The following is a 45,921-nucleotide window of genomic DNA, read 5'->3' as shown; positions in this document are numbered from 1 at the left end:
CGGACCGCCCGCGGAAAGCGAGTAACCTGCAGCGGAAATCAACAACCCTTTTATAAGTAATATCCAAAAACAAAAAACGAGGGGCTATCCTCAAAAGTCATTTTTCAATGACTTTTCGGACAACCCCCTTTTATTCGCTATATTTGAACAATTGGCCCACCTCATGGCCATTAAACTTAGAAGAAATATAGTTTTTCGTTTATAAACCTAAACCTTAACTACCTGGACGGGGATCAGATCCCCGCCTAATTGTAGTCCAGAAGGTATTTCCTTTATTATAGCCAAGCAGCACCTACGATGATTAGAAGAATAAATAGTACGACAATCAGCGCAAAACCACCGCCGTAGCCATATCCTCCGCCGTAGCCGTAACCGCCGCCATAACCACAACCGTATCCGAATGACATTCTACATCCCTCCTAACGTACTTTTTCAATTAATCTAAGGATATCTCCTTAGTTAAAAACACTGTTTATTTAGTGTTTGTTAATACTATATGAAAGCTCATTCTTTTTGTTTGGGATAGATACCTAGATATTAGGTAAACATTTTATTTGCCTATATGTTAGTTATCGAGTACAAATTCTTCAGATGGAATACGGATTAAATCTCTGCTTAATCTACCATTTTTTCTAATATATTGTTTAACTAAATAATATCCTACACAATACCCAATCATATTTGGATAATTGCTTTTTCCATATAAAAGTTGAATAGCCTTCCTAGAGGTCTTTGGCAAATCCTTATTTGGAAGTATTACTTTGTACCATAGATCCTCTAATTCTGAATCAGAGTAATAGGAAGTCCATGGGGCTAACGGCTCTCTACCAAATCTTTCATAAACTGCATTTTCTGCTAATCCTTCTAGAATAATAACATCTAATAACGAATAGTCTTCATCATTTTTTTGATCGTGTAATAGTCTACATGCATGATGATATTCATGGGTGAATAGGGCTTTTACTTCTTCTTTTGTCGTTTTAGTAGATATAAATAAAAATAGTTTATCTTGAAATGCGAGGCCGGTTCTTCCATTATAATGTTCCCTAATTTTACGATTGTAAGAATTAGAAGGGAAAATAAATATTGGCAAGTTTGGGCCTTCCCATTCCTGTTTTAGATATCGTTCCTCCTGTTTCACTATTCCCCAGATCTTATTATGTTGAAGCTTCTTTAATAAATCTTCCGATTCTGGCTCTGGCTTTTGATACATTCCATTCTGTATTAGGAGGTTAGCGATAACTTTAGGATATAAATGGTCAAAGTAAGGAGAAAGCTTCTTGAATATCAGTTCTGGTGTGTTATATGACTTCTCTAGCCATTTATCTGTTCGTATTACGGACAAATTCTTCATCACTCCTCTTGTACAATCAAAAGGACTCGACTATATCTATGTGCCGAATCCAAGTAATGATTATGAATCTTCAATTTCGATAAACCTATGATCCGTTTTTGGTTTGGGAATGGTTATGTTCAACCTATCCTTATTAAAGGAAGCCTTGATGTCCTTTTTCGGTATGTCAAATGGTAATGATATAACGCGTTCTTTCTTAGAATAACGTTGTTGGGTTTCCCTGTACTGTTTTTTCGTATCTTTTTGATCCATCATATGATAATCCTGTACAGCTATTCGAATTCGGTTACCTGCCACTTCGATCTGTATTTGGTCTTTATTGTAGCCTTTAAGATCCGCTTCAATGGTGAAGTGGGTATTATGTTCCTTTACATCTAACCAGAATGGATTAAAGTGAAAGTGTTCATTCATTTGTTTAAAGGAATGATTAAAGAAGGAATCTAGGTTTCTCATAAAATCGTGTAATGGGGTCATATCAATATCGAAGTGGCTTGGTAATTTCCTTTTCGATGCCATAGACATCCCCCCATACTTTTAAAATTTTCTACTATCAGATTATGCAATTTTAAATAAAGGTAGTGGGCTATTATAGGAAATACTGTTTCTATTTGCATTCACTCCTCTGTAAAAGAAATAATCTGCTCATAAAGTTGTTGTGGTTTTTCTTCGGTAATTAAATGCCCTGCCTTTTCATAAACGATCAACTTAGCGTTCGGTAGATCTTGGGTGAGTTTTTTACCTATCGTTAGTGGTACGACCCTATCTTCTTTTCCCCAGAGAAGTAGTGTAGGAGTCTGTATTTTTTTTAACTGTTCCGTACATAAATCTCCCTCGCGATGACGTAATAATCTAATTAATGATTTAGGGAAATTCTTATCTTGAAGCGGTCTACCATATTCCTCTATTTGGTCAGCCGTAATTAAGGAATGATTATAGAAGACATTCTTTAAATTTCGTACTACACTTTGTGAATTAATCTTTCGCCTTGCGATAACATGAGAGAAAGGGAGATAGGAGCTATAGATTAGGTAACTTTTCGCTCGAGGCAAGTACCCAGAGCTCCCTATTAAAATAAGCTTCTTCACGCGACTGGGATCCATTTTTGCAGTGTATAACGCAATTTGTCCACCCATTGAATGACCAGCAATATGTGCTTCCTTAATCTGAAAATAATCTAAACATTGAAGCACAAGACTGGCATAGTTTTTAAATGAATATGTAAACGTAGTAGATTTTTCACTTTTACCAAATCCGGGTAAATCTAATGTAATTACCGAGTAATTTTGTGCGAGTAGTGGTTTTAAACGATTAAATGTATAAGACGAAGCCACAAACCCATGAATGAGTACGATAGTTGGTTTATTGTGAATAACAGATTCACAATAAATGGTCGTGTCTAGAAGTTTGATAAAATCCTTTTTATATTCCATTTGTAATTAACTTCACCACCATCTTGAGTCTACTTTTAGTATGGGCAATTTGGTGAAAAACTTTTATGCATGTTTTATTATTTTTTAGTCATATAGACCTGCAACTTAGAATCTAAATTTCCTTCTGTTTCCCAACTTTTTTAGTAAGGAGTACTCATAATGAAACTTATATTCTCGAAGTATACTTTATCGTACATTTGAGAGGAGGAGTTTCATGAGAAAATCTTGGTTAGGTAGTATTGTTATTGCGGTGCTTGTTTTACTATTTCCTATGGTGGGAAGTGCAGCAGCGGATGATGGGAATTTAGAGAAGGTTACGAATAGCACTCAAGTTTCCTCTAGTGGGGAGTATGTGAAAGATGAGGTAATTGTAAAGTTTAAAGAGCATGTTACGGAAAATCAGAAAATCAGTGTGCTAGAAACGGTGAATGCTAAAGTGAAAGCAGATGTGAATGCAGTAAAATCGCCTTTCTCCGTACTGGAGGTAGAGAGTGTAGAGGCTGTTGTAAAGGCTTTAAGTGATCATCCAGATGTTGAGTATGCAGAGCCGAACTACATTCTATCAGCGACCTGGACACCAGATGATCCGTATTTTAGCCCTATTTACCAGTATGGCTTATTTAACACCAATGCGCATTTAGCATGGGATGTTGCTCGGGGAAGTTCCAATCAAGAGATAGCTGTACTAGATACGGGTGTAGATTATAATCATCCTGATTTAGCTGGGAAAGTTATTCGAGGGTATGATTTTGTGCAAAATGATTGGAACCCGAGTGATCAAAATGGTCATGGCACTCATGTAGCTGGTATTGCTGCAGCGGGGACGAACAATGGGATAGGAATAGCAGGTATGGCACCTAATACAAAAATATTAGCTGTTCGTGTACTGGATGCTAGAGGAAATGGAACGTTAGCTAATATTGCTGATGGTATTATTTATGCAACAGATGCTGGGGCAGAGGTGATTAACCTTTCTCTTGGATGTGACTGTCATACTCAAACCTTACAAAATGCCGTGAATTATGCCTGGAATAACGGTGCTGTTCTGGTCGCTGCTGCTGGAAATGATGGTGTTAGCACGACATTTGAACCAGCTTCCTACTCTAATGTAATAGCTGTTGGTGCAGTTGATTCTAGAAATGTTAAGGCAAACTTTTCAAACTGGGGAACCTGGGTAGATGTAATGGCTCCGGGTGTTGATATTGCCTCTACTTATCCAGGTAATCGCTATGTCTATATGTCAGGTACTTCCATGGCAGCGCCACATGTTGCTGGTCAAGCAGCATTACTTACTGGTCAAGGAAGAAATAACACGCAAGTCCGAGCTGCTATTCAGAATACAGCCGTTTATATGAATGGTGTTGGAAGAGATGTACGTTATGGACTAATTGATGTGAATGCTTCCGTTCGTTATTAATTGAATTAAGTTTTAAAGGTGAAAAATAGAATGTAGAGGAAGTCCACGTTTCTTCCTCTACTTTTTATTTATCCTTTTTCTGAATGGTTCTACGATCTATATAAATTGTAGGAGAACGATATTCCTTTGATGCTCGTAAATCACTTCCGCAAGCTTTTACAAAGGATATGGCAAGTAAAAGCATAATAAACATGACGGGAAAACCCGCTACAATACTAGCGGTCTGTAGTGCTTCTAAATCGCCGATGAACATGAGTACAAGAGGAAGGATTAATAATGTAAAAGCCCAAAATAAACGATTCCATCGCAATGCTTCCCCGCCGGGTACATGCTTTTGTACTACTGCAGCTAATATATAGGAAGCAGAGTCGAAGGTAGTGGATAGAAAGATAATCGCTAATATGGTAAACATTAGTACAATGAATCCCGAAATAGGTAATTGATTTAAAATAGCAATAATTGTTGCTGGTGCCCCAAACGTATTCATATGACCGATAACATCAAAAGAACCAGATAATTGTAAGTATAATCCGAAGTTCCCTAGGATTCCAAAGAACATAATACAGCCCAGTGTTCCATAAATTAGCGTTCCTAATATCATCTCTTTAATCGTTCTCCCATAAGAAATTCTTGCTACAAATAATCCTACAAATGGAGCGTAAACAACCCACCATGCCCAGTAAAATACAGTCCATGTCTCGGGAAACCTTGTCTCAGGATATGCTTCAAATGCTGCTAACGGTTCTAACCAAGTTGCCATATGAAAGAAATTGTCTATAAGAACACCTAAGCTGGTAAAGGTGGATTCACTTATAAATACGGTAGGACCAAAAACGAAGATAAACACTAGAATGAAAATGGCAAGCCATAGATTAATATCACTTAATATTTTTATTCCTTTATTTAATCCAGAGTAGGCACTTATTGCAAAAATTAATGTGCATAGGACCATGATACCCGCCTGTGAGAAGAGGGTAACCGGAATACCTGTAATATGGCTAACACCTTCTGCAATCATTGGTGCTCCTAGAGCGAGAGTTGTTCCTGCACCACCTAATAGTCCGAAGATGAAGAGAATATCAATTAGCACTCCTACTGGGCCATCTGCGAGCTTGCCGATAACAGGCTTTGTGGCCGAACTTATTTTTAGTACTGGATTTTTCCTCACATAATAGAAATAAGCAATTGGTAGGGCCGGGAGTGTATAGATTGCCCAAGCAATCGGACCCCAGTGGAAAATTCCATAGGTCGCGGCTAATTCTATCGCTTCCTTTGTCATTGGCTCTATACCAAAGGGCGGACCCTGATAATAATAAGCCCATTCAATCATTCCCCAGTATAAAATACTAGAGCCTATTCCAGCAGAAAAGAGCATTGCTGCCCATGAAAAAGATCCAAACTCTTTTTCTGTTCCTCGTTTTCCTAATTTTATTTTCCCATACTTACTGAAGGCAATATATAACATAAAGATTAAAGCGAATAGACCTAGGGCTAGAAAGAGGACACCAAATTTTCCAGTAATATAGTTATTGATGATATTAATGACATTTGCCCCGGCTTCTGGAAAGGTAATTAATGGTAGTGAAACACTTAGCAAAATAATTAGTGCTCCAATAAAAGTAGGCCAGTCAATAAGTTTTGTGTTCATATAGACATTCCTTCCTAATTGCTTTCTATTTCATTAATTTGTTCTAAATTCTAATTTTCATTATGGCTATAAAGATGGACAACCTGCCTGCCAATCTTTGGCTTTTCTTTTTGCACTCGTTCGTGTAAATTGAAGGTAATTTAGGACAAGGAGGAGAATACAAGTTGGTGAATAAAATTGGTATAGATGCTGGAGGGTCACTAGTCAAGCTTGCTTATTATGACCATGGAAAAATTCATACTAAAACCTTTTCTAGTCTGGATATAGATGCAGTGTTGGAGTGGTTGTCAATCTTGTCTCCTAATGCGAGTCTGTTTGTAACAGGTGGTAAAGCGAACTCCTTTACAAAATTGCCCTCTTTTGACTGCCAATTGGTTAATGAGTTTCAAGCAGTTACGAGAGGTGCTTCTTATCTGTTAAAAGAAAAGGCTATTAATCATGAGGAATACATTTTAGTTAACATTGGGACAGGAACCTCCATTTTTCATGTTACTCATAACTCATTTGAACGTGTTCTAGGTAGTGGTATCGGTGGTGGTACTTTGATGGGTTTAGGTTATCTAATTACCCGGAAAAATGATTTTCAAACCTTCACAACGATGGCTAGAAATGGTGATTCTCGAAAAAGTGATTTGCTAGTACGAGATATTTATGCCCCCGAAGAGCCTCCTATATATAGGGACTTAACGGCTGCCAATTTAGGGAAAGCACATTTAAATAAAGATGCTACAGAACATGATCATCTTGCGAGTGTAATACGAATGATAGGGGAGACCATTTTATTATTAGCAACTCAAGTTGCGACAGCAAAACAAATTAAACAAATTGTATTTGTAGGTGGTACAGTTACGAATAATCCTGCATTGAAGGAAGTTTTTGTGCAATTTCGTGACATGATGTCCTATGAGCCAGTTTTTCTAGATAAAGGTACTCATACTGGAGCAATTGGTGCATTGCTAGAAAACGAATAAAGCTAAAGATGGTTCACTTCGTAGATAGGGATGCATCTCGTCAGGCATAAGAAAAAAACTAACGCATTTGATTGGGAAAGAGCAAATGCGTTAGTTTTCCTGTTAAGCGTAATGGCCACCAATTTTTTTACTACGGTCTAATGTAACTCCAGCATCGGTAAAGCTACTAGCTCGGAGGATGGCAGTTGTACCATATTTTTCACGAATAGCATCCATGACATAGCCAATATCATTTTTTTTGGAGCGATTCTCAAATAAATCTAGTTGTGTTTCGGCTTTATCATATAAGTTATCTAACGTGACATAAACATGGCGAATTGTACTATGACCGTCATAAAATTCCTTGAAAAGCAGCATACAAATATGGTACATATCCATCGTGATATTAGTCGGAATGGGGATAGACTTAGAGCGTGAGAAACCACCGCCGGTTTCCTTGGAATAGGCTATTCCAAGATGAATAGTTTTACCGACTTTTCCAGCCGTTCTGGTTCTACGACAAACCTCTTCACAAAGATCTAAAATACAAACCGCAACTTCATCCTTCGTATAATCTCGTAAAAGAGCAATCCCGTGACCAAAGCCTTTTTGCTCGTGCTTAACAAAATCCCCAAATACTGGACTTAAATCAATCCCCCACGCATGCCAATAAAGCTGTTCTCCCATTACACCAAACCGCTTTTTAATACGATTCAAGTCAAATTTTGCAAGCTGTCCAAGGGTGACAATCCCCATACGATTGAGATTGCGCTTCATTCTACTCCCAATTCCCCATATTTTTTCCACAGGATGTGGCCAAAGCTTTTCCTCTACATCCTCATACCGGCATTCTACTATGCCAACTTTTTTAGCGTGTAAATCCATGACAACCTTTGCTAAAAATTTATTATCGCCAATTCCAATGGAACACGTAATGCCAAAACTATCGAGAATGTCTTGTTTAATTTGATTGGCAATCTCCCATGGATTCCCAAATAGCTTCTCTAATCCATCAAGTGTTACCCATACCTCATCGACAGAGTATTGATGGATGGCCTCCTTTGGAGCGTATTGGTTAATTAGCCTAGTGATTTCCACCGAAACTTGAAGATAATCAGCCATATGTGCTGGAACAATATGAATAGCAGGGTCATTCGGTAATTCAAAGAAACGACTCACATTGCTAATTCCGTATTTTGCTTTGAGAGCAGGTGAAGCGGCAAGTACAATACTTCCGGATCTATTTGGATCCCCAACAACAGCAAGCATTGTGGTCATTGGGTCAAGCTTTAATTTAACAGCTTCCACACTAGCATAGAATGATCGCATATCAATACATAGTACATTGTGACGTGGAAAAGTAGAATAATCTATTTGCATTACATTTCACCACCAATAGGAACGTTTGTTCTTATTATATGGTGCTGGAAATAGATTATCAATGGAAAAAAATTCATAATCCAAACATGGGGCTAGACAATTTCCTTATTTTCTTCTTAAGCATATAGTGTTATATGGGAATTGAGGAGGGGAGAGCTTGTATTATTGGTATCCAGTTTATTATTATCTACCACATTCTTATCTATTTAGGAATTATTATCGCCAGTTTCCTGAAGTGGACCCTGGTTTATTATATGATTCTGCAAATGAAACAAAAAAATTAATGAAAGAAGTAAGTATGGTTTTGGATCGCTTTGCATCATCAAAGGAGTTTGATGAGCAGGTTATGACTGCCGCGCAAGAATCCAATGTAGAGGAAGTTAGGCGGTTAATCCAAAGTATTGGAATAACAGCGGATGTAGATATTCAAGTGAATCCAGACGGTTTGCGATTAGATTTTGTATCCAGGGTTAATGATACAAAGTGCTGTAGATTAACCGTAGCATTGAGATGGAATGAATAAAATTAATAAATGAGGCCGGAGACAGATGCAGCCCATGCATATCCCTGCACAGGAAATATATTTGCTTTCAAAGCATACAAGTACGATGCAACCTCGCGCGACCTAGAAGGAAAATCGCGCGCAATAGAAAGAATTCGCGCGACCGTGGAAGAAAAATCGCGCGACAATAAGAAGAACTCGCGCGAGAGAAGGAATCTCGCGCGAAAAACAAGGATGCCCGCGCGAAATGGAGAAAAAGTCGCGCGAAAAAGAAGTGCCCGCGCGGCTGAAGCAAGTTTCGCGCGAGAAAGGTGAAACCTCACGCGACCTAGAAGGAAAATCGCGCGGCAATAAGAAGAACTCGCGCGACAGACATTTGTTTGAAACTTCCCCACAATGTCCTCTAAGCATCTGGACCGTCTAGAGGTTCTGTATATTTCCTAGCTAGTGATGATACGTTTAGGTCTGTGGTTAAACCTTTTGTTATGTCATTAGCCTCATCTATTAAAACCGAAGTTATTTTTCGTATTTGATTTCTCCACCAATAATCGTCATTTCAATTTCTGTTTTTAATAATTCATCAGGATTTTCCATTTCGAACGGATTATTAGAAAGAACAGTCATGTCCGCAAGTTTTCCTCTAGAAATAGTTCCTTTTAATATTTCCTCACTTGTTGCATAAGCTGTAAATTCGGTAAATAACCGAAAGCCATCAATCATAGATAGCTTTTCTTTAGGATTCCATCCATCATGCGTTTCACCTGGTAATTTTCGCGTAACGGCAGCGTGAATACCGAGTAATGGGTCAACTGGTTCAACTGGAGAGTCTGACCCACCAGCACAAATAACACCATAATCCATCAATGTCTTCCATGCATAGGATGTTTCGGAACGGCTCGTACCAAGTCTTTCTATAACCCAAGGAAAGTCACTAGCTACAAATCTAGGCTGAATATCAGCAATGCGGCTTGGATGTATTAAACGATTAATTAATTCTTGATTTAGTACTTGTACGTGAATAAGTCTGTCGCGATGACTAACGGTAGGAAATTGATCTAAGACATCTAGAACATTTACTAATGCTTGATCACCAATCGTATGTACGGCAATAGGCATCGATAATTCACGCGACCTCCTAACAATATCTGTTAGAGCTTCTTGGTCAAGCATTGCCTCTCCATAATGACCTGGAGCATCATGGTAGGGTTCAGATAGTAGTGCTGTTCTTCGTCCGAAGGCCCCATCAGCAAATATTTTAACTGCACCAATTTGCAGTGTTTCATTTCCATAACCAGTATACATACCAGAGGTCTTCAAATCATCAAGAAATTCATGATTAATTAAAAGGTTCGTCCGAAGTCCAAGCCCCTCTTGATTTAATAAGGTATCATAAATTGTATATGTTTGCTGTAAGCCACCGAGAAAGAGTGGGTCATTTGTATGAACACTAGTTAATCCTTTTTGAATAGCAAATTGAATAGCCTTCCTCATCGCCTGGATTAGTTCCGCGTATGATTTTTGCGGGATGTGCTGCTTAAATATTTCCGAAGCGGATTCAAGGATTAATCCAGTCGGTTTTCGAGAGGATTCGTCTAAGACAATACTACCACCTTCTGGTATAGACATATGAGGGTGATAGTTACTTAATTCAAAAGCTTTACTATTAGCGACAGCTGCATGTGTACAAATTCTAGTTAAAAAGAGTGGGTTATGGGGAGCAACATAATCCAGCTCTTCAAGGGTAGGAATGGATCCATCCATAAATAGATTTTCATCCCAACCACCACCAAGTAACCATTCATTAGGTCTTAACGTGTTAGCCTTCTCTTGAATTTTTTCCAACATTTCTGTTTTAGAGGTAATACCAGTAAGGTCTAAGTGCATAAATTGTTCAGCGATAAGTGACAAATGGAGATGACTATCCACTAACCCCGGTGTTACCGTCTTCCCAGCAAGGTCAATAACTTCACACGTATGATTGTTCCATTGAAGTAATATGTCTGCTTCAGATCCCATAGCAATAAATCTTCCGTTCTCTACAACTACGGCTTGTACAACAGGTTTAATTGGATCTAATGTATAAAAGTTCCCATTAATAAATATTTTTCTCATAATCGTCCCCCTAAAAATGACTGATAAGTATATAGAAAATGCCAAGTTTGAACAATATAAATATTAAGAACATCATACTAACTGCTATATCGGAAGTCAATTATGTTAAACCATTGAAATAGTGGCTATTTTTATGTAAATAGCCATATTTGAGAATTGTTGTAAATTGTCGAATCATAGCTTATTATAAAAAGTAGGGGATAGTATTTTATACATAACTAGTTAACGATTTTGAAAGAAGAGTTGTTTACTAATTGATCTATAAAATATGGGAGGAAAAGAAATGCTAAAGAAACTTCGACTGAGAAGAATAAGACACCGTGATATAAGAATTGGTTGGAAGTATGGCTTGACACTAGCTATTGTTATATTACTGTTTATCGGTTCTTCGGCTCTTGTTTCAAACTCTATTATTGGGATAGGAAAAAATATAGAAGAATTAGAAGCAAAAAGTGATTTAGCGATGAGCATTTCCGAAATGGGATCATTAACACGCAATATGAGCATTTATATCGTTTCTTATTATCAAGAACAAAATCCTGATTTGGTAGAATCGTTTAAAGAGAACCAAGTAATGTATAATCAATTTGCAAGCAAAGTTCGCGTTAATTTAAAGTCAAAAGAACAAGAAGAGATTTATCAAGAAGTCACTTCCATGAATCAAGAAATGTACCGTATGTTTACCAATTATATTGTTTCAGCAATTCAGAATGGAAATATGGATGTGGCAGAATCATTCCTTAGTCAGACAAATGAAATCAGAGATGAGACGGTCAGCTTATTAGATGAATTAGTCAGTATGTTAGATGCGGATCGACAACAAGCGATTAGTAGTGCAATGGAAAGCCAAAAGAAAACATTCGTAACCCAATTAATTATCTTAGCGGTGACGATTGTTATTGGAGTTCTGTTGATTGTATTCATTAGTCAAGCTATTTCCCGCAATCTCAAAAAAGTTGTTGAAGTGAGTAATCAAATAGCAGAAGGAGACTTAACCGTACCAGAAGTTGATTATGATGGTAGGGATGAAATAGGACAACTAGCATCTTCTATTGGGAGAATGAGCGCCTATTTAAAAGAAGTGATAAGACAAGTTTCCCTTGTTTCCAATTCGGTCACTACGCAAAGCAAGGAGCTGAAGCTGTCAGCGAGCGAAGTAAGAGCTGGATCAGAACAAGTAGCCACAACAATGCAAGAATTGGCTGCAGGTTCGGAAAAACAGGCAGATGGTGCAAGTAATTTAACCTATACGATGCAGCAATTCTCACGAAGAGTTCAAGAAGCTAACGAGAATGGAACTAAGATAGAGAATTCTTCTGAATTTGTGTTAGATTTAGCTAACCAAGGTAATGAGTTGATGCAGGCTTCAGGTGAGCAAATGAATCGTATCGACAATATCATGAAGGTAGCTGTTACAAAAGTACGTGGATTAGATGATAGTTCGAAGACGATTAGTCAGCTCGTTTCTGTCATCCGTGATATCGCCGATCAAACCAATCTACTAGCACTTAATGCAGCAATAGAAGCGGCGCGAGCAGGCGAGCATGGAAAAGGATTTGCAGTAGTAGCAGACGAAGTAAGAAGATTATCTGAACAAGTATCCACATCAGTAACGGATATTACTGACATTGTGAAAAAGGTTCAGTTGGAAACACGTTCCGTAACCGAGTCATTAGAGAGCGGATATGAAGAAGTACAACAAGGAACAAAACAAGTTATCTTTACAAAAGAAACCTTTGATGATATTAATCAGGCAATAGTAGAAATGGTAGAAAGCATTAAAGTTGTTAAACAAAACCTGAATGAAATATCTGATACAACACATGAAATGAATACTTCAATAGAAGAAATTGCAGCTATATCTGAGGAATCAGCCGCTGGTATTGAACAAACGTCTGCTTCTTCGCAACAAACGAGCAGTTCAATGGAAGAAATGGCAAAAAGCTCAGAGGATTTAGCTAAATTAGCGGAAGAACTAAACACACTTGTAGGACAATTTAAAGTTTAGACTAGAAAAAGGTGATCCATAACAAACGGGTCATCTTTTTCTCCATTGACAGGAAAAAAGCATTCATTTATAGTATTAGTAAGAAAAGCGGAAAGGGTGTTACTTGGGCAGATGTTAAATTAATCCTATTTTAAAAATCGTGAATTGGATAGTTGTACGTTTAAAAGATTGGGAAAAAGCCCACTTTTTAGCATGCAATTTATTCACGCATTGAATAGGATTAGCTCTGCTTTAGTAAACACGGATAACGGTAATAATCGTTTATTTAGCATGGTTTTTAGCCTGAAAAGCTTCCTATTCAATTGTGAATTGGGGGCTTTTTTTAGTTAAAAAAGAGGTGAAAACATGCTGTTATTAGAAGCTCAGGATATTATTTATGAAGTGAATGGGAAAGAATTTTTAAATGTTCAACATCTGCAAATACAACATGGTGACTGTATTGGTGTAGTCGGAAAGAATGGCAGTGGTAAAACATCCTTAGTCAATATTTTGACAGGTCGCGAGTTAGACTATCAGGGTACTATTCAATCGGAAGCAAGCTTGGAATTATTACCACAATTGAAGCATACCAATACAACGAAGAGTGGTGGAGAGATAACGCAGCAATATATTAATAAGGCAATCGCAAAGAAACCACAAATATTATTCGCAGATGAACCAACTACTAACTTAGATAAAGAGCATATTGAAAAATTAGAGCATCAATTGAAACGGTGGACAGGGGCAATTGTGATTGTTTCACACGATAGGGCTTTCTTAGATGCTCTTTGTACGACGATTTGGGAGGTTGAGCACTGTAAAGTTACGGTCTACCCCGGGAATTATACAGCCTATCGTGAGCAAAAAGAGCTAAAAATCCAACAACAACAAGAAGAGTATATACAATATATAACAAGGAAGAGACAACTGGAGTCTGCCTTAGAATTAAAAAAGAAAAAAGCAGCCCGTGCTACGAAAAATCCTAAAAAGAAAAACGATTCAGATGCAAATCAAATGGGAAGTAGTCCATATTATGCTAAAAAACAGAAGAAGCTAGAGAAAACTGCTAATGCCATTAAAACGCGAATAGAAAAGCTTGAAAAGGTAGAAAAAGTAAAAGAGGATCCGCCATTAAATATGGATATTATTCATGAGGAAATGCTTGGAAAGAAGGCCATTGTTCGTGTAGAGGAATTGGAAGGAAAGGTAGGAAATAGGTTACTATGGAGCCAAACATCCTTTCAACTTCATGCAGGTGATAAAGTAGCGGTTATAGGAAGTAATGGTGTTGGTAAAACAACATTCATCAAAAAATTACTATCCAAGGAAAATGGAATAGAAATATCTCCATCGGTAAGAGTGGGTTACTTTAGTCAAAACTTAGATATCCTAAATGTGGAAGAAACGATTTTAAAAAACATTACGACCACCTCATCACAGGATGAAACGCTCATTCGAACAGTTTTGGCGAGATTACATTTCTTTCGAGATGATGTTTATAAGCAAGTAAAAGTTTTAAGTGGAGGAGAGCGAGTAAAGGTTGCCTTTGCCAAAATTTTTCTAAGTGATATAAATACAATAGTTCTAGACGAACCAACTAATTTCTTAGATATTACAGCTGTAGAGGCATTGGAATCTTTATTAAGGGAATATAGAGGTACCATCATCTTTGTATCCCACGATAGGCGATTTATTGAAAAAGTTGCGGATAAAATTATAGCGATTGAAAATCAAGAAATGAAGTTATTCGAGGGGAATTACAATTCGTATATCAATTATCAACCGAAGACATTGGATGAAAAGGAACAAGATTTGATGATTATTGAAACGAAGCTAACAGATGTCTTAAGTAGGCTAAGTATTAATCCTGATCCAGAATTAGAAAGGGAATTTCAAGAGCTATTAAACGAAAAGAAAAGACTGAGCAAATAGAGAGGGAGTTGTAGGGAGTTTTCCTACAACTCTTTCTTTATGGTAAACTGAACCAAAAGAAGGACTTAAAAGGGGGAGGTAGACGTGAGGAGTAAGCCGATATATGTAGAGACAACTATCGAGGCGGGAATGGATAAGGTCTGGAAAGCGACACAGGATCCAGGATTACATCAGCAATGGGATTTACGGTTCTCTGAAATTACATATATGCCAAAAGAAGAAGGAAAACCACAGGAGTTCTTATACAAGACGAATATAGGCTTTGGAATTTCTGTGCAAGGCTGGGGAAAAAGTGTTGGAAGCTTTCATGCAGAGGATGGTTCTCGGACCTCTTCGCTTCATTTTGGCACCAATCAGAAAATATCGATAATAAAAGAGGGGAGAGGTTATTGGAAGTACATACCAAATCAGCAAAATCAATCTTTACAATTTTTAACGCAATATAACTATGAACCTAGTTTTGGAAAAGTTGGTAGGTTTATCGATCACTTTCTTTTTCGTCCTTTAATGGGCTGGGCGACAGCACTTAGTTTTGATGTGTTAAAACGATGGATGGAGAAAGAAGAGACTCCTGCTTCACAATTTATACGTTTCTTTAGTCATGTCATGCTATCTATCTTTTTTATGTTTATTTGGTTATACCATGGAATTGTCCCGAAGCTAGTTGCTATGCATCCAGAGGAAATGATGATGGTAACGAATACACTTCCTTTAACCATGAAGCAGGGGGAGTTAATCGTATTAACTGTAGGTGTTATAGAAGTTCTTATAGGCATCATATGGATTTTCTATCCTTATAAGAGAAGGTTATTCTACATTCAAGCTATTCTTTTTCCCGTATTGATGCTAGCTGCGATCGTTTCGAATGTGGAATATTTAGTTCAACCCTTTAACCCATTAACATTTAATCTAGCTTTATTTGTTTTATCCATTATTGGGATAGTAATTAGTAAGGATGTTCCAACTGCACGAAATTGTAAACGAAAACGTTAGGGGAAGTTAGGATGTCTATATATGAAAAAGTGCTAGAAGATCAATTTGAAAAATTACATCCCATGCTGCAATATCGTTATCTATCGATGGGGAAACGAGTTTTTCGGGGGGAAGGGATAATGAAAACGGTAAAAGGGGGTCCTAAATGGCTTTATCCACTTTTTCGATTCGGTGTAAGATGGAAGCTTCTTATCCCGGAATCAGGAGAAAATATACCGTTTTTAATAAAAAACTCGCCAAGGATAGGAACAAATGGAGAAGAACAAATTCATTGGGAAAGAATATTTCAATTTGAAAATCACTATCGGTACTTTAATGCCTTGATGAAATTAGACTCTAAACTACCTATTATTAATGACTATTTAGGAGAACCACCAAGGTTGTATTCGGACCTGATATTTCATGTCGAAGCTGATGGTGGATTATTAATTCAATCCAACAAACAACGGCTAATAATGGGGAAACTAGAAATTCAGTTGCCAAAAATGCTACAAGGGAAAGCTACTGTACGGGAAGGATATTGTGATGAAAAGGCATTGTATACAATTGATGTTAAAGTGAAAAATCCAATTATAGGACGAGTTTTCTCCTATGAGGGAGTGTTTAAGGAAGATGAGGATACGTGATCTGTTACTTATAAATATACTATTATTATTGATAATCCTGTTATCACAAAGTTCAGGCTGGTATTTAACTTTATTAACGGTAGCGCAACTAATTTTTGTACCGTCGATACTGTACTTGCTTCGCGAGGATTTTAATAAAGTGTTTGGTAGATTTCTACCATATTCAGTTCTTATGTCTTCTATTGCCGTCTTCTTATTATACTTTGTTCATAATCAAATCCTTATTTTTCTGCTTTCTACTATTTATCTATTATTTACTTGCTTACTTGCTATTGGCGGGATAATGCGCTTTGTAAGTAGAGGATTTATTTACTTTGAGGAATTTTTAATTGATATAGGGTTTATCTATTTAGCTATCGGTGGTGCTTGGTTTTTTGCGTATCAAGTAAAGCTGGATGTGGGATTTTCGCCAATGATTACTTGGTTAACGAGTATTCACTTTCATTATTCGGCATTTTTGTTCCCTGTTTTCCTGGGGTTACTTGGTAGAATGATTAATAGGAATAGGTTGTTTATTTTGGCCGGGATGATGATTATTATCTCTCCTTGGATAGTTGCATTTGGAATAACCTTTTCGGTTTTCATAGAAGTATTATCGGTTATTTTATACATTGTTGGCATCTATATTAGTATTTACTTTAGTATAAAAGCTCCCATTAGCAGCAATATCCAACGAGTATTGATTAATCTTTCCTTTGGATCATTGGGCATATCCATTTTGTTTTCATTTATCTATGCATTTGGGAATTTAACTGGTCTATATTCCCTTGGGATTGATCGTATGATAGAATCCCATGGGCTAATCAACGCGGTACTTTTTGCTTTTATTGGGTTAATCGGCTGGTCAATAGATATACCAAATTCAAGAGTAACGAAAACGTTATTCCCGGTAAGTCAAATTAAAGGAAAATGTATTATCGGTGAAAAAATCTTAGAAGATAAAAGAGGCGACTATGTTCATAACGGATTGGTAGACAGGATGGAAAAGTTTTTTACAGTGGAAAGTGATAGTATGGCCAATAATATACAAGATTTCTATGAAAATACCAATGACTATGAACTGTATGCTGAAGTAAAATGGAGTAGATGGTTCCTACCGTTTGCAGCTATATATAAGTTGATAAGTCGGCTCATGAAACAAATTAACTTACCATTAAGTAAAAAGCAAATAGAAATGACTGGACGAATTATCGATGTAGAGGATTCGAAGGATGGTCGAGAGAATGTTCGAGCGTGGATTCGTAAGATAAATAATGAAACCGTTTTTGTTGCTTTGTACTCGGAGCATGAAACATCAGGTGTGCGATATATGAATATAGCGTTACCATTACCAAGAACTACTATGACAGGGATTTTGGCTCTCCAACAGCAGGGGAGTGGGCTTTGTTTAACAAGTAAAAGGTTGTCTAAGTACTCAGATGCTGGTATCTACTTGACCATTGGAAAGAGCAATATGAAGTTACCTTTAGAAGAGCAATTTGACATGAAACAGTTAGATAATGGGTGCTTGCAAGCTTTACATCAAATGTGGATATTTTCCTTGCCTTTCCTAAGAATTAAGTATGATATAAAGAAAAAAGGAAATCTAGTATAGAGAGTATATCCTTCCAAATTTTATCTCTTTAAAGGCAAGGAAATATACACATCTTTTTTGGTGATGTTTAATCCTTTGTCCAACCTGGATATGGTTCTTCGTTATTTGCTAAATCATAAATTTTGTAAGAAACTAAGCTGCTCGTTGAGATACTAGTATATAGTATTGCTACTGAAATTAAAGCAAAGAATAAAACTTTTTTCATTCTTAGTCACCTCCTTTCAAGATAAATCATGAATGTTAACTAACTTTTTATAATAAGTTGCAGATAATTTATACTTTCTATTTTCAAAGTAATAGTCTGCTAAAAGTTTTATATAAGTTGAAGCTTCAAAATGCATTTGTTTTTCACTGAAGAAAGGTATGATGTGATCTATTGTTAAAGACTCAAATGAATCATTAAACCCATTAATTAAATAATGGTAAACTTTAAACTCATAAACATGAATAGAGTCATAGGGGTTAATTTCGTTAGATAAATTAGTCCCAATTTCTAGCCATTTCTTGGTGTTTTCTAAGTCGCCAGTTTTATAATATTCCTTCATTAAACTAGAAATAGGAGTAAGCTTTCTATGAATCGCTGCATTTTTTCTCAACTCATAACTTTTTTTATAATACTTAATTGCTTCATTTGATTTTTCAATAGATGAAAACAATTTACCTAAGTTTTGATAACAAAGTATTAATGTCTCGTTATTTTCAAACCTTTTAGCAAGTTTAATAGCTTGATTGTAATTCGCTTTTGATTGCTCAATATCATTAATTCTTCGGTAAGATATCCCCAATAAAATATGACATTCTGCACATTCTTTTAATTCATAATTATTCTGGTAATATTTCAATGCTTTCTTGGAATACAGTAAACATAAATGGGTCTGCCTATTTTTACTAGCAGCTAGGGCAATTAAGTAATATAGATTATGGGTTTCTTCATCTTGATGGAACAGCTCAGGATTAAGCTGGTTTTCGGCTTTTTGATAGAATGCAAGAGATTTTTTATAAGCAAGCTGCTTATAGTAGTAGTTTCCTGCATATTTATAATAATAGTATTTTTCTATGTCATTGAATTTCTTGGAGCTTTTATGAAGGGAGATGAGAAGTTGTCCTGCTGCTTCCAAATTATTAACTAGAACATAATAGCTGAGCTTATGGATATCTATTAATGAAAGCAGTTGTTTATCGATTCCATTAGGTAAAGCAAAGTTGATTTGATCATATAGTCTGATCGCTTCTTCTTTATGAGAGCGGAGTAAATATAGAAACCATCTAATAATAGTTTGATTTGTAATTTGGTCCTCTAAATCGGCCTGATAAAGATTCAGTTTTTCTCCTAATAGCTGCATTATTTCATTTGTTGGCTCAGCCGTACCATTCTCTATTTTAGATAAATAGGATACAGAAATGATTCCATTCGCTAAATCTGCTTGTGTCATATTTGCTCGTAATCGATTGATTTTAATTGACTTTCCCAAATTAATTCCCATTTTTTCACCTCCACGGCTTTCATTATAATCAAAAAAGAGATAAAATACTATATAATAGTGACAATATTCAACAAAATATGAAAATATATAAAAAACGAGTTAGTTTCGCAGTTTTTTAGGAAACTTTTCCTAAATTTTGCTATTTAAATATAGGTAGAGTGAATTGAATTTAAATAAGAAGTCTTAATGAAAATGATAAAAGGGGTAGAGAAATGGACATGAAATGGACTAGATTGGAAGAATTAATAAAACTTGAACCAAAACTAGAGGGAGCGTTAGTAGGGGTCAGTATTCGTTCGAGAGAAACTGGACAATTATTATATGAGCATATGGGTAATACTCGATTGCACCCAGCATCGAATATGAAACTATTTACTTGTGCAGCAGGATTAGAGGTGTTAGGTGAGAACTATGTTTTTCCAACCGAATTATGGGTGGACGGTGAAATGGTTGGAGGGAGATTAGAGGGTAATTTGTATATTAAAGGTAAAGGGGATCCAACTTTGTTACAAGCTGATTTTGATAAATTAGCTAAGGTATTACCAGGATATGGGATTAAAGAAATAAACGGCAATATCATTGGTGACGATACATGGTATGATGGAGTTCGATTATCTCAGGATCTAAATTGGAATGATGAACATCAATACTATGGTGCCCAAGTATCAGCCCTAACTGTTTCACCAAATGAGGATTATGATTCAGGTACGGTAATGCTGACGATAATACCAGGGGATAATGAAGGAGATAGACCAGAGATTGTATTGAATCCATACACGAAATACATAACTATAATAAACAAGGTAGTTACCGTAGAGATTGGCAGTGAGGAAGAGGCTGATATTACGGTTACACGTGAACACGGGAATAATAAAGTTGTATTGGAAGGGACTATCCCTAAATATTCTGCAACCATAAATAAATGGGTCTCCGTTTGGGAACCTTCAGAGTATGCTTTAGAAATCTTTTCCCGCTCATTGAAACAGGTAGGGATAAGTTATACTGGACTGTTAACACGGGGTGAGACATCGAAAGACGCTAGGCTACTTTTTGTTAGGAATTCTATTCGCTTAAGCGAATTAGCTATACCTTTTATGAAGCTTAGTAATAACGGGCATGGTGAGATTATCATTAAGGAATTAGGAAAGGTAAAAAGAGGAGAGGGCAGTTGGGAAAGTGGTTTAGAAGTGTTAAATAACTATTTAGTTGATATAGGAATAGATACAAGTAAACTAGTAATTCGAGATGGATCTGGAATTTCACACGTTACGTTAATCCCGGCCAATGTCATAACTGATTTGTTATTCCGCATACAGGGTACAAACTGGTTTACTAGTTTCTACCGATCTCTGCCGGTTGCAGGTGATGGTGACCGAATGATAGGTGGGACATTACATGATAGAATGTATGGGTTACCAGTTGTTGCAAAAACAGGAACAATTATGGGGGTCAGTACCCTATCAGGCTATTTGACGACTCGTGAAGGGGAAGAATTGATTTTCTCTATTATGCTGAATAATCTTCTTGATGAAGAAGATGGGCCACAAATTATTGACCGTTTAGTAGAATTTATTATCACGGAAAAAAGCAAAACAATTCGCTCTTCTTGATTGTTTTGCTTTTCTTTACTTCCATTTATAAGTAGGAATTTAGAGCTTTAGTGTACTTTTCATACCAATATTCCCATTGTTCTTTTCGAGCATTAATTCGTTCATTGTCTAAGATTGATTGGATAACATTTAAACATACATGCCATCCAGCAATGTCTTTCGCAGTATGCTCTGTAATTTCTGTAATTCTTTCAATTAGTACTAAATTACACCCATTAGGCTCTTCTAACAGTTCAAACCGAACGAAATTATCATCCCAAGTAAATTCTAGTATCTCATACTCCTCGAAGTCGATTATATCTATTCGTTGAAATGTTCCATTCCCCAAATCAAAGTGCAAATATCCACCTTTTCCCAGCTTAATAACTCGTAACTCATCAAACCAAAGAGCTAACCGTTCATTGTTGGTAAGCATTTCCCATACATCCATCTTTGATTGTTTTAAGTGGCGCTGAAATGTTACCAATAATTCATTGGATTGTTTCTCAATAGTAGCTAACATATTAATTACTCCTTTCCTTAAACTATTTTCTACAAGTATACCCTTTATTTGCAAAAAAGTGAGTGTTCGATATTCTATTTTCTCTGTTAACATTTCCTCTATTTATTAGTATAATAGATTCACCCATCTTTTATCCTCCTAATATTTATTAGATTCCCTTCCCATATGCTTCAATACTGAAAGTAGGTGTAAGTTTGAAATTAATTCTCGCAGAAAAACCCTCCGTAGCAAAGAATATAGCCGATGCTCTAGGGATTAAAGGTAAAAGAGACGGCTACTATGAAGGTAATGATTATATTATTACTTGGGCTTTTGGTCATTTATTACAGCTCTATGATGCCAAAGACTATGACAGTAAAATGGCTAGATGGAAAATGGAACATTTCCCGTTTATCCCGACTAAGTTTGAGTACAAAATAAAGAGCAATCCAAAAAATAGACAATGGGCAGATCAAGGGGCAAAGAAGCAATTAGCTATCATTCATCAATTGATGAAAAGAACAGATGTAGTGGAAATTATATCCGCATGTGATTTTGATCGAGAAGGGCAATTGATTGGAGATAGTATTATTTACCGAGCTCGATTAAATAAGCCTGTATCCCGATTATTACTAAATGAATGGACGAAGGATGAGGTCTTAAGTGGCCTTGAATCACTACAACCAAATGATGAATTACGTCCTCTACAAGATGCAGGAGTTAGTAGACAATGGGCAGATTGGTTGATTGGAATTAACTTAACCTCTGTTGCAACGCTGAAATATCAAAAAGGAAGAGGAAAGGCACTTAATATAGGTCGTGTCTTACTACCTACCTTAAAGATTATTTATGATCGTGATAAAGAAATAGAGAACTTTGTCCCTGAAGATTATTTTAAATTAGTAGCAACATTTAAAACGAATAATAATGAAATGTACGAGGGTACATATGTAGAGGAATCAGGAGAGAAGTTTAAGCAAAAGGAAGCACTTGAAATTGTAAATCAACAAATCCAACAAAAAGAAGCGGTTATTACTCACAAAAAGGTAGAAAAGAAAAAAGAATTTCCACCTTTTCTATTTAATCTGTCTAACTTGCAAGGATATATTACGAGTAAATATAAGGGATGGACTTCAGATAAAGTATTAAAAGTTGCTCAGTCCTTGTATGAGAAGAAATTTATTACGTATCCGAGAACATCTAGTACAGCATTAGAGGAAAGTTTAGTCGGTAAAACTGCTAGAGTTCTCAGTACACTAGCAGAAGAGCTGCCTTATAAAGATGAAATTAAATTTATGAAAACAAAACGGGTGTTTAATAATGCCAAGGTGGAAAGCCATAGCGCGATAATTCCGACATATATGAAACCAAAGCGGTTAACAGCAGATGAACAAATTATATATACTGCTATTAAGAATCGTTTTATTATGCAGTTTATGCCTATTGCAGTGTACGAAGAAACGAGGTTAATTACGAAGATTAAGGATGTCGAGTTAAACGGGATCTTTGAATCTAAAGGGAAAGTTCAGCTTGAAGAGGGCTGGAAAAAGGTAGAGAACATTAATTCGAAAGATAAGCTGCTACCATTTGTTGAGAAAGGTGAATGGGTGGAGGTAGCTGAATCCGATTTGACAACTCATGTTACGAAACCACCTAAGCCTCATACAGAAAAAACGCTTCTACGTGTGATGGAAACTTGTGGTAAAGGTTATGATGAGGACGACGAAGAAATAGTTGGTAGTATTTTAACCGGTTTTAGCATAGGTACCCCTGCTACAAGAGCAGAAACGATAAAAAAACTAAAAGATGTAGGCTATATTTCCACACAAGGTAAAAATCTTATCAGTACAGATCTTGGGAGGAAATTGGTAGAAACGCTACCAGTAAAGTCATTGTTTGACCTTGAATTTACGGGAAGACTAGAAAAGACACTTTCTGACATTCAAAAGGGCATTGTTCCTAAAAAAGCTTTCCTTGAAACGATTTATAAATTTACGACAGAATCAGTTGAAATAATTAAGGCAGATCAAGAAGTCACCATTCATGAGGTGAAAAGCAATGCAGCTAAACCTAGTCATGATATACTTGGAATTTGCCCGAATTGCGGCGGCAACATTATCGAAGGTAGGAAAGGCTTTGGGTGTAGTAATTGGAAAAAAGGATGTAAGTTTGTCATATGGAAAAACGATAAATACTTACAGGCATTAAGAAAAAAACCTACCAAGACAATGGTAAAAAATATCCTAAAGAATAAAAAAGCTTATGTTAAAGGATTAACGAGTAAAAAGGGGAAGAAATTTAATGCTTATTTGAGCTATGAAAAAAATCCAGACGAAGATTATTACGCTTGGAAAATGGAGTTTGAAAAGTAAAAAGTGTTGAGGACATAAGGGCTAATAATAAGGAAGAATTTGAACCACCTATACTGGTTCGGATTCTTCCTTATAACATTTTTACTTAAGTCCTAGCCTCTTTATTTTATTATGAGGAAGTATTTCTACCTCTTACGTATCTCTTATTCATTAGATAATTTTAGCATGTCAAATAACTTAAATAGTATGCTTAATAGAATTCCAACTATAGTAGCCAATCCCATTCCGGAAAGTCCGACTTGACCGATTTGAATCGTGGCACCACTAATACCGATAACTAAAATTACACAAGTTAGAATTAAGTTTTGGGATTTACTATAATCTACTTTTGCTTCTACTAACATTCGAATCCCACTTGCGGCAATAATACCGAATAATAGTAGAGAAATTCCACCAAGAACAGCCCCTGGAATAGAGGAGATAAGTGCAGCTAATTTTCCTACAAAGGAAAGTAAGATAGCAATTACTGCTGCTCCGCCAATTATCCAAGTTGAATACACTCTAGTAATTGCTAGTACACCAATGTTTTCCCCGTATGTTGTGTTTGGAGTAGAGCCTACAAAACTGGATAAAATCGTAGATACACCATTTCCGATGAATGAGCGATCCAGACCAGGATTTTTAGCTAAATCTTTCTGAACAATATTAGATGTTACGAATAAATGCCCAATATGTTCCGGAATTAATACAAGCGCTGCAGGTATAATAATTAATATGGCAGACCAATCAAATTGCATCGTATAAAACTCTGGCATCGCAATCCAAGGAGCGTTTTTTACTGGTTCTAGATCAACCAATCCAAAGAAGAAAGCAATAATGTATCCAGCTATAAATCCAATTAGTATCGGAATAATCTTAAAGAAACCTCGGAAAGTTACCCAACCAATTACTGTAATTCCTAAAGTTAATAAAGAAACAATAATTGTTGTCGGATTTAGGTTCTCCCCAATTAATCCAGCATCTGCTGCTGCAACTGGTACTAATTCTAGTCCAATAACGGATACTATTGCTCCCATAGCTGCTGGTGGAAATAAAACATCAATCCATTTGGTACCTGCGACCTTTACAAGTAAACCTACTAAGGTTAGGATGATTCCAACAGCTAAGAACCCACCAAGTGCATACCCATAACCGAATTGGCTAATTACAATCCCGACAGGAGCTAAAAATGCAAAGCTCGAACCTAAATATGCTGGAATTTTTCCTTTTGTGATAAAAATGTATAACAATGTTCCTATACCATTCATTAGTAGAATAGTAGCAGGATTAACCTCGAAAAGGATTGGTACTAATACAGTCGATCCAAACATAGCGAATAAATGCTGAAAGCTTAACGGTAGACTTTGAAAGAAAGGTAGCCGTTGATCAACTTGAATTTCATCGAATTTTGCCATATAGAATCTCTCCCTTGTTTCATTAGCTCTACAGTTACCAGGTAAGAGATAAAAAGAAAAGCACCTTGGCCGGATTAGGCTAAGGTGCTTTTATGCATAAGAATATAGAAATGGGTATACCATTTCTACTATTATGAAAGACAGCTAAACTGTCTTTACACCTTGCCAGTCTCACAGGACTGAATTAAAGGTAACCGTATGAACTTAACTAGATATTACACAATAATGTACGGATAGTCAATCTATTTTTCATATGTATATTTCTTCTCCTAGTTGAAAAAATATCCATATGAGACACTTTACCTTTTTATTCATAATTGTATTTTGTTTAATTGTTCCTGTTAAAATTAGTGCGGAACATATGGTGACGGTGAAGCTTGTAAACTATATAGGGAATACTGATGAACTAATCATTAAAGTAGAAGGGGACTTTTTTACGTTAGATCCTACATTAAAACTACAAGAAGGGGTGAACTATACACTACAGTCTAGGAAGGGGGAGTTATTTTTAAAACAAAAAGGGGAAAAAGAGCAAAAGATAGGAGGGGGATTTATCCTCGTTCCACAGACCTATGATATGGATCATATTGTATATATTAATGATAGACCGTATCTTGGTGCAATGGAGTTTTTAATTGAGGATAAAAAGAATATACGTCCAGTTAATCAATTACCATTAGAAGATTACTTAAAAGGGGTTGTCCCGTTTGAAGTATTTTCATCTTGGGGACTTGAAACGCTAAAGGCGCAAACCTTAGCTGCTAGAACCTATGCTGTTTCGAAAATGGAACAAGTAATTGACGATACAATTCGTTATCAAGTATATGGTGGCTACGAATGGGATACGAGTACAACACAGGCTGTTGAAGAGACCGAGGGAGAAGTTGTTACTTATGATAATCGATTAATCGAAACGTTTTATTCTGCTAGTAATGGTGGGAAAACAGAAAACAATGCTAACGTATGGGGTGGCGATTCTATGCGCTATTTTCCAATTAAGGATGATCCATACGATCCTACCCATCCATGGGAGTTTACAATACACAAAACGCAAATTGCTTATGACGCAATCGATTTTTCGAATCCAGCATGGTGGGATACAACGGTTGAAAAAGATGCAGAAATTTCTAATTCCCTCAAAAGCTGGCTAAACCGTAATGGTTATCCTGGTAAGATAAAAATCCTAGAGATTGATCAGTTTGAACTAAATGGTGATAAACTTGCTTCTGGTAGAAGCGTTACTGGATCGATTAGTGTAATCTTCATGCGGCAATTGCTTGAAGGATTAATCTTGTTTGAACAGATGAGTTTAAAAGATGTTAATCTTAATCAAATTCGTCCTATGATAGGAGGAACTGTGTTTAAGAGCTATTTGATTGATTCCCTTGAGCAACATAAGTCCGCCTATACAATGAAAGGTAGAGGATTTGGCCATGGTGTTGGAATGAGCCAATGGGGGGCTCATTTCATGGGAGAACAAGGAAAAACGTATCGAGAAATTATCGAGTTCTATTACCCGGGAACGACCATTTTGGATATTTCTTCAGCGGAATTGAAAATCGGTTCTTGAGTCTGGTTAGTTGAATGATTAATGGAAATATAAAAATATATTAGTAGTGTATTAACATAGCTAATTTAAGTATTTTAACAATGTTAACATAATCGATTATTTATTTTTGACATAAAGATTAATATCATATTCTCTTTTCATCATTTCTTTAATAGCAGCACATTTATCTTGTAGGTTTAAGTTTTTAGAATCGTTCAGGTGATCAATTACTTCAGAACGTACTTTATTTAATTTTTCTTTCTCTTTTTTTAACTTTTTTTGATAGAAGTTATAATAAGCCAATGATATCGATAGTAATCCAATCATGAATAAGTAAAATGGATTGGAGAGAATACTAGCAAATGTTCTAAAAGGATCAGCGACATAGGTAAAGTCTGAAAGGTAGAGCATCATAAATAGGAACAATAAAAGTATAAGAGCACCTATAAGAGAGGTGTTTCGTAATGTTTCATAACGATTCTTCTTTTTCTTCTTCTTAATCGCTTCTTTAAGCAAATTTATGGTATCAGCAGAAAGATCATGAAATGTTTCAAGTGGCATGTACCTATCCCCCCTATCCCATATATATGCTAGTCTAACAAAAAATAACCATCTTTTATGAAGTTAGTAAAGCTATGGATATAATTGGCACTTTATACATAATACTATGTATGTCTTATTGGATAGAACATAGCTAAATTAAAGAAAAGGGTGAATACATATGCAAGCGAAACCAAGAATTGTAGTCCTAGGTGCAGGATATGCGGGAATGATGACAACAAAGAAGTTACTAAAGAATTTATCTCCTGAAGAAGCAGAGATTGTATTAGTTAATAAACATAATTATCATTATCAAACCACTTGGCTGCATGAACTGGCAGCGGGTACCATCAATCCTAATCAAGTGCGTATCATGATTCGTGATATTATTAGTCCAAATCGAGTTCGGTTAATTTATGATACGGTAGTGGAAATAGATAAGGGCAATCAAAGAGTCCTGATGGAAAATAGTGAACTAACCTATGACTATTTAGTTGTCGCATTAGGATATGAATCTAACACATTTGGCATAAATGGGATGGACAAACATGCCTTCTTTATTGAGAATTTTGAATCCTGTCAATTAATTCGAGAGCATATTGAATATCAATTTGCAAGATACCATAGTGATCCGACGATGGATGAAGCTAGTCTTGCGATATTAGTAGGTGGAGGCGGGTATACTGGAATAGAATTTGTAGGGGAGCTTGTGGAGAAGATCCCTAAGCTTTGTAAAAAATATGACATTGATCGGGGTAAAGTAAAAATAATCAATGTGGAAGCGGCACCTACTATCTTACCGGGATTTGATCATGATTTAGTAGCATATGCTAAAAAGTCATTACAAGAACGTGGTGCGGAAATAATAGAAGGAACCAAAATTAACGAATGTACTGCAGAAGGATTTATTGTAGGCGAAAATAACGAACTGATTAAAGCTGGAACCATTGTATGGACTGGTGGTGTAAAAGGAAATTCCATCTTAGATAAGTCTGGCTTTGAACTAACGAAAGGGAAAGTAACTGTAAATGGCGATTTGCGTGCACCAGGATATGATAACATTTTTATTCTTGGAGATTGTGCTTGGGTAATGAATAAAGCAGAAAATCGCCCGTATCCGCCTACAGCACAAGCTGCCATGCAGCATGCAACAACTTGTGCTCAAAATATCAGAGCTTTAATGTATCACGAGCCTTTGGAGGAATTTGTATTTAGTGATAAAGGGACCGTTGCAAGTTTAGGTGTAACAGATGCCGTTGGGTCCATACTAAATGGGACAAAATTATATGGTAAATCGGCTGCAACAATGAAAAAAGTTGTGGATGATCGATATTTATTTTTACTTGGTGGACCAAAGTTATTATTGAAAAAAGGAAAATTTCGTCCGTTCTAATTCTTTAAAAAGAGGTGTGTGGCATGCGAAAAATAGGAAAATGGTTAGTGGTTGGCATTGCAACAATGATTGGCTATATCGTTACTAGTCGAAAAATGGAAGATAATCGAGACTTTAGATAAACGCATCCACCTTACTATTAGACAGTAGGGTGGTTTTTTATACATGAAATAGCAAGTATATCGAATAATAGGAAATAGGAGGTGACACGGTGAAAAGAGTCCTTTTATTAGGGGTTGTCTTTATTATGGTTCTTACCGATAGTATCTCAGCCAATAATCTAATTATTTCCGATATAGATGTGAAAGAGAAAATTATTCGTGATGATTTCACCTATCGTTACATTGATTCCATATTTATGAATACGGATAAATTATATGCCTTAATGGATCGTTTGGAAGAACAGGTTTATGTACCTCCAATTAATGCTTCATTAGATGATTCTTGGACTATTGTTCCAGAGAAACATGGGTATACGCTAGATCGGGAAGGATTTATTCGTTTTTTTTATCAATTCTTCTATAGCGATGTATCGTTTGAAATGAAGGTACCGAAACGAAAGATTTATCCAAAGGTGGATAGTGAATTATTATCCGATATTCGTTCTAAAGAAATTGGAAATTATATAACGTATTATCGAAAAAGTAACAAAGAACGTTCACACAATATTTATTTAGCAGCTGAAGCAATAAATAATACTGTTGTATTTCCTGGCGAAGAGTTTTCATTTAACAAGGTGGTTGGTAAGCGTACTGTAGAAAAAGGTTACAAACGTGCACCGGTAATTGTTAGAGGAGAATTATCGGAAGACATTGGTGGAGGGATCTGTCAAGTATCGTCCACTTTATTTAATGCTGTAAATCTAGAAGGTATCCGAATTGTAGAAAGGTATTCCCATAGTCGGAAGGTTCCATATGTTCCACCAGGAAAAGATGCAACCGTAAGTTGGTGGGGGCCGGATTTTATATTTAAAAATGAGTATAGTCACCCAATATTAATACGGGCAAAAGCTATAGATGGTAAAATGGTAATTCGAATCTTTTCATCAGAAGAGGTTAAAATTAATTAAAGGGACTGTCCTCCGATTATTGGAGAGACAATCCCTTAATTTAATTAAGCTTGTTTGTGTGCTTCAATCTCAATATTAATTTTAACTTCTTCTCCTACAAGAACTCCACCAGTTTCTAGGGCGGCATTCCAAACTAAATCAAAATCTTTTCGGTTTATTTTTGTAGATCCACTGAATCCCGCTACTTCATTTCCCCATGGATCCTTATGAACTCCTTCCATTTCAACCTCAAAGGTTACTGGCTTCGTAACACCACGTATGGATAGGTCACCTGTGACATTATATTCATCATCCGATTTTTTCTTAATATCTGTAGCAACAAATGTCATCTTAGGATGATTTTCAATATCAAAGAAATCATTGGAGCGAAGATGATTGTCTCGATCTTCATTACGTGTATCAATACTATTCAAATTTACTGTAAATTCGATTTTAGCATCGGTTAAATCTGTAGGGTCTGCTTCTACTGTGGCCTCAAAGTCGGTAAAAGCTCCTTTTACTTTTGAAATCATCATGTGCTTAACTGAAAATTCTAATGTACTATGGCTTTTGTCAACATTCCACACTGCTTTTGTCATGTTTATTTCCCCTCCGATAATAATATTTAATCCATTACTTACTTTACGTAACTTATTATAGCTGTATAAACATTCAAAGTCAATATACTTTAATTAAAATATTATTAATTAAAGATAAATTTATGTAAAAAAATCTTCCTTTTGCCTCCTTTTTTCAAACTCCTTCGATTTTAGAAGTAGAAATACATTAGTAACGTTAATCGCCGTGACGAATTAACGGACAGATGAAAATAATAAAGTAAGCTAACGAAGGGAGGTATGAACGAATGGATAAAGGCACAGTAATTCGAACTGTATTATTGTTTGTTGCATTAATTAATCAGCTTCTTGTTATTTTTGGCAAGTCGCCTCTTCCAATTGATAGTGAGACATTAGAGCTTGTTATTTCTTCACTTTTTACTACAATTACTGCACTAAATACATGGTTTAAAAATAATTATATAACAAAGAAAGGGCTACAGCAGAGGGATGTATTACGAGAAAAAGGATTGATCAACGCAAAGGAGAGGAAATTTAAATGGCAAAACCGATCTTAATTATTGACCCAGGACATGGGGGAGTCGATCCAGGTGGAGGGACTAATCGCTATTGGAAGGAAAAAGATCTAACATTGAAAATTTCTTTATATCAATATAATCGCTATAAGGAATTGGGTGTACCTGTGGCGATTACAAGAACCATTGATAAAACATTGGATCCTGATGAAAGAACAAGGATTGTTCGAAATAGTGGAGTAAAATATTGTCACTCTAATCATATAAATGCGGGGGGAGGAGATGGTGCTGAGGTCATTCATTCGATTTATGATGGGAAGGAAATGGCCGAGCAAATCGCACAGGAATTAAAGAGAGAAGGGCAAAATATTCGGCGTGTTTTCACGAGAACATTGCCAGGTAACACAAGTAAAGATTATTACTTTATCATTCGAGAGACTGGGATAGTTATTACTAATATTATTGAATATGGATTTGCGGATTCACCAGGAGATGATATTGAACAACTACGGAATAATCATTTAGCTTATGCTGAAGCAGTTGTTAGGGCTTTCTGTCAATATGTAGGATTTACGTATAGAAAGCCTAAAGACGAGATAGATCATGTTACTACTCCCATTTTCTCTCCTCCTACTGAGAAAAATAATTCACTAGGACCTGGTACGACCGATAAATCAAGAGAGAGAATTGGCAATTATATTCACCTTCCAGCTTCAGAAAATTCTTGGCGAGTATACCCATTAAATGCTGCTCCTGTAAAAGGGAATGAGGTAGGATTTTTAAATCCTGCAAAATTCGGTGGACTAACCTATAAAATTTTAGATATACCACAAGAACATGTTTACACGATTGAAACAAATGATTTTGGAAAAGTAAAGATATACGGTCATCCAAGTACAGGTGCCAGTATAAAGCCAACCAACGGACGAACTAGAATATATTTACAGCTAGATAATAACACAAATACCTCCACCCATAAGCACCTGCACTTACCATCAAGTATAAATTCCTGGCGAGTCTATCCATTAGAGGTATCCCCAGTAAAAGGGAATGAGGTTGGATTTTTAAATCCCGAGAAATTCGGTGGTTTAACGTATGAAATACTAGGAAGCACACAAGCTCATGTATATATTATTGAAACAAGGGATTTTGGAAGAGTGCAAATTTATGCACACCCAAATACTGGTGCCACCATTTCCAATCGATAATAAATAATGCTTTATCAGGAGAAATAGTCATCTCAAAAGGAAGTATTATAATCGGCTCTGGAAATATATCTGGAATTGGTGTTCAGGTAAGGGGTGGGGAGAACCTCGTAAACTATTTGCGAATAATGATTACCAAATCTAGTATGATTCACCATAATATTTCTGGAGCAGGATATCCTTTACAAAATTATTAGGTTTTTATTTCATACAATTTATTTCTATTATAAAATATTTCGGTTTCCAAAATATTTCTAGTGAAAAATGATGAACTTATTGTTAATATATTAATTAGTTGAAATTTTTTATAAAGGAGAGGTTTGATGCAAAAAGTAAGAGAATACGAGAAAACATGGGATCTGGATGTAATCTTTCCAGGTGGAAGTGAGTCACAGGAGTTTCAATCCTACCTAAAGACAGTAGAAGATGAAATGAAAGAGTTAACGACAATTGTTCATGCATTTAATCCGGAAGGTCAGGGAATAACTGATGAGTTAGCTAATATAGTAGCAAAACTGGAAAAAACGATGAAAAAGCTTCGAGAGTCCTTTGCATTTATTAGTTGTTTAAGTGCACAGAATGTGAAGGATACTAACGCTAACCTACTGGTCGCCAAACGAAGTGATTTAGGCGCGAAGATGGGAACGATACATACTACGTTAAATCAAAAACTTGCATCTATTCCGGACTCGGAATGGGGAGAACTACTACAGCATACATCATTACAAGAGGTAGCTTTTGTACTTGATGAAACAAGATCACAAGCAAAAGAGATGCTTCCAAAGGAACAAGAAGTGCTAATTAATGATTTAGCGGTTGATGGTTATAATGCTTGGGGACAAATGTATGAAGTTATCGTAGGCAAAATGTCAGTACAAATTGAAGAAAATGGAGAAACGAAATTCTATTCTGTTGGGCAAGCTGCCAATAAATTAAGCAGCTCAGACCCAGAATTTCGAAAGTATGTATTTGAGCAGATTAGTAAAGCTTGGGAAGACAATGCAGATTTATTTGCACAAACACTTAATCATTTAGCTGGATTTCGATTACAAACATATAAACATCGTGGTTGGGAAGATGTCTTGAAAGAACCGCTTAAAATAAATCGGATGAAGCGTGAAACGTTAGATGTTATGTGGAATGCCATTTCAAGAAATAAAAAACATTTTGTAAAGTATTTAAATAAAAAGGCCGAGCTTCTCGGTAAAGATAAACTAAGTATATATGATATTAGTGCCCCTATAGCGAAAACGGTAAAGAAAGTACCATATACAAAAGCTGCGAATTTTATTATGGAGAACTTTAATAAGTTTAGTCCTAAAATGGCAGATTTTGCAAAGATGACATTTGAGAAACGCTGGATTGAGGCGGAGGACCGTGCCGGTAAACGTCCTGGTGGATTCTGCACTAGCTTCCCAGATAGTCAACAAACACGAGTGTTTATGACATATTCAGGTACTACATCCAATATCTCAACTCTTGCACACGAGCTTGGCCATGCGTATCACCAACATGTCATGAATGATATTCATGGTATGAATCAAAGGTATGCTATGAATGTAGCGGAGACGGCTTCCACTTTTGCAGAAATGATTGTAGCAGATGCTACAGTGAAAAGTGCAAAAGATAAGCAAGAAAGGTTAGAGTTACTGGAAGATAAATTACAGCGCAGTATTGCTTTCTTTATGAATATCCATGCTAGATTCTTATTTGAAACTAGATTCTATGAAGAACGTAAACAAGGAATGGTCTCCGTTAATAGATTAAATGAATTAATGATAGAAGCGCAAAAAGAAGCATATTGTGAAGCGTTAAGCGAATATGATCCGAATTTCTGGTCATCCAAATTACACTTCCATATTACAGGAACACCTTTTTACAACTTCCCGTATACATTTGGTTATTTATTTAGTCTAGGGATCTATGCTCATGCTACTAAAAGTGATAAGAGTTTTGAAGATGATTATATAGCATTATTACGTGATACTGGACGTATGAATGTAGAAGATTTAGCAATGAAGCATTTAAATGTAGACCTTACAAAACCAGATTTCTGGGAGGATGCTATTGCACTTTGTGTGAAAGATGTAGAAGAGTTTGTTTCACTGTAAGGAAGAACATTTGCTAAAAAGAGAAAACTAGGCTACAATATCAATAGCAAAAAAAGCGAATGATTTTTAGTCCACAGGGGGAGCCGATTGGCTGAGAGTGAACAATATGTTCAGACCCTTTGAACCTGTTAGTTAGTACTAGCGTAGGGATGGTGGCTTTTTTGATGGAATTATTAGCAATGTGAGCGGAATTCCCCCATCAGGAAGCTTCCCCTTGGCATTGCTTTTTTTGTGTTTAAAAATCGAAGAATATTGATTTTTTAATACATTTAGGGGAGGAAATAAAGTGAGTTCTAAACGCACATTGTTTATGGTTGAGGTTGCTGTATTTGCAGCACTAGCATTAATACTAGATCTACTGCCAACTTTTAAGATGCCTAATGGAGGTTCTATTTCATTTGCAATGATTCCTATTTTTATCGTTGCATTTCGATGGGGGCTAAAGGGAGGTCTGTTAGCTGGTTTTATATGGGGAGTGCTCCAATTAGCATTCGGTGCATATATACTTAACTTATATCAAGCATTTATTGAATATGGATTTGCCTTTACTGTTTTAGGAGTAGCAGGAATCTTCGCTAAGCCAATTCAAAAGTCACTTAAGGAAGGTAAAATTGCAATAAGATTAGTGTATATTACCTTAGGGGTATTGATAGGCTCTGGATTACGTTTTCTGGCCCATTTTTATGCAGGAATCGTTTTTTGGGGTGATACAGCACCAGAAGGTCAACCGGTATGGTTATTTTCTCTAATTTATAATGGATCTTATATGTTACCATCATTTATATTATCTGCAATTGTAGTCTTCTTCTTGTTTATTAAACAACCTAAGCGATTATTACGATCTGCATAAAAATTGAACAATCTGCTCACAACTAGGTAATCTCATATTAGAGGTTACCTTTATTTTTTTCTACATTTTGTCGTTTTTTGGTTTTGTTTTGAAACATAGTAAACCATCTGGCTCTATATATTAAAATGGGGGTGTTCCAGTGAAGGAATTAGTTGGAATTTGTAATCGTTGTGGAATAGAGATTTATTGTGAGAACGGTTTCCTTGATGGGCATCATGATGGAGGAGAACTACTATGCAAGTTATGTGTTCTGAAGGGAAATAAAGCGAAGCACATGTCTGCCGTTAGTTTCTAACTATAAGAATTTTAAGGACAAAGTAATCTTATCCATGAGATCTTCTTTTCACCGCTATTGTTAAACTAACATAGGCTATAGCACTACGGTAAGAAAGGAAGATGTACATGGAGCTTACTTTAGTCCATTGGTTATATGGTATATTTACGCTCTTAATCATTATAACGATGATTTTCCGAAAAGGAGTTGTACTTCCAACATTACTTGGGACATTTATTATAGCTTGGGTTTATAAAGGAAGTATTGTTGATGGATTTACAGCAATATTTAATGCCAATTTAATCGCGGCACAAGAATTATTTAGTATATTCCTCATCATTACTTTTATGCTCGCCTTACTCAATTCTTTAAAAGATTTAGGTGCTGATGTTCGAATGATTCAGCCAGTACAGAAGGTAATGGTTAATGGTCATGTGTCATTTTTTGTATTAGTGGCAACGACCTATATCATTTCTTTATTCTTCTGGCCAACACCTGCTGTACCATTAATTTGTGCTTTACTAGTACCAGCTGCTGTCCGGTCAGGATTACCAGCCATTGTAGCAGCTGTTGCTATTGCACTTGCTGGTCAAGGTATGGCTTTATCGTCTGACTATATTGTCCAGGTAGCTCCAAGCCTCTCTGCGACAGCAGCAGGAATTAATCCAGGGCTGGTTGCTGATAAAGCACTTGTCCTATCTTTAATAGCAGGAGGTGTGGCAATTCTCCTTGCATATGTAATAAATCGAAAATCTATTCGCTCTAAAGACGACCCTTTAAATAAAAATGAATTAACAACATTAAACACAGCTGAAAGTACAAAAAATGAAGCAAAAACGAATAATCTCACCAGATGGAGTAAAATCTTTGCCGTATTTGTTCCCCTAGCTCTCTTAGTCGTTGTAGTTTATATGATGTATAACAAGCTTTTTACCGGAAGTGGTGGATTAGTTGGAGGAGATGGGGCAGCCTTTGTTGGTGGGGTTGCGGTTATCTTACTATTATTATCTACAGTTGCCTTTGGTAGGCATCATGCATTGGATTATATTTCGAACCATATTACGGATGGGTTTGTGTTTGCGTTTAAAGCAATGGGACCGGTTATTCCAATTGCGGGGTTTTTCTTTCTAGGCAGTACTGATTTCTCGGGGAGTATTCTTGGAGTCGAGGAAGGCCCATCATTATTATTTGGATTAGTAGAATCCACACAAGAATTTCTTCCCCAAAGTGCATTACTAGCAGCGATCAGTGTTCTAGTAATAGGGATTATTACTGGTTTGGATGGATCTGGATTCTCAGGCTTACCACTTACTGGTGCACTTGCAGCATCACTTGAAACGAGTGGGATGGATGCAGGAACGCTAGCTGCTATCGGCCAATTAGGAGCCATTTGGACCGGTGGAGGGACGATCGTAGCGTGGTCATCCTTAATTGCAATTGCAGGATTTTGTGGGGTCTCCGTTATGGATCTGGTACGGAAAAACTTCCTGCCAGTAATCATAGGCTTACTAGTAATGGTTATGGCAGCTGTTTTTATTCTGTAAATTTCGATAACTTAATTGGTATCTTCCGTTGATTTTGTTACAATTTTATTGTTAGATAAATCAGTTGGAGGTATTAATGTGGGAAATCAAACAGTCGATATTGTAAAAAGTTCATTACAAGCTTTAGTAGATGACAAATCCTTTTTACCAGAATTAAGTGGGGAGCGTAGAAAAAAGGCATTTACGTCCTTGTTAGCAATCCTATCTACACCAAATCATGTCAATAAATCGTTTTTAAGAATTGCTCTGGAGAATGGGCAGGTTGTGCGAATCCCTGCATACCGAGTACAACATAACAACATATTAGGTCCATATAAGGGAGGAATTCGTTTTCACGAATCGGTCAATGAAGATGAGGTAGTGAACCTTGCTGCTCTTATGACATTGAAAAACGCCTTACACCAAGTTCCATTTGGCGGAGCTAAGGGCGGAGTCGTCATTAATCCTAGAGAATTTAGCGAAAAGGATCTATATGTTATATGTAAAAAGTATGTACAGTATTTCAGTGATAGTTTAGGCCCAGATAAAGATATACCAGCTCCAGATGTTGGAACAGGAGAACGGGAAATGGACTGGATGATGGGGGAATATAAAAGCATTCGACCAGGGGAATCGTATCGAGGTAGTTTTACAGGTAAAAGTGTAGAAAATGGGGGATCCTTAGGAAGAAGAGAAGCTACTGGTAAAGGTGTTTACTATACGTTTCGTTATTTAATGCATGATTTTCTCAACCTTCAAGAAAGTTGGTTAGCGGAGCGGGATAATCCATTTGCTAAAACTGTTTTAGCTTTAAAAGATAAATTACTTTCGGTCGCTGTCCAAGGGTTTGGGAATGTTGGATCTGTAGTCGCATTAGCAGCTTTTCAATGTAATCATTTAAATAATAAAGTAGTGGCGGTAAGTGATCGTAATGTCACCTTATACAATTCGGAAGGACTAAATATACCTAGTTTAGTAAAGTATAGTTACGCAAATAATGGTGACCTTCCGAAAACAGATGAGATGGTAAAGTTGGCAGGTATAAAAGCAGAAATTCTAAATCGAGAAGCGGTATTGACAATAGATACAGATGTAGTATTCCTAGCTGCACTTGAAAATCAAGTTCATGGGGAGAATAAGAAGGATATAAAGGCAAGAATTATTGTAGAAGGTGCTAATGCACCAGTTTCAACAGAAGCGGATGAATATTTAAGTGCAAAGGGAGTCGTCATCATACCAGATATATTGGCTAATGCTGGGGGAGTAATTGTATCTTACTTAGAGTGGTTACAAGGCAGGGAGACCCAGTTTTATCAAGAGGAAGAAGTATACCAAAAACTATATGAAAAAATGAAAGAAACCTTTGATACTGTATTACCACAATTCTTCGCAGACCCCTATCCGCTAAGGCGAAATTGCTATATCCATGCAGTAATGAAGCTTTCTATGATTATGTATAGACAGGGGAAGCTTTACTAATAGTTGAGGAGGCATAATAAGCCTCCTCATCAATAATATGCTTACCTTAGAATAGTGAAAAAGGGGAGGATCACGATAGCAAGTGCTAGCAAAAAGGTTGTAATGGAACCTATTTTACTTTTGCCTTTCCAAAGAGTAATAGAAAATCCTATCGTGTAAACGAACATGATTATCATCAATAGCCAAATTACTAGCTTCATTTAATCCCTCATTTCTTCTATTCTCGGCAGTTCATTTTGTCTCCCGAATTTCTCTAAATTCAATTGGACAGAAACATTAATATCCATATCGGGGTACGTTTTCATCCAATCAAATTTCTCCCATTCTGGAATAGTCGGAAACTCTTTTCTAGCGATTAAAGACCAGTTAAAGGGCTCTGATTTAAATTCTTCCTGGGTCTTTTTGATAAGCTCTTTAATTTTATTTGTTAAATCCTCTTTTATGGATGATTCTAGTCTATCCTGCTTCGTTGGATCTTTTGAGTAATCGGTCATACTATGATTGGATAATACTTCAAGTGATATCGGAACCGTTACATCAATTTTAGGTGTATCCCTTTTAAGGTTCATGTCTATTTTTATTGGATTGTCCAATTCAATTTGTGCATCAACTCGATAGTCCTCGTCAAATGGATCTGGGAAGGTAAAAAGAAAATACCCTGTTTCTAAAGTTGGGTTAAGTAAATAGGTTAATTTAGTCTCTTCTATAGTTAAAGAATCAATCATGCGGCCTTCCTTGAAAACGGCAGAACCAGCAATTTGAGTTGTATTAGTTTCTCCCGTATAGTGAAACTCACCTGCTTTGATTTGATCAGGTTCTTGATTTAATTTATGTTCTTGAACCTTCTCGGTTGTTCCATACATACCTAAAAATAAGTCTGCGTCGGCTTCTGTAATTCGAAAAAAAGTATTCGATTCCGAAGGTGGTGTTGTTCCAAATATTTCTCCCACATTAAAAATCTTTTCGTAATAATCATGTGGTCTAGTTTCTAATAATGGTTTATTTGATTGTATAAATTGTGAGGTTTCTTCTTTTGTTACTAGGAATTGTACGTCACGTCTTATATCCATAGACTTAGCCGCATCATATATCCACTTTACGAATTCCTTATCTCTTGCTAGTTCTTCTGACACGAATAACATCCTAACAAGATCATAGGTGATTTCCTTGTTTATTACTATATTTGCAAGGCTTTTTGCTGTAATTAGGCTGTTAGCCTCAAAGGAAATTATCTCCCTAGGTGGCTCCTGGGAACTTGCACTAGAGGCTGCTGAACCTGTTTCTGGATTGGCAATTAAATAGGTAATTCTTACTTTATCCTTTTGATTGTCTACTTTGTCTATTCCTAGAGCAATTACAAAAGCGTATTCTTCAACTCCTCTTTGGTCCCAACAGCCAGTTAAGAATAGAAGAATAGCGAGTAGTAAAACGATATTAACCGACCTTTTGTTTTTTTGCACTTTTAAATTCCCCCTTTAGCATTGCAACAACATACAGTAGGATAGGGAAGAAGAAAAACACCGGTGATGTAAGAATGAATATAAAATCTTTATAATTGAACAAGGTGAAAGTAGGACTTTCTGGTATTAGGCCAAGAAATACAATAACAGTTGCCAGCGATGGGGTAACATACTCATAGTGTTTTATTTTAAAGATGTGTCCGAACAAGAACGCTACAATATATAAATAAATGGAAAACCTAACAAATGATGCGATAAGCCAAAAAGGAAGAAAGAATGTCTCCATATTGGTAAGAAAGCCTAAAGAAATAGTTCGAATAACTTCATGATAGGGATAATTCAATTGCATTACGGTATTATAATCAAAAAAAAGTAAAAAACATACAAGAGACACTGTTAAGTTTAGCGTTGTAAAAAATAGTGCTAACCATGTTCCTTTTGAGAAATCCTTCTTACTCTTTAAATAGGGATAAAGTATAAATAAATATAGAAAATCAGCTAATATAGATTGTCTTAGAGCACTCTCCTTTACTACTTCCCAGCTACTCTGTCCAAAAATAGGGAAAATAAATGAAATATTTCCATCCCAAATGGTGAGGATTAAAGCGAAAAGTAAAGTAACCTGTAAATAAGGAAGTACTAACCACGAAACAGAAGCAATTTGTTCTAATCCTCTTTTCGCTCCGTATGCGCTAACGGTTAATAAAATTCCATAGATAACTATTGTGGGAGTTCTAATAAAATACATCGTTCCAATGATATCTGTATAAATCGCTGTGTCAACTACTAAGGTACTAAATGCTATTAATAAAAAAACCAATAATAAAAATGTACTTAAAAATTTCCCAAATAATCGGTCAGAGATTTCTAGTAAATTCTTCTCTTGATAATTTCCCATAACACGTATAAGCAAATAGATAGGAATAATAGATAAAATACTATTTATTACCGGTGCCATCCATCCTGCGTTGTATAAAGGCTCAAATAATAAAACGGGAGTATTATCAGTTAGTTTAGTGCTTGTCATAATTAATACAATAGCTATATACTCTCTTATACCGATTCTTTCTTTTATTTGGACCATTTATTAATCCCTCTAAGCTTTCTTTTTTATGTCTTTAGATTTCACATAACCAGGCCGTAATAGTTCATTTTGAAGTATTTTTCTTAAAATCGTGTCACCGGATGACTTATATTTAGGCGTTAAAGGGGATAAGTAGGGAACACCAAATGACTTTATAGAAACCATATAAAATAATCCCAATGTAAAGAAAGCAGTTAAACCGTAAAGCCCTAAGAAACTTGCTGCTAACAATAAAAGAAATCGTGATATCCTTATTGCAAAGTTCATACTAATGTCACCTATCGCGAAGGAGCTTAAGCCCCCAAGTGCAACAATGATGACAACGATTGGGCTTACAATATTGGCTTCAACTGCTGCTTGTCCTAAGATTAATGCCCCAACAATTCCAATTGTTGGTCCTATTGGGCTAGGGACTCTTAAACCAGCTTCTCGAATTAGTTCAAAAGCCAACTCCATGATAAAAACCTCAATTCCTACTGGAAAAGGAACCCTTTCTCTTGTAGCAGCGATGGCCAGTAATAAGTCAGGAGGAATCATTTCTGCATGATAGGTAACAACTGCTACATATAAAGAAGAAGTAAATAGAGTTATAAAAAGTGCCAAAATACGGAGTACCCTAGTGAAATTCCCATAAGCAAACCGCAGATAATGCTCCTCTGATATGTGATAAAACGACCAGAATGTTGCTGGGAGTACCAGACAATCTGGAGAATTATCCATTAATAAAACAATATAACCATCCTCTAAGAAGGATGTGGCTCGATCAGGTCGTTCTGTGTATAATAACGTTGGAAAAATAGAGTATTTTCGTTCTTCAATATATTGTTCTAATAAACTTAGATTCTGTATAGCATTAACATCCAATGATTGGAGGCGATCACGAACATTTTGTAGTAATTTTTCATTTACCAAATCCTTTTGATAAACCATAAATACATTATTTTTTGAGCGCTCAGATATAACTACAGATTCTACTAGTAGGTTTTCACTTTTAATTCTTTTACGAATTAAGGAAATATTCGTACTTGCCTTTTCATTAAATGCTTCTTTTGGTCCTTTAACGACATTTTCATTTTCTGCTTTTTCTATAGCTCTTCCTTCAAAGTTAGACACATTATAGAGATATGCTTGACTTTCTCCTTCTATAAATAAAGCTACATTTCCATTGTTTATTCCTGATATTATTTCGGTCATTCTTATTAATGTACTGACAGATGGAGAAGTAATAATTTCGTTAATTCCCTTCGTTGAATCCTGGTTCTGAAGAAGGGGGCTTAAGATAGATGCTTCGATATCTGTAGTATTCGTTATAGTATTAATGTATACTATTCCAACATTTTTATTTAGTCCTGGTATATGTAGATTGCGTACTACCACATCTTTGTTTGTTGGATACGAATATAAAGTCTTAAACTGCTCAATGGTTTTTTCTAGGTTCGGGTTTATTATGGAGTTCTTGATGTTACTTATTGAGTTAGTGTCGGTCAATTTCTGTCTACTTCTAGTGGAACGTCTAAATGTTTTCTTTACCATTCTATTTACAACTCCAACATAATGTTTATTAATACGATTCCACACCTAGTTAAAAATATGTAATACAAAAAATAAAACCCTTTTGGATTAGGGTTCTATTTTAGATAGGTAGAAACAAGGTCAATCGCTTTTTGCATTTTTTCGCTATTGCGTTGATACAACTGCTTTGTCTCTTGATTGTTTGTTGAAAGGGCAAATAGTTCTAAATCAGCTTGACACTTCTTCATTGTGGCAAGTAAAAGTGGTTTTTGTGTTGGACTTGGTACGGTAAGTTTATCATCGTAAAGATCAACCGTTAATTGACCATCACTATCAACTTGACCAAGATATACATTTTCCATGCTAATATTCATTTTTTCTAGTTCCGTTTCTAACCATTTAGGATTTAAGGAGAGGTTAGCTAACGGTTCTAGAAGTGGCCTTCCATCCATAATAACCGTTTGTGGTTCTCGATCAGGTGCTACTTTTAGTCCAATGTCCTTGGCGGTTAATGGGCGATTTTCTGTCTTCGGTAGTACACTTAACTTTCCAGTTGGTTCTAATACGGCAAATTCTACATCTGCTACTTTAAAAATGTTTTTATCGCGAAGGCTTTCTAATAAATCATCCGTTGAAAAGTGTTCCTTCTTTAAATTGTCCTCCATTATTTTTCCGTTCTGAATCAAGACAGTACTTTTACCTTGAGCAAAATTGCGAAATACTTTACTCTTTAATGCGAAATACTCGACAGCGTATGGAATAATAAACCACACAAACATGGAAATTAACGCGTAATAGAAAGGGCTATCTAATGTACTGACATGGATGGCAACAATTCCTCCTAATACTACTCCACTTATATATTCAAAAATATTTAATTGGGACAGTTGTTTCGTACCTAACCATTTAGTGAAAAGGAACAATATAGTGAGTAATGTTATCGATCTAAGAGCGATTTGAATCCAATCTGCCATCGTTTACTTTCCTTCCTATTGATTATATTGGGGTTCTTCTCTAGCTAGCATTAATACTTGTTTCTCTAAATCCTGCTTAATCTCACGTATGAGTGTTTCTGTTTCCCTATATACATTTCTTGCATTAGCTTCATTTGTTTGTGAAGCAAGTACTCCTAATGTTGCTTCAATATTTTTGATAGAAGCGTAGCAGGTCTTCACTTGTGAGCCTACTGTCATGGTTTATGTTTCCTCCTTTATGAGATTATCCTTTCGGCTTAAAGATTAGCGCACCGATGAAACCAAAGATAATCGCTGCTGATATCCCGGAACTGGTCACTTCAAACATCCCAGTAATAACACCGATAATTCCATGTTTTTCTGCTTCTTGCATGGCACCATGTACTAATGAATTACCAAAGCTTGTGATTGGTACGGTTACACCTGCCCCTGCAAAATCAATTAAAGGTTCATATAGTCCTAATCCATCTAATATTGCCCCAGCTACAACCAGGATACTTAATGTATGTCCTGGTGAGAGCTTGAATACATCAAATAGAATTTGACCAATTACACAAATTAATCCTCCAACTACAAATGCCCAAAAGAATATCATGACTTATCACTTCCTATTTCGATAGATACTGCGTGGGCGATGCAAGGTATAGAATCTTTTTGATTAACACTAAGGGGGGAGTGGAGGGAACCGGTTGCAACGACTAATATTCTATCCAGTTCTCCCTTTTTCATAAGCTCTAAGAAATGTCCATAGGTTACCACGGCAGAGCATGCCGGTCCACTGCCACCAGCTAATACTGGTTGATCTTCACGATATACTGTAAGTCCACAATCAACAAACCTTTCATCAGGTATGTTGATGTCATTTTTATGCAGTAAGTCTAATGCAACCTCCCTACCGATATGGGCGAGGTCCCCAGTAATAATTAAATCATAATAGGAAGCATCGACATTACGTTCTCTTAAATGGGTTAGAATCGTATCTACAGCAGCTGGAGCCATAGCACCACCCATGTTAAAAGGGTCAGTCATTCCCATATCGATTATTTTACCGATAGTAGCAGATGTAATACGTGGTCCTTGTCCTGATTTTGCAACTAATGCACAACCAGCACCGGTAACCGTCCATTGAGCTGTAGGGGGTTTTTGACCTCCGTACTCGGTAGGATAACGGAATTGTTTTTCGGCTGCTGCATTATGACTTGAAGTACCGCTTATAATGTATTCAGCACCGTTAGCATTAATGATGAATGCTGCTAAGGCTAAGCTTTCCATTGATGTTGCACATGCACTAAACAATCCAAAATAAGGTGAACCTAATGTCTTAGCTGCAAAACTGGATGGTGTAATTTGATTGATTAAATCGCCACTTATAAAGAAAGAGACTTGTTCTTTTTCAATTGGACTATTCTTAATAGCGTATTGGCATGCTTCTTCCATCATCATTTGCTGCGCTTTCTCGAAGGAATCTTGTTCCAACCATATATCATCATGGAGAATATGAAAGGCATCAGGGATTTTGCCGTTTGCTTCAAACGGACCACCTACAGTACCAGTAGAAATAATGACAGGATTATTCTCGAATAACCAGGTGCTATGTCCAGATAACATTTAGAATCCACCCCATGTAGTCAAAATCGTTTTAATCAAAGCCACGATAAAAGCGGAGAATACACCAAATAAAATAACCGAACCAGCAAGCTTGAACATATTCCCACCTACACCTAAAACAAATCCTTCAGTACGATGTTCAATAGCAGCAGATATGACAGCATTGCCGAAGCCTGTTACTGGAACGGCAGAACCAGCACCTGCAAACTGTCCAATCCGGTCATATACGCCAAAACCAGTTAACAGCATGGTGATAAAGATTAATGTTGCGACTGTCGGGTTCCCAGCTGTTTGTTCCGTAAAGTCAAAATAATAGATGTAAAATGTCGTAATTAACTGGCCGATAAAACATATCAATCCACCTACTAGAAAAGCTTTGACGCAATTTTTTAAAACTGGACGTTTAACTTCTCGTTTATCCTGAAATGCCTGATACGTTTGTGCCTGAGGTGGTAAGTTCTTTGTCTTTTTATCTGGCATTTGTATCCCTTCTTTCTATTATGCTTATTAATTTTAGGTCTGCTCCTTTAGAAGCTTACTTATATGTTTAAGCTCTTTCTCAAGTTCTTTTTTCGTTATGTCGTGATTTTGTAATCTCTCTTCAATTTTTTCTAATTCAATTACAATTTTTTTGTCGGTTACTAGTTCAACCTTAATGTCCTTAAATTCTTCATCCATCTCTTTTGATAATTCTTTATTAACCTTTTGTAAGCCAAACCGTTCATGATGAGGTATTTCAATCGCTATTATAAGTATTTTATCTGTGTTGGCAGCTAAGACCCTTGTTATGTTTTCTTTTTTGGAGAGGATTTTCTTGGCTTTATTGGATTTAGATTGGTCGTACGTATTTTTAGCTGATATTTCTGTAACATTGATAGGATGATCTGAATTACGTTGGGTGTTGTTTTCAGGGTTACAACCTGCTAAAGTAACAATGAATATTATCCCAACT

Annotated in this window: 43 protein-coding genes and 1 riboswitch (1 of these 44 only partly in view); of the genes, 21 read left to right on the top strand and 22 right to left on the bottom strand. The window is 36.2% G+C overall.

What is annotated here, in order from left to right:
- Positions 1 to 275: 275 nt before the first annotated feature.
- The 4 genes from KGF86_RS08575 to KGF86_RS08560 all read right to left on the bottom strand — a co-directional run bounded on the left by KGF86_RS08575 (position 276) and on the right by KGF86_RS08560 (position 2,784).
- Entirely contained in the window at positions 276 to 407 is a 132-nt protein-coding gene (locus tag KGF86_RS08575; protein ID WP_186870131.1) for a YjcZ family sporulation protein, read from the bottom strand.
- A 158-nt stretch (positions 408 to 565) separates the two neighbouring features.
- Positions 566 to 1,345, bottom strand: a complete 780-nt coding sequence (locus tag KGF86_RS08570) for a DUF2268 domain-containing putative Zn-dependent protease (protein WP_186870132.1) — start codon at positions 1,343 to 1,345, stop codon at positions 566 to 568.
- Positions 1,346 to 1,414: 69 nt separating this feature from the next.
- Positions 1,415 to 1,870, bottom strand: coding sequence for an Hsp20/alpha crystallin family protein (locus tag KGF86_RS08565; RefSeq protein ID WP_186870133.1), 456 nt, complete (start codon positions 1,868 to 1,870; stop codon positions 1,415 to 1,417).
- Between the two features lie 98 nt (positions 1,871 to 1,968).
- Positions 1,969 to 2,784, bottom strand: coding sequence for an alpha/beta fold hydrolase (locus KGF86_RS08560; RefSeq protein ID WP_186870134.1), 816 nt, complete (start codon positions 2,782 to 2,784; stop codon positions 1,969 to 1,971).
- 214 nt (positions 2,785 to 2,998) lie between these two features.
- Here KGF86_RS08560 and KGF86_RS08555 point away from each other — a divergent pair, with 214 nt between their 5' ends.
- Positions 2,999 to 4,201 (top strand): S8 family peptidase, encoded by a 1,203-nt coding sequence (locus KGF86_RS08555; protein WP_186870135.1) that lies wholly within the window; start codon positions 2,999 to 3,001, stop codon positions 4,199 to 4,201.
- A gap of 64 nt (positions 4,202 to 4,265) precedes the next feature.
- Here KGF86_RS08555 and KGF86_RS08550 read toward each other — a convergent pair whose 3' ends face one another.
- A complete protein-coding gene (locus tag KGF86_RS08550; RefSeq protein WP_211741577.1) occupies positions 4,266 to 5,849 on the bottom strand; it encodes a BCCT family transporter in 1,584 nt (527 codons plus the stop codon).
- Between the two features lie 167 nt (positions 5,850 to 6,016).
- Between KGF86_RS08550 and coaW the strand changes: the two genes are divergently transcribed.
- Entirely contained in the window at positions 6,017 to 6,820 is an 804-nt protein-coding gene (coaW, locus tag KGF86_RS08545) for a type II pantothenate kinase (protein ID WP_211741599.1), read from the top strand.
- A gap of 102 nt (positions 6,821 to 6,922) precedes the next feature.
- Here coaW and KGF86_RS08540 read toward each other — a convergent pair whose 3' ends face one another.
- Positions 6,923 to 8,173, bottom strand: coding sequence for a DNA polymerase IV (locus tag KGF86_RS08540; RefSeq protein WP_186870164.1), 1,251 nt, complete (start codon positions 8,171 to 8,173; stop codon positions 6,923 to 6,925).
- A 163-nt stretch (positions 8,174 to 8,336) separates the two neighbouring features.
- Here KGF86_RS08540 and KGF86_RS08535 point away from each other — a divergent pair, with 163 nt between their 5' ends.
- Together KGF86_RS08535 and KGF86_RS08530 are read left to right on the top strand one after the other, a co-directional pair.
- Complete coding sequence (locus KGF86_RS08535) at positions 8,337 to 8,702, top strand: YuzC family spore coat inner layer protein (protein WP_186870137.1); 366 nt, start codon at positions 8,337 to 8,339, stop codon at positions 8,700 to 8,702.
- A gap of 226 nt (positions 8,703 to 8,928) precedes the next feature.
- Positions 8,929 to 9,105, top strand: a complete 177-nt coding sequence (locus KGF86_RS08530; RefSeq protein ID WP_211741576.1) for a hypothetical protein — start codon at positions 8,929 to 8,931, stop codon at positions 9,103 to 9,105.
- A 92-nt stretch (positions 9,106 to 9,197) separates the two neighbouring features.
- Here the strand turns inward: KGF86_RS08530 and KGF86_RS08525 are convergent, their stop codons facing one another.
- The gene (locus tag KGF86_RS08525) at positions 9,198 to 10,793 is read right to left on the bottom strand and encodes an amidohydrolase (protein ID WP_211741575.1); all 1,596 of its coding nucleotides are present in this window, start codon (positions 10,791 to 10,793) and stop codon (positions 9,198 to 9,200) included.
- 283 nt (positions 10,794 to 11,076) lie between these two features.
- On the opposite strand from KGF86_RS08525, the gene KGF86_RS08520 reads away from it, so the two are divergent.
- The 5 genes from KGF86_RS08520 to KGF86_RS08500 all read left to right on the top strand — a co-directional run bounded on the left by KGF86_RS08520 (position 11,077) and on the right by KGF86_RS08500 (position 17,925).
- Positions 11,077 to 12,801, top strand: coding sequence for a methyl-accepting chemotaxis protein (locus KGF86_RS08520; protein WP_246521369.1), 1,725 nt, complete (start codon positions 11,077 to 11,079; stop codon positions 12,799 to 12,801).
- A gap of 345 nt (positions 12,802 to 13,146) precedes the next feature.
- Complete coding sequence (locus KGF86_RS08515) at positions 13,147 to 14,712, top strand: Vga family ABC-F type ribosomal protection protein (protein ID WP_211741574.1); 1,566 nt, start codon at positions 13,147 to 13,149, stop codon at positions 14,710 to 14,712.
- Positions 14,713 to 14,796: 84 nt separating this feature from the next.
- A complete protein-coding gene (locus KGF86_RS08510) occupies positions 14,797 to 15,705 on the top strand; it encodes a DoxX-like family protein (protein ID WP_211741573.1) in 909 nt (302 codons plus the stop codon).
- An 11-nt stretch (positions 15,706 to 15,716) separates the two neighbouring features.
- Positions 15,717 to 16,331 carry a DUF4166 domain-containing protein gene (locus tag KGF86_RS08505; protein WP_211741572.1) on the top strand — a complete coding sequence of 205 codons (615 nt, stop codon included), beginning with the start codon at positions 15,717 to 15,719 and terminating at the stop codon, positions 16,329 to 16,331.
- On the top strand, positions 16,318 to 17,925 hold the full coding sequence (locus KGF86_RS08500; RefSeq protein ID WP_211741571.1) for a YndJ family protein: 1,608 nt from the start codon (positions 16,318 to 16,320) through the stop codon (positions 17,923 to 17,925). The genes KGF86_RS08505 and KGF86_RS08500 overlap by 14 nt, the downstream gene beginning before the upstream one ends.
- 67 nt (positions 17,926 to 17,992) lie before the next feature.
- On the opposite strand, the gene KGF86_RS08495 is transcribed toward KGF86_RS08500, so the two are convergent.
- The gene (locus KGF86_RS08495) at positions 17,993 to 18,130 is read right to left on the bottom strand and encodes a hypothetical protein (RefSeq protein WP_186870145.1); all 138 of its coding nucleotides are present in this window, start codon (positions 18,128 to 18,130) and stop codon (positions 17,993 to 17,995) included.
- 16 nt (positions 18,131 to 18,146) lie between these two features.
- Positions 18,147 to 19,409, bottom strand: coding sequence for a helix-turn-helix domain-containing protein (locus KGF86_RS08490; protein ID WP_186870146.1), 1,263 nt, complete (start codon positions 19,407 to 19,409; stop codon positions 18,147 to 18,149).
- Positions 19,410 to 19,621: 212 nt separating this feature from the next.
- On the opposite strand from KGF86_RS08490, the gene dacB reads away from it, so the two are divergent.
- Positions 19,622 to 21,019 (top strand): D-alanyl-D-alanine carboxypeptidase/D-alanyl-D-alanine endopeptidase, encoded by a 1,398-nt coding sequence (gene dacB, locus KGF86_RS08485; RefSeq protein ID WP_246521367.1) that lies wholly within the window; start codon positions 19,622 to 19,624, stop codon positions 21,017 to 21,019.
- Positions 21,020 to 21,044: 25 nt separating this feature from the next.
- Here the strand turns inward: dacB and KGF86_RS08480 are convergent, their stop codons facing one another.
- Entirely contained in the window at positions 21,045 to 21,521 is a 477-nt protein-coding gene (locus KGF86_RS08480; protein ID WP_211741570.1) for an SRPBCC family protein, read from the bottom strand.
- Positions 21,522 to 21,715: 194 nt separating this feature from the next.
- Between KGF86_RS08480 and KGF86_RS08475 the strand changes: the two genes are divergently transcribed.
- Positions 21,716 to 23,872: a type IA DNA topoisomerase gene (locus tag KGF86_RS08475; protein ID WP_211741569.1), complete on the top strand. Its 2,157-nt coding sequence runs from the start codon at positions 21,716 to 21,718 to the stop codon at positions 23,870 to 23,872.
- 143 nt (positions 23,873 to 24,015) lie between these two features.
- Here KGF86_RS08475 and uraA read toward each other — a convergent pair whose 3' ends face one another.
- On the bottom strand, positions 24,016 to 25,266 hold the full coding sequence (gene uraA, locus KGF86_RS08470) for a uracil permease (RefSeq protein ID WP_186870149.1): 1,251 nt from the start codon (positions 25,264 to 25,266) through the stop codon (positions 24,016 to 24,018).
- A 289-nt stretch (positions 25,267 to 25,555) separates the two neighbouring features.
- Between uraA and KGF86_RS08465 the strand changes: the two genes are divergently transcribed.
- Positions 25,556 to 26,836, top strand: coding sequence for a SpoIID/LytB domain-containing protein (locus KGF86_RS08465; RefSeq protein ID WP_211741568.1), 1,281 nt, complete (start codon positions 25,556 to 25,558; stop codon positions 26,834 to 26,836).
- Between the two features lie 96 nt (positions 26,837 to 26,932).
- Here KGF86_RS08465 and KGF86_RS08460 read toward each other — a convergent pair whose 3' ends face one another.
- Entirely contained in the window at positions 26,933 to 27,376 is a 444-nt protein-coding gene (locus KGF86_RS08460) for a DUF2663 family protein (protein ID WP_186870151.1), read from the bottom strand.
- 160 nt (positions 27,377 to 27,536) lie between these two features.
- On the opposite strand from KGF86_RS08460, the gene KGF86_RS08455 reads away from it, so the two are divergent.
- Both KGF86_RS08455 and KGF86_RS08450 read left to right on the top strand, forming a co-directional pair.
- Entirely contained in the window at positions 27,537 to 28,748 is a 1,212-nt protein-coding gene (locus tag KGF86_RS08455; RefSeq protein WP_186870152.1) for an NAD(P)/FAD-dependent oxidoreductase, read from the top strand.
- Positions 28,749 to 28,959: 211 nt separating this feature from the next.
- Entirely contained in the window at positions 28,960 to 29,817 is an 858-nt protein-coding gene (locus KGF86_RS08450; protein ID WP_343221437.1) for a VanW family protein, read from the top strand.
- Positions 29,818 to 29,861: 44 nt separating this feature from the next.
- Here KGF86_RS08450 and KGF86_RS08445 read toward each other — a convergent pair whose 3' ends face one another.
- On the bottom strand, positions 29,862 to 30,395 hold the full coding sequence (locus KGF86_RS08445; protein WP_211741567.1) for a YceI family protein: 534 nt from the start codon (positions 30,393 to 30,395) through the stop codon (positions 29,862 to 29,864).
- A 266-nt stretch (positions 30,396 to 30,661) separates the two neighbouring features.
- Between KGF86_RS08445 and KGF86_RS08440 the strand changes: the two genes are divergently transcribed.
- The 7 genes from KGF86_RS08440 to KGF86_RS08410 all read left to right on the top strand — a co-directional run bounded on the left by KGF86_RS08440 (position 30,662) and on the right by KGF86_RS08410 (position 38,331).
- Complete coding sequence (locus KGF86_RS08440; RefSeq protein ID WP_186868495.1) at positions 30,662 to 30,931, top strand: phage holin; 270 nt, start codon at positions 30,662 to 30,664, stop codon at positions 30,929 to 30,931.
- Positions 30,913 to 32,097, top strand: a complete 1,185-nt coding sequence (locus tag KGF86_RS19275) for an N-acetylmuramoyl-L-alanine amidase family protein (protein WP_246521365.1) — start codon at positions 30,913 to 30,915, stop codon at positions 32,095 to 32,097. Before KGF86_RS08440 ends, KGF86_RS19275 begins: the two co-directional genes overlap by 19 nt.
- Positions 32,098 to 32,417: 320 nt before the next feature.
- On the top strand, positions 32,418 to 34,205 hold the full coding sequence (locus KGF86_RS08430; RefSeq protein WP_186868496.1) for a M3 family oligoendopeptidase: 1,788 nt from the start codon (positions 32,418 to 32,420) through the stop codon (positions 34,203 to 34,205).
- A gap of 66 nt (positions 34,206 to 34,271) precedes the next feature.
- Positions 34,272 to 34,373: riboswitch (TPP riboswitch) on the top strand.
- A 118-nt stretch (positions 34,374 to 34,491) separates the two neighbouring features.
- Positions 34,492 to 35,055 carry an energy-coupled thiamine transporter ThiT gene (gene thiT, locus KGF86_RS08425; protein WP_186868497.1) on the top strand — a complete coding sequence of 188 codons (564 nt, stop codon included), beginning with the start codon at positions 34,492 to 34,494 and terminating at the stop codon, positions 35,053 to 35,055.
- 139 nt (positions 35,056 to 35,194) lie between these two features.
- Positions 35,195 to 35,350: a hypothetical protein gene (locus tag KGF86_RS08420; protein ID WP_211741566.1), complete on the top strand. Its 156-nt coding sequence runs from the start codon at positions 35,195 to 35,197 to the stop codon at positions 35,348 to 35,350.
- Positions 35,351 to 35,457: 107 nt separating this feature from the next.
- Entirely contained in the window at positions 35,458 to 36,873 is a 1,416-nt protein-coding gene (locus tag KGF86_RS08415) for a hypothetical protein (protein ID WP_186868499.1), read from the top strand.
- Between the two features lie 78 nt (positions 36,874 to 36,951).
- Entirely contained in the window at positions 36,952 to 38,331 is a 1,380-nt protein-coding gene (locus tag KGF86_RS08410; RefSeq protein WP_211741565.1) for a Glu/Leu/Phe/Val family dehydrogenase, read from the top strand.
- Positions 38,332 to 38,531: 200 nt separating this feature from the next.
- Here the strand turns inward: KGF86_RS08410 and KGF86_RS08405 are convergent, their stop codons facing one another.
- From KGF86_RS08405 to KGF86_RS08365, 9 genes are all read right to left on the bottom strand, one after another.
- Positions 38,532 to 39,791 carry a Ger(x)C family spore germination protein gene (locus KGF86_RS08405; protein ID WP_211741564.1) on the bottom strand — a complete coding sequence of 420 codons (1,260 nt, stop codon included), beginning with the start codon at positions 39,789 to 39,791 and terminating at the stop codon, positions 38,532 to 38,534.
- Positions 39,766 to 40,875 (bottom strand): GerAB/ArcD/ProY family transporter, encoded by a 1,110-nt coding sequence (locus KGF86_RS08400; RefSeq protein WP_211741563.1) that lies wholly within the window; start codon positions 40,873 to 40,875, stop codon positions 39,766 to 39,768. The genes KGF86_RS08405 and KGF86_RS08400 overlap by 26 nt, the downstream gene beginning before the upstream one ends.
- Positions 40,876 to 40,887: 12 nt before the next feature.
- Positions 40,888 to 42,408: a spore germination protein gene (locus KGF86_RS08395; RefSeq protein ID WP_186868503.1), complete on the bottom strand. Its 1,521-nt coding sequence runs from the start codon at positions 42,406 to 42,408 to the stop codon at positions 40,888 to 40,890.
- A gap of 95 nt (positions 42,409 to 42,503) precedes the next feature.
- Positions 42,504 to 43,361, bottom strand: coding sequence for a DUF421 domain-containing protein (locus tag KGF86_RS08390; RefSeq protein ID WP_186868504.1), 858 nt, complete (start codon positions 43,359 to 43,361; stop codon positions 42,504 to 42,506).
- A 15-nt stretch (positions 43,362 to 43,376) separates the two neighbouring features.
- Complete coding sequence (locus KGF86_RS08385; protein ID WP_186868505.1) at positions 43,377 to 43,580, bottom strand: DUF1657 domain-containing protein; 204 nt, start codon at positions 43,578 to 43,580, stop codon at positions 43,377 to 43,379.
- 25 nt (positions 43,581 to 43,605) lie between these two features.
- Entirely contained in the window at positions 43,606 to 43,956 is a 351-nt protein-coding gene (gene spoVAE, locus KGF86_RS08380; RefSeq protein WP_186868506.1) for a stage V sporulation protein AE, read from the bottom strand.
- Positions 43,953 to 44,969 (bottom strand): stage V sporulation protein AD, encoded by a 1,017-nt coding sequence (spoVAD, locus tag KGF86_RS08375; RefSeq protein WP_211741562.1) that lies wholly within the window; start codon positions 44,967 to 44,969, stop codon positions 43,953 to 43,955. Before spoVAD ends, spoVAE begins: the two co-directional genes overlap by 4 nt.
- Positions 44,970 to 45,449: a stage V sporulation protein AC gene (spoVAC, locus tag KGF86_RS08370; protein ID WP_186868508.1), complete on the bottom strand. Its 480-nt coding sequence runs from the start codon at positions 45,447 to 45,449 to the stop codon at positions 44,970 to 44,972.
- Between the two features lie 33 nt (positions 45,450 to 45,482).
- Positions 45,483 to 45,921, bottom strand: partial view of a hypothetical protein gene (locus KGF86_RS08365; RefSeq protein WP_211741561.1) — the 3' portion only. Its footprint extends 26 nt past the window's final position; the window shows 439 of its 465 coding nt (coding positions 27-465); the start codon falls outside the window, past its right edge — the gene reads right to left on this strand; its stop codon occupies positions 45,483 to 45,485.

The organism is Ornithinibacillus massiliensis (assembly GCF_018310345.1).
Classification (GTDB): Bacteria; Bacillota; Bacilli; order Bacillales; family Amphibacillaceae; genus Ornithinibacillus; species Ornithinibacillus massiliensis.
Note: the sequence above shows the minus strand (reverse complement) of the source record. Positions and strands in the feature narration are given on the sequence as shown.

Bases quoted from the DNA above. Each gene is read 5' to 3' on its own strand.
- KGF86_RS08575 (WP_186870131.1), bottom strand. From the start codon at position 407: ATGTCATTCGGATACGGTTGTGGTTATGGCGGCGGTTACGGCTACGGC.
- KGF86_RS08565 (WP_186870133.1), bottom strand. From the start codon at position 1,870: ATGGCATCGAAAAGGAAATTACCAAGCCACTTCGATATTGATATGACC.
- KGF86_RS08560 (WP_186870134.1), bottom strand. From the start codon at position 2,784: ATGGAATATAAAAAGGATTTTATCAAACTTCTAGACACGACCATTTAT.
- KGF86_RS08555 (WP_186870135.1), top strand. From the start codon at position 2,999: ATGAGAAAATCTTGGTTAGGTAGTATTGTTATTGCGGTGCTTGTTTTA.
- KGF86_RS08550 (WP_211741577.1), bottom strand. From the start codon at position 5,849: ATGAACACAAAACTTATTGACTGGCCTACTTTTATTGGAGCACTAATT.
- KGF86_RS08530 (WP_211741576.1), top strand. From the start codon at position 8,929: ATGGAGAAAAAGTCGCGCGAAAAAGAAGTGCCCGCGCGGCTGAAGCAA.
- KGF86_RS08525 (WP_211741575.1), bottom strand. From the start codon at position 10,793: ATGAGAAAAATATTTATTAATGGGAACTTTTATACATTAGATCCAATT.
- KGF86_RS08520 (WP_246521369.1), top strand. From the start codon at position 11,077: ATGCTAAAGAAACTTCGACTGAGAAGAATAAGACACCGTGATATAAGA.
- KGF86_RS08515 (WP_211741574.1), top strand. From the start codon at position 13,147: ATGCTGTTATTAGAAGCTCAGGATATTATTTATGAAGTGAATGGGAAA.
- KGF86_RS08505 (WP_211741572.1), top strand. From the start codon at position 15,717: ATGTCTATATATGAAAAAGTGCTAGAAGATCAATTTGAAAAATTACAT.
- KGF86_RS08500 (WP_211741571.1), top strand. From the start codon at position 16,318: ATGAGGATACGTGATCTGTTACTTATAAATATACTATTATTATTGATA.
- KGF86_RS08495 (WP_186870145.1), bottom strand. From the start codon at position 18,130: ATGAAAAAAGTTTTATTCTTTGCTTTAATTTCAGTAGCAATACTATAT.
- KGF86_RS08490 (WP_186870146.1), bottom strand. From the start codon at position 19,409: ATGGGAATTAATTTGGGAAAGTCAATTAAAATCAATCGATTACGAGCA.
- dacB (WP_246521367.1), top strand. From the start codon at position 19,622: ATGGACATGAAATGGACTAGATTGGAAGAATTAATAAAACTTGAACCA.
- KGF86_RS08480 (WP_211741570.1), bottom strand. From the start codon at position 21,521: ATGTTAGCTACTATTGAGAAACAATCCAATGAATTATTGGTAACATTT.
- uraA (WP_186870149.1), bottom strand. From the start codon at position 25,266: ATGGCAAAATTCGATGAAATTCAAGTTGATCAACGGCTACCTTTCTTT.
- KGF86_RS08465 (WP_211741568.1), top strand. From the start codon at position 25,556: ATGAGACACTTTACCTTTTTATTCATAATTGTATTTTGTTTAATTGTT.
- KGF86_RS08460 (WP_186870151.1), bottom strand. From the start codon at position 27,376: ATGCCACTTGAAACATTTCATGATCTTTCTGCTGATACCATAAATTTG.
- KGF86_RS08455 (WP_186870152.1), top strand. From the start codon at position 27,537: ATGCAAGCGAAACCAAGAATTGTAGTCCTAGGTGCAGGATATGCGGGA.
- KGF86_RS08445 (WP_211741567.1), bottom strand. From the start codon at position 30,395: ATGACAAAAGCAGTGTGGAATGTTGACAAAAGCCATAGTACATTAGAA.
- KGF86_RS08440 (WP_186868495.1), top strand. From the start codon at position 30,662: ATGGATAAAGGCACAGTAATTCGAACTGTATTATTGTTTGTTGCATTA.
- KGF86_RS19275 (WP_246521365.1), top strand. From the start codon at position 30,913: ATGGCAAAACCGATCTTAATTATTGACCCAGGACATGGGGGAGTCGAT.
- KGF86_RS08430 (WP_186868496.1), top strand. From the start codon at position 32,418: ATGCAAAAAGTAAGAGAATACGAGAAAACATGGGATCTGGATGTAATC.
- KGF86_RS08415 (WP_186868499.1), top strand. From the start codon at position 35,458: ATGGAGCTTACTTTAGTCCATTGGTTATATGGTATATTTACGCTCTTA.
- KGF86_RS08400 (WP_211741563.1), bottom strand. From the start codon at position 40,875: ATGGTCCAAATAAAAGAAAGAATCGGTATAAGAGAGTATATAGCTATT.
- KGF86_RS08395 (WP_186868503.1), bottom strand. From the start codon at position 42,408: ATGGTAAAGAAAACATTTAGACGTTCCACTAGAAGTAGACAGAAATTG.
- KGF86_RS08390 (WP_186868504.1), bottom strand. From the start codon at position 43,361: ATGGCAGATTGGATTCAAATCGCTCTTAGATCGATAACATTACTCACT.
- KGF86_RS08385 (WP_186868505.1), bottom strand. From the start codon at position 43,580: ATGACAGTAGGCTCACAAGTGAAGACCTGCTACGCTTCTATCAAAAAT.
- spoVAE (WP_186868506.1), bottom strand. From the start codon at position 43,956: ATGATATTCTTTTGGGCATTTGTAGTTGGAGGATTAATTTGTGTAATT.
- spoVAD (WP_211741562.1), bottom strand. From the start codon at position 44,969: ATGTTATCTGGACATAGCACCTGGTTATTCGAGAATAATCCTGTCATT.
- spoVAC (WP_186868508.1), bottom strand. From the start codon at position 45,449: ATGCCAGATAAAAAGACAAAGAACTTACCACCTCAGGCACAAACGTAT.